This is a genomic window from Neotamlana nanhaiensis (assembly GCF_000943555.1).
GTDB classification, from domain to species: domain Bacteria; phylum Bacteroidota; class Bacteroidia; order Flavobacteriales; family Flavobacteriaceae; genus Neotamlana; species Neotamlana nanhaiensis.
In genome coordinates this window covers 57,672-115,342 of sequence record NZ_JTDV01000013.1, presented here as the reverse complement: position 1 = coordinate 115,342, position 57,671 = coordinate 57,672, and the positions used below count along the sequence as shown (strand labels likewise).

Below are 57,671 nucleotides of genomic sequence, written 5' to 3'. Positions count from 1 at the left end.
CCGATATTGTAGTGTCTATGCTTCCAGCACGTTTTCATATTCAAGTGGCAAAAGATTGTGTTTCGCTTGGCAAACCCATGGTAACAGCATCTTACGTTAGTCCAGAAATGCAAGCCCTACACGATGATGCCGTAGCCAAAAATATTATCCTTTTAAACGAAATTGGAGTAGATCCCGGAATTGACCACATGAGTGCAATGCAAGTTCTAGATCGTATTCGGGACGATGGCGGCAAGGTTATTCTTTTCGAATCGTTTACAGGCGGTTTAGTCACTCCCGAAAACGACAACAATTTATGGAATTACAAATTTACCTGGAATCCTAGAAATGTTGTGCTGGCAGGACAAGGTGGCGCTGCAAAGTTTTTACAGGAAGGCACCTATAAATACATACCGTATAACCGTTTGTTTAGGCGCACCGAATTTTTAGATATTGATGGCTTTGGAAGGTTTGAGGTTTATGCGAATAGAGATTCGTTGAAATACCAAGCGGCTTACGGATTACAAAATGTAAAAACACTGTATCGAGGAACCATGCGTCGTGTGGGTTTTAGTCGTGCTTGGAATATGTTTGTAACACTTGGAATGACCGACGACAGCTATGTTATCGATAACAGCCAAGACATGAGCTACCGCGATTTCACCAATCTGTTTCTTCCATACAGCCCTACAGATTCTGTGGAGTTAAAACTTCGCCATCAGCTTAAAATCGATCAAGATGATATTGTTTGGGACAAGCTCGTAGAACTTGACCTTTTTAGTACCACCAAAAAAGTTGGGTTGGAGCATGCAACACCTGCGCAAATATTGCAAAAGATTTTAACCGATAGTTGGTCGTTAGCAAAAAACGACAAAGATATGATTGTGATGTATCATAAATTTGGCTATGAAAAAGCAGGTAAAAAACACCAAATTGATGCCAACATGGTAGTTTTAGGCGAAGACCAAACTTATACCGCCATGGCTAAAACAGTTGGTTTGCCAGTAGCCATGGCTACACTTGCTATTTTAAACGGTAAAATAACCGATGTTGGGGTTCAAATTCCTATTTCTAAAAACATTTACGAGCCCATTTTAAACGAATTGCAGTCGTTTGGCATTTCATTCAACGAAAAAGACGTGCCTTATTTAGGATACAATCCTTTAAATATTTAGTCATTATTGGGCGTTACCCACAAGGGGTCGGGCTTTTCGTTACAATCTTTTTACTAAACAGTCCGAACTAGTTTTGTAATGCTTCAACCAAAAACAAACTTAAAAGCATATTTAATAATCAAGTTTAAATACACGTAAAAAGGATTTCCACTGCAATCCCTAACGCAATTTTAGTTTCAAATTAAAACAAAACTATTATATTTATGTTTTAGTTTAAAACCATATGAAAAAGAAAACAAAAACCATAACCATTGACGGTATCGATAAAAAAATACTTCGAGCCTTAATGCAAGATGCCAGAACGCCAATTTTAGAAATTGCTCGTAACGTAGGTATTTCGGGAGCTGCCATTCATCAACGTTTACGCAAATTAGAAAAATCGCAATTATTAGCCGGATCAAAATTTATTATCGATCCCAAAATTTTAGGTTTTTCAACCCTAGCATTTGTTGGTATTTATTTAGATAAAGCTGCCGATAGCGACAGTGTTGTAAACGCCTTAAAACGTATTCCTGAGGTGGTAGAATGTCATTATACAACAGGAAATTACAGTCTTTTTATTAAGGTTTTAAGTTTAGACAATAACCATTTAATGCATTTACTTAATAAGGAAATACAACCTATTAACGGTGTTTCTAGAACCGAATCTTTAATATCTTTAGAACAACAAATTGATAGACAGGTGAAGGTATAAACCTACAATATATTCATAAAAAACAAAACCCTGAGAAAATCACTCAGGGTTTTGTTTTTTATTAAAAGGATTCCCGCTTGCACGAGAATGTATTATTTCATTTTCATGAGCCAATTACGCACATCAACATCTTTCTTAATAATGTTGCGTAAATCTTCAATTTTAACACGTTCTTGCTCCATTGAATCTCTATGACGAATGGTTACCGTGTTATCTTCTAAAGTATCATGATCTACGGTGATACAGAACGGTGTTCCGTTTGCATCTTGTCTTCTGTAACGACGCCCAACAGCATCCTTTTCATCGTAAATCACGTTGAAATCCCATTTTAAGTCCTCAACAATTTTACGAGCCACATCTGGCAAACCATCTTTTTTAACTAATGGTAAAATCGCTGCTTTTACAGGTGCTAAAACACTTGGCAATTTTAAAACAGTTCTTGTTGTACCATTTTCTAATTCTTCTTCTTGTAACGAATTAGAGAATACCGCTAAAAACATACGGTCTAAACCAATTGATGTTTCTAACACGTAAGGCACGTAGCTTTTATTTTCTTCAGGATCGAAATACTGTAATTTTTTACCTGAGAATTTTTCATGCTGACTTAAATCGAAATCGGTACGCGAGTGAATGCCTTCTAATTCTTTAAATCCAAATGGAAATTTAAATTCAATATCGGCAGCGGCATCGGCATAATGTGCTAATTTTTCATGATCATGAAAACGATATAAATCTTCGCCCATACCTAAACTTAAATGCCATTTTAAGCGTGTTTCTTTCCAGTGTTCGTACCACTCTTTTTGAGTGCCTGGTTTAATAAAAAACTGCATCTCCATTTGTTCGAACTCACGCATTCTAAATATAAATTGTCTTGCAACAATTTCGTTTCTAAAGGCTTTACCTGTTTGCGCAATACCAAACGGAATTTTCATGCGTCCCGTTTTTTGCACGTTTAAAAAGTTTACAAAAATACCTTGAGCCGTTTCTGGGCGCAGGTATAAATCCATTGCACTTTCGGCAGAAGCACCAAGTTTGGTACCAAACATGAGATTAAACTGCTTAACATCAGTCCAATTTTTACTTCCCGTTAACGGATCTGCTATGTCTAACTCTTCAATTAAGGCTTTAACGTCAGCTAAATCTTCGTTTTCTAACGATTTTGCCATACGCGAAAGTGTGGTATCAATTTTTTCTTGATAACCTAAAACGCGCCCGTTAGTACTTACAAATTCTTCTTTATTAAACGCATCACCAAAACGCTTTTCGGCCTTTTTAACCTCTTTTTCAATTTTTGCTTCAATTTTAGCACAGTAGTCTTCAATTAAAACATCGGCGCGATAGCGTTTTTTAGAGTCTTTATTATCAATTAACGGGTCGTTAAACGCATCAACGTGTCCCGAAGCTTTCCAAGTGGTTGGGTGCATAAAAATTGCAGCGTCTATACCCACAATATTTTCATTCATTTGCACCATGGCTTTCCACCAGTAGTCGCGTATATTTTTCTTTAATTCTGCACCATTTTGTGCATAGTCGTAAACGGCACTTAAACCGTCGTAAATTTCGCTACTTTGAAATACATAACCGTATTCCTTTGCATGCGATATAACCTTCTTAAATTGATCATCTTGATTTGCCATGCTGCAAAAATATAAAACCGAAATTAACTATTACTCTTGTTTAATAAAATTTGATGCAAATTCATAAATTATTATTTATATTGGATTACTAATGCTAAAATCTTTTTAAGAATTTCAAAATGTATTGATAAAGTGCATTAGGGATTGCAGTGAAAATCCTTTTGCCTAAGCAAAAGATTGCAACGAAAAGCCCGACCGCGCTAAAGCGGGGTAATGCCAAAAAAATTATGCTAAAAAACCTAGTAAATTTATTTTTTCCTGAAGTGTGTTACGCTTGCCAAAACTTGCTTCACGACAACGAAGTTAGTATTTGCACCACATGCAGACACGATTTACCGGTTACTAATTTTCATTTTACCGATGACGATACGGTAAAAAAAGTGCTTTACGGAAGAGCTAAAATAGAACACGGTACGGCTCTTTTTAGATTTCAAAAAAAAGGATTAGTGCAACAACTTATTCACGGGTTAAAATATAAAGGACACGAAAATATTGGTGTGGTTTTAGGGAATTGGTTGGGCGGCGAACTTAAAAACATTAAAGCTTACCAAAATATTGATGTTGTGATACCTGTCCCGCTTCATAAAAACAAACTCAAAAAACGTGGTTACAATCAGGTTGCAAAATTTGGTAAACAACTAGCCACAGCCTTAAATGCCGACTACCGCAATGATGTGCTTTTAAAAATAACCAACACAACATCTCAAACCACCAAAGAACGTATTTTACGTTGGAATGATAACCAACAACTTTTTGCACTAAAGAATAAGGCTAGTATTAAAAACAAACATATTTTATTGGTAGACGATATAATTACCACCGGCGCAACTTTAGAAGCTTGTATAAATGTATTAAACCAAGCCGAAAACTTAAAAATAAGTATTGCTACCATGGCAATAGCCTAAACTAGTTTGGCGTTATAACCTTAAAATTATGTAGGTTTGTAAAAATTTTTATTGTTAGATGAATAAAACGCTTCGCGACTTAATTTTAGCCTTTAGTTTTGGTTTAATTTTGGTTAATTGTGCCAATCGTGGTTCGCCAGATGGTGGCCCTAAAGATGAAACACCTCCTGAAATTGTTAGGTCTTCGCCCGAAAATTTTACCACTAACTCTAAGGGCAACGAAATTGAAATTGAGTTTAACGAGTACGTTAAAGTTAAAGACATTGACAAGCAACTTATTATTTCACCACCCATGAAGCATAAACCCGATATTATGCCTCAAGGTAGCGCTAGCAAAAAAATTAGCATTAAAATTAACGACACCTTACCGCCTAACACCACATACGCCTTTAACTTTGGCAATAGTATTGTTGATAATAATGAAGGCAACCCCTACCCGTATTATCGCTTTGTTTTTTCAACGGGAAGTTATATTGATTCGCTCACCGTAAAGGGTAATATTGTTGATGCCTTACAAACCAAACCCGAAGCATTTGTTAATGTGGCGTTATATGAAATTGACAGCGCTTATACCGATTCTATTATTTACAAAGAAGTTCCAAAATACATTACCAACACTTTAGATAGTTTAACCGCTTTTAAGATTGAAAACATTAGAGCTGGCAAGTATTTACTTATGGCTTTAAAAGACAATAATGGCGACAATAAATTTCAGCAAAAAACGGACGACGTTGCATTTCACAAAGAATTTATTACCGTTCCAACCGATAGTAGTTACACCTTAAAACTGTTTAAAGAAGCTCTAGATTTTAAAGCGACCAGACCACGTTTATTTTCGGGCGAAAAAATTGCTTTTGGCTACGAAGGAAGTCATGAAAATATGAATATAAACATCGTTTCTGAAACGCCAGAAGATTTTACATATCGCATTACCAAAGATGAAAAAGCCGATACACTTTACTATTGGTATAAACCGCGCTTAAAAGTAGATTCGTTGTTATTTAAAGTAACAAACAAAAACTACGAAAAAGATTTTACTGCCAGAATTAGTGAGCAAAAACGCGACTCGTTAATTATAAACAAATCACCATCGGGAACTATTGGTTTAGATGAAGATTTTAAGATTTTTGCCAATGTTCCTTTTGTGAATTTTGATGCTTCAAAAGTGTCGATGATGGATAAAGATTCGGCAACGGTTAATTTTAAAACCAGTTATGATAGCTTAACGAATACCTATTCCTTTCGTTTCGATAAAACCTACGAAAACAAATATAGTATCGATATTCTACCGGAAGCTTTTACCGACTTTTTTAATAATAAAAATGATACGCTTCAATTTTCGGTAAGTACAAAAAAGGAATCGGATTTTGGTTTCGCTCGATTTACTTTGATAAATGCAAAATTTCCGCTTATTTTTCAGTTAACCGACAATAAAGGTGAAGTAAAATTTGAACGTTATGCTGCTACCGAATCACCTGTTGAATTTTTAAGTTTAGCTCCTGGAAAATATTTAATTCGTGTTATTTATGACACCAATAAAAATGAACAATACGACCCAGGTATGTTCTTAAAAAAGATACAACCAGAGCAAGTATATCATTTTAACGAGGTAGAAATTAGAGCCGATTGGGGAATTACAGAATCGCTTACTTTTCCTGAATAGAAAACACATCCATATCGTTTAAAAAACGTAATTTATTTCGGTATAAATCTATATGATTTTTACTTAGTGACACTATTTTTACGCCTGCTTCATTGGGCCTAAAAGTTTCAATGTTGTTACCTAAAACATCATAAACGGCCGAGTGCCCACAGTATTCGTTATTAAGCGCATCACTACCTACACGATTTACACCAATGCAGTAACTCATGTTTTCAATAGCTCGTGCTTTCAATAGCGTATCCCAAGCCGAAATTCTTGGTTTTGGCCAATTAGCCACATAAAGTAACACATCATAATTTTCGGTATTTCTTGCCCAAACAGGAAAACGTAAATCGTAACAAATTAAAGGGCAAATTTTCCAACCTTTAAAATCGACTATTAGCTTTTTATTTCCCGCAGTGTATACTTTGTCTTCGCCAGCAAGTGTGAAAGTGTGGCGTTTATTATAACACTCTAAATCACCATTAGGCTTTGCAAAAATTAATCGGTTAAAAAAGTTGTTATTTTCTTCGATAATAATGCTTCCAATAATGGCAACATCATATTTAACTGCCAAATGTTGCATCCAAGCTACTGTTTTTCCTTGCATAGTTTCGGCAACTCGCGCCGCATTCATAGTAAAACCAGTAGTAAACATTTCGGGAAGTAAAACCACATCGACAGTTTCGGGAAGTTGTTCTATGTAGTTTGTAAAATTAATTCGGTTTTGTTCGGGATTTTCCCAAGCTAAATCCGATTGAATTAACGCTATTTCGAGGTTTTCTTGCATAATACAAAGTACTCAAAATAGCGCTAACTAATACTTATGAAATGAAATTATTTTAATTTCTTTTTGGCTTTTGCCGTTTTCTCTTCCAGAGATTTTATTTTCTTATCCCATTTTGCCTCATCAACAGGCGATAATTTACCGCGCTCTTGAAGCTTTAAGCGTTTTTCTTTAGCCTTGGTTAAATTACTTTTTGCCTTATCGAAACTCGCTTGCGCTTTTTGTTTCTTAGCTAATTCCTTTTCGGCTTTTTTACGTTTTTTTTCGGCTGCTTTTTCCTTTTTCTCTAACTTTTTAGCTTCTTTTTCAACCTTTTCGGCTTGTTTTGCTAATTCTGCTTCTTTTTGCTGCTGAATTGCTTTTTTAATTTCAGCTTTATTTTCTAAAGTTAAGGTTTCGGTTACATCGGTTCCATCTTTAAAAATGCGCTCGCCTTTTATTTCAAAATTTTCATCATTAATCTTTACTTTTTGCGCACCTACAGCTAAACTTAAGCTAAAACACAGGGCTAACATTACATATTTTATCATTTTATTTTGTTTTATTGTTTACGTTAAGACACGCCGCTTTTATAAAAGTTACTTCTTTAACAAAAATTTATATGCCTAACACTGCTAAAAGTTTCGACTTATACGTTCTACCAATAGGAATTTTTTGCTGGCTAACATAAACGATGTTTCCAGAAATTTTATCGACAAATTTACGGTTTATTATGAAGCTTTTATGCACTTGCAAAAACTGATTTTCGGGTAATTTTTCCACCCAATTTTTTAATGAATCGATGTACGATAATTTCTGACTTTCTGTAACCACCGTAATATAATTGCGCTGCGATTCGATGTATAAAATAGATTTTACAGTAATTTTATGAAGGGTTTTATCAACGTTTAAAAAAAAGTATTCGTTGTTTAAACTGGGTAAATCTTCATTTGGTTGCAATCGCGTTTCGGCTTTGTTTACAGCTTTTAAAAACCGATTGAATGAAAATGGTTTTACTAAATAATCGACAATAGTATCGAGCTCAAAACTCGAAACTGCAAATTCTGGATAAGCCGTTGTTATGATAATTTCTGGCGGATTTTTAATGGTTTTTATAAAATCTAAACCCGGCATATCGGGTAAATTAATATCGAGAAAAACCACATCGACTTGGTTAGTGTTTAAAAACGCATTAGCTTCAATAGCAGCTTTAAATACACCCTTAATTTCTACATTTGGTAATTTTTTAATGTAGTTTTTTATAATGTTTTGTGCAGGTATTTCATCTTCAATTATAATGCAATTCATTGTAAGTTAATTAGCAGTATTACTTTAAACCTTTCCTTTTTTTCAACCTTTAATTGGTAGTTGTTTTTATATTGTAAGCCTAAACGTTTTTCTAAGTTTTTTAAACCAATATTTTGTTGGGCTGTACTTCCTTTTAAAACATCAAAATCGTTTTCGCAGGTTAATTTTAGCTGGCCATTTTCAACCTTAATATCAATAGAAATAACACTATTTAAAACACTATGTTTAAAAGCATTTTCAATTATGGTAATAAGTAATAAAGGCGCAATGCGGTGGTTATAAGCATCTATTTTTTGGGTATAATTTATAGTTTTTACACCTTCGGTACGAAGTTTTTGAAATTGAATATAATTATCGATAAACACCATCTCTTTTTCCAAAGCCACAACATTTTCGTTGCTTTCGTATAACACATGTTTTAAGTTGTTTGATAGCATTAAAATAAGCTCGGGTGTTTCGTCTGGTTTTTCTAAAGCGTACGAATAAATCGTGTTTAAGTTATTGAAGAGTACATGCGGATTAATTTGCGATTTCAAGAATTTTAATTCCATTTCGGAGTGCTCCTTTTTCACCTTTTCTACTTCCTGCTGTTCATCAATAAAACGATATAGCATCCAAACAAACGAAAAGAAAATTAAAGGCACCAAAGTTTGCCATAAATAATCGCTTAAACATTTATACAAACTGCACCCACATTGGGCAAAAGCATAACAATACAGCTGAGTTGCAAAAAAAGAAATGGCAGCAAAAACAAAAATATAAAAGACGTACAGCTTTTTTTTAACAAAAAACGGTAGTAATAAAAAATGGTTTAAATATACAATTACCACCAACAAAACTAAGTATTGCAAAAATGGGTTTTCCCGCCAATAATAATTGGAAAATAAAAATAACGACACAAACACAAAAAGCATCCAAAAAAGTATATGAACAAGTATTTGCGACATATGTTTTTTAATGATAACCATACTTTAAAAATAGGTAGAAATACAAAAGCATCAAAAAATAGTGTACAAACAGCATTTTTAATTAAACCAACGTAAATTATTTGCACGTTATACCATTAACCTTGATGTTAAAACCCTTAAAATTACCATGTGTACATTTTTATTGAAAAACACCATTTAAGTAATTAGTTTTGAGCAACATCAAACAAAAAGATTATGAAACGAACAGTTACTTTTATATTTTTAATTTGTCTTCAACTAAATTTTTCTCAAGATCTAAATCAGTTGATTATTACCGAAAAAGGAAAAGAAGTTTTACTAGGCGAAATTAACAAAACCGGATTAACGCAAAACAGTTTTGGCACTTGGTTTAACAAAAACTACAACGATTATGTAGCTAACAAATCCCTTATTAAAAAGCTAAAAGATAGCTTAAACACCTACCAAATTAAAGTATTTTTAGGTACTTGGTGCGGTGATAGCAAACGTGAAGTGCCTCGATTTTATAAAGTTTTAGAAGCTGCGAAATTTCCAGAAAACAACTTACAGGTTTTTGCCCTTAACAACACCGAAGATGCTTATAAACAAAGCCCAAACCATGAAGAAAAAGGTTTAAACATTCACCGAGTACCAACCTTTATTTTTTATAAAAATGGCAAAGAAGTAAACAGAATTGTTGAATTACCCGTTGAAACTTTTGAACGCGATATTTACAACATAACACTAGAAAACAAATATCGTTCTAATTACTTTGTTGCGAATTTTATGGATCAAATTTTACAAACAAAAAGCATAGACAGTTTAAAACTTGAAGCGCCAGTTTTAATACCTAGAATAGCTGAATTTGTTAAAGGCAGCAGAGAGCTTAACACTTATGGCTATTCGCTTTTACGATCGAACCAAACCGAAAAAGCACTATTTATATTCGAGCTTAACACAAAAATTTTTCCTTATAAATACAATGTATTCGACAGTTTAGGTGAAGCCTATTTTAAAACCGAAAATTACACCGAAGCCTTAAAAAATTATTACAAAGTATTGAGTTTAGTTCCCGATGATGAAAATGCCCTTAAAATGATAAATAAGATTAATTTAAAGCAAAACTAACCTAATGATATTCAATAATTTATAACTTTCGGTAAATAGAAATTATGTATCGACCAAACTTTATTAACTCTAGGTGAGCAAGTTAAACAATCTCCATTTTTTTTAACAAAAAGGAAGCATTCATATTTTGGCAAATGCCTTGCTTCAATTTATAATCGAAATACAATTCATCGTTTACTATTTCGGCATCAAAATAATAGTTTTTTATTTCTGGAAGTTCATTTTCCAATTCACACAAACTTAAATCGTGCGTCGCTATAATTCCTGTGGCATTGGTAGCTACTAGTTTTTCAACAAATTTACGCGAGCCAATAGCCTTATCGGTGCTGTTTGTTCCTTTTAAAATTTCATCAAGTATTATAAAATAGGGCTCTTTTTTAATAGTTTCAACAATGTATTTTAAGCGTGTTAATTCTGAAAAGAAATACGAACTATCATCGGTTAACGAATCGGTAGTTCGCATGCTTGTTATTAATTTTACAGGCGCATATTTACTAGATTTTGCGCAAACAGGCAAACCAACATTTGCCATAACAATATGTAACGAAACGGTTCGTAAAAAGGTACTTTTCCCTGCCATATTTGCTCCAGTAACAATAAAAAACTGTTCGTTATTTAAGCTTAAATCGCTATCTACACGTTTATTTTTATCGAGTAATGGGTGTCCCAAACCTTCAGCTTTTATAACAGCTTCCGATTTTACAATATCTGGAAACACAAACTCTGGGTGATTAAACACATAATTACCCAAACTATTGTAAGCATCAAAAAACGAAACCACCTCAAACCAATCTTCAACTTTAGTACCGTGTGTTTTAATCCATTGTTCAATTTTATAAGCGTTTTTTAAATCGTTTAAAAAGAACCCATTTCCAAAAATGGCACCAATTAAATTATTACGATTATCAAGCGCATCTAAAGCTTTTGAAAAACGTTTGAAAACTTCGGAAGCCTTTTGATTATTCGATTTAATTAATTGTTGTTTTTCCTGAAGTAATCTTGAAGTAAAAGATGCTTCTTCAATTAATTTGAGAAGAGTTGCATATTGCCTAAACGTATCTCTTATTTTATCAGTGTTACTTGCTAAAACATTAATTTTCTTTAAATAAACGCCCGTAATTCCTAAGCCAAAAACCAACCAATATCCAATAATACCTAAGCTAGATATTACTCCAGAAATAATTAACCCAAAAATTAATAATGATAAAACCGTGAACACCAGTGGTAACCATTTAGTAAAAACCGATGTAAAAGGTTTATAGTGTTTTAGCCAATTAATTATTTTAAGTGCGGGTGTTTCAACTTCTACTAAGCTTGAGGTTGCGCTGTACAACTGGCGCCATTTGGGTTGTTCGCTAAGTGCTTTTATGGCTTCCTGCCTGTCGCTAATGTTTGAAATATCATTTGCTTTTAAGGCATTGGCTAGTTTTTGCGCACCTTCGGCAATGGTTGTTCGGTTTATAAACTGAAAAAACGATCCGCGACCAAACAAATCAATATCTAAACTATAAACATGCGCAGGATCTTGAAACTGCTCGCCATTGTTTCGATTATAAAAATCGCCAGCTGCAATTTTAAGTTCATCATCATTTATAGCTTTCAAATTTTTATTTATGGCTTTTTGCGTTTTTAAATCGGTGTATTTTGAAAGTAAAAACCCAAACACAGCTAAACCAATAACCGCTATAATAACTGCCACTTGCCATTGCGAACGCATTGCATAAGCCCCAAAGCCAGTTAACACAAAAACCGAAAGTCGTAACAAACTAAACCAACGTAACTTGCTTGTAATTTGCTTGGTTTTATCGGCATAAATTTCGCTTTGCTTTTTATAATATTCTAGTGGATTTTGCATGAAAATAGTTGCTGTTTTTAAAAAAAAAGAGGTTGTTTTAGAAGTTAGAAAATCTGTTGTCCTGAACTTGTTTCAGGATCTCATTTAATCAGATTTACAGTAGTTTCAAGAATCTAAAACACGTTCAGATTAACACAACTAAAACTTCTAAAACAACCTATTATTCTAAATATTTAATACATTAATCGCGACCGCCAAATACTTGCATCGCCCAATATAATAACGAGGCTAAAGCACCAATAGCAGCTACTAAATAGGTTCTAGCGGCCCATTTTAAAGCATCTTCCGATCCTTTGTATTCTTCTGGTGTCACCATATTTTTATTTTTTAACCAAGCCAATGCACGATTACTAGCATCGTACTCAACAGGTAACGTAATAAAACTAAATAAGGTTGCTGCACCCATAAAAACAAGGCCTAAAACAGCCACTAAAAACCCTAAACTAGAACCCGATGCTGCTCCTAAAATAAGCCCACCAATAACCAACCATTGCGACATACCCGAAGTAACCGACACCACAGGCACTAAAGCCGAACGCATTTTTAAAGCACTATACGCTTGCGCATGTTGTACAGCATGTCCACATTCGTGAGCTGCTACGGCTGCCGCAGCGGCATTACGTTGGTTATAAACCGCCTGACTTAAATTTACAGTTTTATTCTTTGGGTTGTAATGGTCAGTTAAACGCCCAGGTGTAGAAATAACCTCAACATCATAAATACCATGATCTGTCAACATTTTTTCGGCAATTTCGGCACCACTCATTCCATTTCGTAATGGCGTTTTAGAGTATTTATCAAATTTTCGTTTTAGCGTATTGCTTACCAACCAACTTACTAAGGCAATCGCTCCTATTAATATATAATATCCTAACATCTTTTAATTTTTTAAAAATTGATATAATAAATATAGCAAAAATAAAGCCAAATTTTTGGTGTGAAAGTTTGTCAGTTTTAATTACTGTTTTTGGTATTTAAGTTTAAAATAAATAAGCATTATTGCAGACACAATAGTAATAGCATTAGCACAAATCATCGACGGACTTTCTTTGTAAACCCCATAAATTAACCACAAACAAATACCTACAAAAAACATTACCAACATGGGCAAAGACAAGCTCGATACATCTTTGGTTTTCCAAGTTTTGTATACCTGAGGCAAAAAGGCTGCTGTTGTTAAGCATGCTGCTATAAAACCAACAATTTCCATAAAAAATTAGTTATAATTTGGGCGTTACACCGCCCCGAAAAGTCGGTATCGGTGTCAGGCTTTACGCTTTATCTTTTTCTCATACTTCAAAAAAGGATGTCGCTTCAATCCCTAACGCGCTTACTAATTACCAAACAACTTATAGTTTACCCAACTATATTTACAATTTTACCAGGAACCACAATCACTTTTTTAGGTGTTCTGCCTGCCAATTGCTCTTGCGTTTTTTCGTGAGCCATAACGGTTTTTTCAATCTCGTCTTTACTCATATCCATAGGTAACTCGAGCGTAAAACGCATTTTACCATTAAACGAAATTGGGTAATTTTTGCTACTTTCTACCAAATGACTTTCATCGAATACTGGAAACGCTGCAGTAGAAATAGATGCACTATTTCCTAACTGACTCCATAATTCTTCGGCAATATGCGGCGCATAAGGTGAAATTAAAACCAATAAGGGTTCTAAAATAGCTTTGCTTGTACACTTTTGCTGCGTTAATTCGTTAACAGCAATCATAAAGGTAGACACCGATGTATTGAATGAAAAGTTCTCGATATCTTCTTGTACCTTTTTAATGGTTTTGTGTAGCGTTTTAAGGTTGTCTTTTGTTGGTTCTGCATCGGTAACTTTTAATCCGTTATCGTCTGCATAAAGTTTCCAAAGTTTTTTTAAGAAATTGTGCACACCTGTAATACCCGCAGAATTCCATGGTTTGTACTGTTCTAAAGGCCCTAAAAACATTTCGTAAAGACGTAAACTATCGGCACCATAATCGGCAACAATATCATCAGGGTTTACAACGTTGTATTTCGATTTCGACATTTTTTCAACATCGCGACCTACTTTATAAACACCATCTTCTAAAACAAATTCGGCATCTTTAAATTCAGCACGCCAATTTTTAAACGCTTCAACATCTAATTCATCAGAGGAATTTATAAAAGACACATCGGCATGAATTGGTTGAACCTTTTCTCCTTCAATCAATCCTTTTGACAAGAACTTATTTTCACCTTCAACACGATAAACAAAAGCACTCGTCCCCAAAATCATTCCTTGGTTAATCAGTTTTTTCGCAAACTCATCAACTGGCACAAAACCTTTATCGAATAAAAACTTTTGCCAAAAACGTGCGTATAATAAGTGACCTGTTGCGTGCTCGCTTCCGCCAATGTATAAATCGACATCTTTCCAATAATTTAAGGCTTCTTTGCTTGCAAAGGCTTCGGTGTTGCCTGCATCCATGTAGCGGTTAAAATACCACGAACTTCCTGCCCACCCTGGCATGGTGTTAAGCTCTAAAGAAAACACAGTTGTATTGTTTATTTTGTCGTTCGCTACAACCGCATTGGTTTCTGTACACCAAGCCCAAACATTGGCATTTCCTAATGGCGGCTCGCCAGTTTCGGTTGGCAAATACTTTTCTACTTCTGGTAATTGAATTGGTAAATGCGCTTCATCAATCATGCGTGGCATACCATCAACATAATACACCGGGAAAGGTTCGCCCCAATAACGCTGACGACTAAATACGGCATCGCGCAGGCGGTAATTGGTTTTTCCTTGTCCTTGACCAATTTGCTCTAGTTCGAAAATAGCACGTTTGGTAGCTTTTTTATAGTTTAATCCGTTAAGGAAATCGCTGTTCGCAATAACGGTTTTGTCTTTATCGGCAAAGGCTTCTTCGCTAATATCGACGCCTTCAAAAATATTTGGAATTGCAATGTTGAAATGCTTTGCAAAATCGTAATCACGCTGATCGCCACATGGCACTGCCATAACAGCTCCTGTGCCATAACCGGCAAGTACGTAATCGCCAATCCAGATTGGAATAGGAGCTTTGGTAAACGGATGCTCTGCATAAGCCCCTGTAAACACACCCGAAATGGTTTTAACATCGGCCATACGTTCGCGCTCGCTACGTTTTGCAGTAGCTTCAATATAGGCTTCAACCTCGGCTTTTTGCTCTGGGGTTGTAATTTGTAATACTAAATCGTGTTCTGGCGCCAAGGTCATGAAACTTACGCCAAAAATGGTGTCGGGGCGGGTGGTGAATACAGAAATTCTGGATTCTGAATTCTGAATTCTGAATTCTACTTGCGCTCCAACAGATTTACCTATCCAGTTACGCTGACTTTCTTTAAGCGAATCGGTCCAATCAATCGTTTCTAGTCCTTGAAGTAAGCGCTCTGCATAAGCCGAAATACGCATGCTCCATTGTGTCATTTTCTTGCGCACTACTGGATGTCCGCCACGTTCTGAAACGCCATTTACAATCTCATCATTAGCTAAAACCGTTCCTAAAGCAGGACACCAGTTTACTTCGGTTTCGGCTAAATATGTTAATCTGTATTGTAATAAAATGCTTTGTTTTTTAATATCATCAAAAGCATTCCACTCTTCAGCAGTAAAAATTTCAACATCGTCATCACAAACGGCGTTAACATTAGCATTTCCTTCGTTTTCGAAAATGATCATTAAATCAATAATATCTTCAGCTGCATTAGCATCAATATTATACCACGACCCGAAAAGCTGAATGAAAATCCACTGCGTCCATTTGTAATATTCTGGATTACTGGTGCGCACTTCCCTGCTCCAATCGAACGAAAAACCAATTTGATCTAACTGACGACGGTAGGTTTTTATATTCGCTTCGGTAGTAATTGCAGGATGCTGCCCAGTTTGAATCGCATATTGTTCTGCTGGTAACCCAAACGAATCGTAACCTTGCGGATGCAATACATTAAACCCTTGATGGCGTTTGTAGCGCGCATAAATATCGGATGCGATATAACCTAGCGGATGCCCAACATGTAAGCCTGCACCACTTGGGTAAGGAAACATATCTAACACATAATACTTTGGTTTTTCGCTGTTATTTTCTGCTTTAAACGTTTGGTTTTCTGCCCAATATTTTTGCCACTTGGCTTCAATGTCGTTGAAATTGTATTTCATCCTTGATTATAAATTATATTGTCATTACAAAGAATGCAAACCTTAAATTATTTATTAAAATTTAAACAGATTTGCACGCATAACTAAGAATGACAAATTTGAAAGCGCAAATTTACGTTTTATAACCAAAAACAGCCAATTAATAGACAGACATTTAATTAACGAATTTTTAATGGCGTAAAAATAACCTGTTACAAAAGCAATTTGTAATTTCGCCACCTAAACACAAGTCCATTTGATAACTAAAACAACCCAAGCGCATTTAGCACTTATTGGTGCAAACGCTATTTACGGTGCGAATTATATTATTGCAAAAGGCATTATGCCCGAAAAAATTACGCCTCCAGCTTTTGTTTTTATTCGTTTAGCTGGTTGTACCATATTATTTTGGCTTGTAAAACTACTTTTTATAAACGAGCGCGTTGAAAAAAAGGATTTTATTAGATTGCTACTATGTGGTTTATTTGGTGGTGCTTTAAACCAAATGTTATTTTTTCATGGTATTAATTTAACCTCTCCTATTGATGCCTCAATTATACAAACTGCAACACCTGTTTTGGTACTCATTTTTAGCTTTTTAATTTTAAAAGAAAAAATTACCATGAATAAAGTTTTAGGTATTACTATTGCTGGTATTGGCGCGGTAGTACTTATTCTATATGGAAATAAAGCTCAAGGTACGAGCTCGTTTTTAGGTAATTTATTCATCTTTTTTAATGCTTGTAGCTATGGGTTGTACTTAGTAATTGCAAGAACCCTAATGCAGAAATACCATGCAGTTACCGTGGCAAGTTGGATATTTTTATTTGGTTTTATTTTAGCATCTCCGTTTAACTACCACGATTTTATAAACACCAATTTTAGTGCATTTACCACACATACTTACCTTACCATTGGGTATGTAGTATTGTTCACCACATTTTTTGCTTACTTATTTAATATTTTTGCCTTAAAACACTTAGCACCCTCTATTACCAGTAGTTATATTTATTTACAACCCGTTGTTAGTTTTATTTTGGTAAGTATTTTAGCCTATATTTTTATGCAAAGTGAATACGCTAAAGATATTAATATGATTAAAATTTTTAGTTGCATACTTGTAGCCGCTGGTGTCTATATTGTGAGTCGTACTAAAAAAGGAAAAATAAGATAAAACAATTTAACATAGACATCGTTTTGTTTTAAAAGCTATGTTTTACAACTATTGTGTTGTTTAGTTTTTTATTTTTACACGATTAATTTGTTCATTTTATGAGTTCACCGTTCGAGAAACACCAAAAACGCCGTTTAATTTCATCTTACTTTTCGGTAGTATTAAGTATTGCCTTAGTATTATTTTTAGTAGGATTATTGGGTTTGTTGGTATTGAATGCTAAAAAAGTATCCGATCATTTTAAAGAGCAAGTTGTTATTACTATTTATTTAAAAGACAACGCTAAAGAAGTCGAAACCAAACAACTTGAAAAAAGTTTGGCAATGGCCGATTATGTTAAAAGCACCGAATACGTCTCGAAAGAACAAGCCGCCGAATTTATGAAAGCACAAAACGGTGAAGATTTCATGGATTTTGTGGGCTACAACCCGTTGCAAAACTCTATAGATGTGCATTTAAAAGCCGATTTTGTAACTACGGAACATCTTGAAAAAATTTCGACTGAAGCTTTAACCAAAAATTTTGTAGACGAAGTAAGCTACGACAACGATTTGGTTAACCTTATGAATGATAACGTAAAGAAAATAAGCTTTTGGGTACTTTTAGTGAGTGGTATTTTTACAGTAATTGCCGTTTTACTTATAAACAGTTCTATTAGATTATCGGTTTACTCCAAACGTTTTACTATAAAAACCATGCAAATGGTAGGCGCTACAAAACAATTTATTCGTCGTCCTTTTGTTTGGAAAAGTATTCGTTTGGGCATGATTGGCGCGGTTTTAGCCTTAATTGGTATGGCAATAGTTTTATACTACCTAAACCAAACCTTTGCCGAACTAAACCTATTAAGCAATCCTATTTTAATTGGGCTTTTATTTATATTTATTTTTGCTTTGGGTGTTGTAATTACCTGGATAAGTACACATTTTGCAACCCAACGCTTCTTAAACTTAAAAACCGACCAGCTATACTACTAACTAATAATTGCTTTTATTTGTATAAAATTTAAAACTATGGGAGAACAAAAACGAAAAGAAAGCGCAAAACCAGCCTTTGTTTTTGGCAAAAAAAACTACAAATTCATGTTTATAGGTTTAGCCATCATTGCACTCGGTTTTATTTTAATGTCGGGTGGTGGTAGCGACGATCCTAATGTTTTTAATCCAGAAATTTTTAGCTGGAGACGTATTCGTTTAGCGCCCATGCTAGTACTTTTAGGTTTTGGTATTGAAGTATATGCTATTCTTTTAAATCCCGAGAAAAACTCATGAATATTATTGATGCTATTATCCTAGGGATTATTCAAGGTTTAACCGAATTTTTACCGGTTTCATCAAGTGGTCATTTAGAGTTAGGAAAAGCTATTCTTGGTGATAATTCGGTACCAGAAGAAAGTTTACTTTTTACGGTAGTATTACATTTTGCTACAGCTTTAAGTACCATAGTTATTTTTAGAAAAGATATTTTAAGCTTAATAAAAGGCGCATTACAATTTAAATGGAACGAAGATTTACAATTTATCTTTAAAATTGGTATTTCTATGATTCCTGCCGTTGTTGTTGGATTGTTTTTTGAAGAACAATTAGAAGCCTTATTTAGCGGCAATATTTTACTTGTAGGTTGCATGCTTATTGTAACAGCTGTACTTTTATATTTTGCTGATAAAGCTAAAGACACAAACAAAAAAGTATCGTTTGCGAACGCGTTTGTAATTGGCGTATCGCAAGCTATTGCTATGTTACCAGGCATTTCTCGTTCTGGAGCAACCATTTCAACCTCGGTGTTATTGGGTAACGATAAAACTAAAGCCGCACGCTTTTCATTTTTAATGGTGGTACCTCTAATTTTTGGTAAAATTGCTAAAGATGTTTTAAGTGGTGATATATCAATGGAAAGTCAGAATTTCACCGCACTATCTATCGGCTTTGTTGCAGCATTCGTTGCTGGATTATTCGCCTGTACTTGGATGATTGCCTTAGTTAAAAAAAGTAAATTATCTTACTTTGCTATGTATTGCGCCATAGTAGGCATCATCGCTATTGCCGTAGCTTTAATGAATTAATATGCTAACTAAAGACGATTACCTTTCCGGACAAGTTCTTCTTATCGATAAGCCCTTAAATTGGACCTCTTTTCAAGCGGTTAACAAACTACGTTGGGAAATACGGCAAGCCTTCAACATAAAAAAAATAAAAGTTGGTCACGCTGGCACGCTCGATCCTTTAGCTACAGGACTTTTAATTATCTGTACAGGAAAAAAAACGAAAGAAATAAACACCTTTCAAGCGCAAGTAAAGGAATACACAGGCACCATTGTTTTGGGCAGTACCACGCCATCGTTCGATTTAGAAACCGAAATAAACGAAACATTTCCAACAGACCATATTACTGAAGATTTAATACACAAAACAACCAAACAATTTATTGGTGATATCGAACAATTTCCTCCCGTATTTTCGGCAGTAAAAAAAGACGGTAAACGCCTTTACGAATTTGCTAGAGCAGGCGAAACGGTTGAAATTAAACCACGAACCATTCATATTTCGGAGTTTGAAATTACGTCAATTAACAACTTAGAACTTAATTTTAGAGTAGTTTGTAGCAAAGGCACTTACATTCGTTCTTTAGCTAACGATTTTGGTAAAGCGTTACAATCTGGTGGACATTTATCGGCTTTACGTCGTACAAAAATTGGCGATTTTAATGTTGAAAATGCTGTAAGTATTGAAGGTTTTATTAGCCAGCTTAACAACAATTAACATCTATATATCAATATTTTACGTATATTTCAGCAAACCCATTTATTACAATTCTTAAGATTTGAACCTAACAAATCAACATAAAGCCCTAATAATCACATTAGTATGTTCTGGTATTGTACTTGCCTTAGCCTTTAATTTAGGTTTAGAACAACATGAAATTTTCTTAAACGAGAGCTATTACGAAATTGAACCCGAAAAAAAACGTACGCCAGAAGAAGAAAAAATTCAAAAAAATTTAGACAAACTTAGTAAAGCCCGTACTAATAGTGCCTCAAACGAAAACAAAAAAAACAAACATTTTGCACAGGCGTTTAAAACTATAGCACCACCTAAAGATTATGTTCCTAAATTTAGTGGTTACCAAGATGGTCCAAATACTTCAAAACACAGTTATAAGCATCAAAAAAATACCGAGTTAAACAAAGAAGAACTCGAAACATTTAGTAAAGTAAATGAACTTCTTAAAAAACAAAAATCGGGTGATGACAACTCGAAAAGCACCATAAGCTATTCCTTATTAAACAGAACAAAGGTACACATTCCTATTCCTATTTATTTATGTGAAGAAGATGGTAAAATTGTTATAAACATTACCGTAAACGATAAAGGTAACGTGGTTGACACTTACGTAAACAGCTCGTCAAATTCGGCCAACGAGTGCTTAAAAGAACGCGCTTTAGAATACGCAAAACAATCTGTTTTTAGCACAGACGCCAATAAAAAATCGCAAATAGGAACGATTACGTTCAATTTTATTGGGAAATAACCAGACTTAATTGGTTTAAAATTTCGGTAATATCTGCAACAATATTTTGCCCTTTATTTTTGTTATACCAGTGTTGTAAATCTTCTTTAAATTCAGGTGTTAATGCGCCGTATTTACTTTTAAAACGATTTACCAAATTAGTTGCCTCACTTGGTCTTGGTCCATAAGTATTAACCACTTTTCCAGTTTCATTATCAATCATAATTACTTTCGGAATTGAGCGCCCGCCATTAGTTAAAAAAGCATCCATCAACTCTATATTTTCATCACGTAGCACAAATTTTAAGTCGATATTATCATTTAATTCGGCTATTTTATTAATTACAGGCAACACATGGGCAGCATCACCGCACCAACTTTCGGTAATAACTAACCAAGTCATAGGTTTATTAAACTTTTGTATATCTGCTTTAATTGCTTCTGTAACTTTAACGGTTTTATCCCAACGCTTCATACGGCGCTCGTTAAGTTTAGTGTAATTTATTAAAGCTTCGGTTTGTTCGATTCCGGTGGTCTTGTGGTTTTCAGCCAAATGTTTCATTAAGGCTTTGTAATTGGAATAATTAATTGCCTTTTTTAAACTTTCTTTAATAAATAATTCCATAACATTTTTAAATTTTAAACAAAATACCAAGGCAAATTTAGGGCTTCAATATTTTAATTAGGATGATATTTGTCATACTTTTACCTTAAACCTTACAACTAAATTATGGCAACAAAACACCGATGCGGTTGGTGCGAAGGCGACGCGCTTTACGAAGCTTACCACGACCAAGAATGGGGCGTTCCTGTTTACGATGATGCAACCATTTTTGAGTTTTTAATTTTAGAAACTTTTCAAGCTGGTTTAAGCTGGATTACAGTGCTACGAAAACGCGAAAACTTTAAAGCGGCTTTCGATAATTTTGATTACAATAAAATTGCAAAATACCCTCAAGAAAAGTTAGATGAATTATTGCAAAACCCTGGCATTATACGCAATAAATTAAAGGTAAAAGCAACTGTAACCAATGCACAAGCCTTTTTAAAAATACAAGAAGAGTTTGGCTCGTTTAGTAAATACATTTGGGGATTTGTTGATGGAAAACCAATAAAAAATAAACTAAAAAATTATAAAGACGCTCCTGCAAATACGGCTATAAGTGATGCTTTAAGTAAAGATTTAAAAAAACGTGGATTTAAGTTTGTAGGATCGACGGTTGTTTATGCGCACATGCAAGCAACTGGTATGGTAAACGACCATGAAATTAATTGCTTTAGATACCATGAGGTTTAAACTCTTAGTACTTGTTTTTTGTATTAACTACTACTGTTTTTGCCAAACCAAAAACGAAAAGGAAACACGTATAAAAGCTGAAGCCTTTACCTGCATAAATAAATTAAAATGGTTACCCAATAATATAAAACGGTTGCGCTTTTACAAAGAAACCGATGGCGATAAACACAGCTTTGAAGCTAAATTTAAATACAGTAAAAACTTTTACAGTCTAGAATTTAACGATGATTGCGTTTTAGAAGATATTGAAGTGCTTGTAAAACAAAAAGCCATTGCACCCCAAGTGTGGACAGAAATAATGGCGTATTTTAAACAAAACTACCAGAAAACACATGTTATTAAAATTCAGAGGCAATTTGTAAATAACAACACAACTCATTTTATTAATGAGGTATTACAAAATGCCAAAACACTAGTTTGCAATTACGAAATTATTGCCGAAGTAAAAACCAAAACCGCCCAGTATATTTATGAGCTTACCTTTAACCCAAAAGGCATGTTTATTTCATCGCGGGTTTTAACACCAAATTCGTATGAATTCGCGTTGTATTAAACTTAAGCTGTCAATTTTATTTGGCTGTTGCTATATTATTGGGTTTTCTCAAAGTAATTTTGAAAGTTTAGGAGAATCTGCAGTGGCAGTAAATCATACGGTTTCAAACGCCTATAAGGTAAATTTCGCATTAAAATCGCGCTACTATTTATATAAAGAAAACACATTAACCTATACGCAACGGCAAATAGATGTCGTGCATTTTTCAACCTTAAAACTAAGACACAATAAAAGCTTAAGTTTAGGTTTACAATACCGTAACAGAACTATTTTTAACAATTTAGTTGGTAACGAAGTTCGGCTAACCCAGCAATTTAATAGTACTAAAACACCGCATAATATAAGATTTGGACATAGATTTAGAACCGAGCAACGCCTTTTAAAAAACCAAACTATTTATAGGCAGCGCTATCGGTTTGCTGTTGATTGTCCTTTAAATGGAGAAAAATTAGATATTGGTGAAACATATTTAGTATCCTCGACCGAGTTCTTGTTAAGCCTTAATAATAGCATGAAACCCGAATGGGACAATCGTATTACGTCGCAAATTGGTTGGCAAACTAGTAAAACTTTAAAACTACAAATAGGCGCCGAATATCGTTTTGAAGCATTTAATTTAAAAACTGAACATCGTTTATTTATTTTAACTTCAGCTATTGTAAAAATGTAAAGACCCAAACATTTAAATTAACACATTGGGGCTTTAAACAATTTACACTAAGTTTTATGCGAAATATTTCTTTTTTAACCAAAATGATACTTTAACCAATAGAATTAAAGCTGGAACCTCTACTAATGGCCCTATAACACCAGCAAAGGCTTGACCTGAATTTATCCCGAAAACAGCTATAGCAACGGCAATGGCCAACTCAAAATTATTACCCGCAGCTGTAAAAGCTACCGCTACTGTTTTACTATAATTAGTACCCATTGCTTTAGTAATGAAAAACCCAAACACAAACATAAGCGCGAAATAAATTAATAATGGTATGGCTATTAATATAACATCAAAAGGTATTTCTACAATTAGTTCGCCTTTAAGCGAAAACATAATTATTATGGTAAATAATAGAGCAATTAGCGTTAGTGGAGAAATAGTTGGTATAAACTTGTTGCTATACCAATCTTCCCCTTTAAGTTTTACCAAAATTAACCGACTTAATATGCCCAATAAAAAAGGAAGTCCTAAATAAATAGCAACACTTTCGGCAATTGTACCCATAGAAATATTCAGAATGGCACCTTCATATCCAAACAGTGGCGGTAATTTAGTAATAAACAACCACGCATAAAAACTATAAGCAAATACCTGAAATATACTATTTAAAGCGACTAAACCTGCACCGTATTCGGTACTTCCCTCTGCCAAATCGTTCCAAACTAAAACCATGGCAATACAACGTGCTAAACCAATTAAAATAAGTCCTACCATATATTCTGGATAATCCTTTAAAAAGGTAATAGCCAAAAAAAACATTAAAACAGGACCAATAACCCAATTTAATACTAATGAAATAGATAGAATTTTTGTATTTCGAAACACCTTAGGTAATAAAGCATAATTAACTTTAGCCAATGGGGGATACATCATTAAAATTAAACCAATGGCTATTGAGATGTTTGTATTTCCGCGATTAAACGAATTAACAAAGTTTGGAAACTCCGGAATAAAATAACCTAAACCAACACCAAATAGCATCGCGATAAAAATCCATAAGGTCAAATTTTTATCTAAAAAGCTTAATTTCTTCATAGCGGTAACAAATCAGTTATTTTAATATTGCAATATTACGATGTTAAAAGTTATTAACCAACAGAATTTTTATTTTTTGGAATAAGATTAATCTATAAAAACTTTAAAAATTGGTTTCTTGAAATATCTTCGGCACCTAAACTTTCTAAATGATTGGTGTACACTTGACAGTCGATAAGTTTATAATTTGTATTTTTAATAAAGGTGATAAAACCCACTTTACTGGCATTACTAACTGTTGTAAACATGCTTTCGCCACAAAAAACACCATTGTTTAAATCGACGCCATATAACCCGCCAACCAACGTATTATTTTGCCAAACTTCAACCGATTTGGCAAAACCTAATTCATGTAACTTCGTGTAGCTTTCTATCATGCTTTGTGTAATCCATGTACCGTCTTGCCCTTGCCGTTTTTGTACTGAACAAGCTGTTATAACTTCTATAAACGCTTTATTTACTGTAACTTTAAAATCACCATTTCGTAATACTTGTCGCATACTTTTAGAGATCTTCAGTTTTTCTGGAAATAATACAAAACGCGGATTTGGCGCCCACCACAAAATAGGTTCTTGGTCGTACCACGGAAAAATTCCCATTTTGTAGGCTAACAATAAACGCGACACACTTAAATCGCCACCAAAGGCTAATAAACCTTCACTGTTTGCTTCAGAGGGATCTGGAAACCATAATGCTTCTGTTAATTGATGCATGTTATAAAAATAAAAGAGGCTGTCTAAAAAGCCACATTGTTGTCAATCTGAACTTGTTTCAGATTCTAATGTGTTTTAGAAATCAACTGTTTAAGATTCTGAAATAAATTCAGAATGACAGATTTCACACTTTTTAGAGAGCCTCTTGTTTTTAGCTATCCGTAGTCAACACTTCTAAATTGTTTAGCGTGACTTGAGGATATTATCTTTAAAACGGTAAATCATCGTGATCGTCTTCGTTTAAATCGCCTGCTGGCTCAAAAGCATCTGCAGGAGGTACTGGAGGCAAGTTATCGCCACCGGCTTGGGCTTGTAATACTTCAATTCTCCAACCTTGTATAGAGTTAAAATATTTAGTTTCTCCTTGTGGGTTAACCCATTCTCTACCTCGTAAATTAATGTTTATTTTAACCTGTTGCCCAACTTTATAACTGTTTAGCAAATCGGTTTTATCTTGTACAAACTCCACCATAATATGTTGTGGGTATTGCTCTTCTGTAGTTACAACTATTTCTCTTTTTCTAAACCCATTGCTTCCAAAACTTTGAGTTTCTCCAATCACTTTAATTCTTCCTTGAACTTCCATCTAATCAAATTATTTATTACTATTTATTTATCTTATGCTTACTTAAAAACCCTATTACAAAGGTGGTTTTAAAAATTAACTTAACAATATTTTCCAAGCACTTTTAACATCTCCAAAACTTAAATAGCTTTGAGCTAATTGGTGTTTTTGAAAACTTGTAAACGTTTTAATTTCGGGCTTACTAACCGCTAAATTATTTATAAACTGTGTTACTTTTTCTGGTTTTGGTAAGGCTTCAACATTACCTAAAACCCCTAAATCGTTACCCGTTAGTACGGTACTATTTTTAATGTGTTCTGGAAAACTGTCTACACCAATTCCTAAGCTACTTAAAGGTTTTGGTATTTCAAAAAACCCAGTTTTTGCTCTACTGTAAAAACTTCCTCCTGCTCTAGCTACCAAATCTATTTTATTTTGGTCGATGTTACCACCTTCATTCAAAACAACCTCATCAATATGTAACTTAACAACTTCGCAAATCACTAAATTTCCAGCGCCACCTTGGGTACCCAATTTAACTATTTCGGTTACTTTACACTCCATTTGCACAGGCGATTCGGCAACTCGAAACGGTTTTACAACCTCCGATTTAACCATAGTTAACCCTGCCTTTTCAAACTCGTTTACACCTTTAGCATACTCGGTACTACTTAACGACATTTGCTGAACCAAATTATAATTTACCACATTTATAACCACTTCTTTAACTGCTTCAACATTCTCTAAAGTATGCTTAGTGGTATTATTTTTTACCCGTCTTGCTGGCGAAAATATTAACACTGGCGGGTTTGCACTAAATACATTAAAAAAGCTAAATGGCGATAAATTTGGTTGTCCTTTCGCATCAATAGTGCTTGCAAAAGCAATAGGCCTAGGTGCCACAGCACTTAACAAATAGCCATGTAACTGGCTCGTTGATATCGATTTAGGATCTATGGACAGCATCACAAATTTATTTCAGCAAATGTAACTATTCTAGTCTGCAACTAAAAACCGATTTACTAACAACTTAAACAATAATATTAACAGAATTGCATTATATTACCGAACAAATCCCTTTGTTAATGATTTTAAGCAAGCATAGCAATTTATTTCGTTGGATAATTATTACCGCTTCTTTTGCCATTGTTTCTCTTATTTTATGGAAAACGTTCGAGTTTTTTCAGCATTTTAAAGAAGAAGAACGGATAAAAATGGAAAATTGGTCGTTTGCTCAAACCGATTTGTTAAAAACCACCAATTTAGATATGGATTTGGGTAATTTACCGCTAAAAGTAATTACCAGTAACAAAACCACACCCATGATTATGGTTGCCGAAGATGGCAATTACGATTTTAACAATATTGATAAAAAAAAGCTAAGCGACTCAATTGCTGTACAAAAATTAATTGCCAAGTTTAAAGAAGAAAACAACCCCATAAAAGTAAAATTAGATGGTAGAGTTATTAGTACCATTTACTACGGAAACTCGCCGTTATTAAACAAACTTAAATATTACCCGTTAGCCTTATTTTTAATTATATTTTTGTTTGCAGCCGTTATTTATTTCTTTTACCGAAGCAGTAAAATTGCCACTCAAAATAAGCTTTGGTCGGGTATGGCAAAGGAAACAGCGCATCAAATTGGCACACCGCTTTCGTCATTAATTGGTTGGACCGAAATTTTAAAGACTGAAAACACGAACCCCGACTACATTGTTGAAATTGAAAAAGATATTGACCGCCTGCAAACCATAACCGAACGTTTCAGCAAAATAGGATCTGTGCCCGTTTTAGAAACCACCGATATTGTTACCGAAACCATACACAGCTTCGATTATTTAAAGGCGCGTGCTTCCAAATTAGTTACTTTTGAAATAAAAACGCCCAATGAAGAAATTCCTGTTAACTTAAACAAACAACTTTATAGCTGGACCATAGAAAATTTGGTAAAAAACGCCATTGATGCTATGAAAGGACGCGGAAAGCTAACCTTAGAAATTATTCAGTTAGAAAACGATATAAAAATTAATGTTACCGATACCGGTAAAGGCATCCCTAAGAAAGATTTTAATACAATTTTTGAGCCTGGTTTTACGACCAAAAAACGCGGTTGGGGTTTAGGTTTATCCTTAACAAAGCGTATTATTGAAGATTTCCATAAAGGGAAAATCAAGGTGCTAAACTCCGAAATTAAAAAAGGCACTACCATCCAAATTCAATTAAAAAGAGCCACTTAAATATGGCAAAAAAACACATTAAAATAAACGAATTTAACTTAAAGAACAACTGCCCTGTATGCTATAGCAACGACGGTTTAAAACTAACCTTTAAGCAACAATTAATTGAAAACGCTTTTTACAAAGCGACCACTTTAGACACCTTAAATGAATTGTTTTGTAACACATGCAACTCTAATATTTATCCTGTACAATGGACGGATGATTTAGAGCGTGTTTTTGAGTATCACAAAAGAGCTATAACCCCAAAAAGCAAATCGTTTCACTTAAAAAAGCTCACTTGGCTTATTGTAATTTTAACCGCTATTATTACCGTTTCGGCAATTGGTTTTATGGTGCTTTATAATTAGAAGTTAGCCTGAATAGCATTTGCTATCTCTTGAAACTCTTCTGGAGACAAGGTTTCTTTTTTTATAAATCGCGAATCTTCCATGTTGTTTAACGGAATTAAATGTACGTGCGCATGCGGCACCTCTAAGCCAATTACAGTTAAGCCTACACGATTACAAGGCACAGCTTTTTCGATAGCTTTGGCAACACGTCTAGAAAATTGCATTAACCCGTTGTAAGTAGCTTCATCTAAATCGAATAATTTATCAACTTCTTGTTTTGGAATGCATAATGTATGCCCTTTTGCATTCGGATTTATATCTAAAAACGCGAAGAAATCTTCGGTTTCAGCAATTTTATAACAAGGTATTTCGCCGTTAATTATTTTAGTAAAAATAGAAGCCATAATAGTGGGTTTTGTATTGCTGTAAATATAAAAAAGATTCCAAACCAAAAGAGATAAGGAATCTTTTAAAAAAATTTTAAATGAAGAATTATCTCGATATTTCTACAATGTCGAATTTCATTACGCCACTTGGCACTTTAATTTCGGCTACATCGCCAACCGATTTACCGAGTAAACCTTTACCGATAGGCGAGTTTACCGATATTTTACCTGAAGCCAAATCAGCTTCACTTTCGGCCACCAAAGTATAATTCATTTCCATACCATTGGTTTGGTTTTTAATTTTAACCTTACTAAGCACTAACACCTTCGAGGTGTCTAATTGCGATTCGTCAATAATACGAGCGTTAGCTAGAGTTTCTTCCATTTTAGAAATTTTCATCTCCAACATGCCTTGCGCCTCCTTGGCTGCGTCGTATTCTGCATTTTCACTTAAATCACCTTTATCTCTTGCGTCTGCAATAGCTTGTGATGCCTTTGGGCGTTCTATATCCTTAAGCTGGTTAAGCTCGTCTCTTAACTTTTTTAATCCTTCTGGTGTATAGTATGATACTTTACTCATAACTTCATCGTTTTACTTAATACTAAAAGCTGAAAAATCCCGAAATATCGGGACAGCACAAAAAAAATCTCGTATAAACGAGATTGCAAAACAAAAATACAAAATTTTTAATTACTTGTATAGTTTACACTTATAAAGTAAAATCATTACTAAAACAATTTACTTTTGTTGTAAATTGCCCAAAATTTATGTTCCCTATGAAATCTCTCAGCGCACTATTTTTAGCCCTATTTTTATTTAGTTGTAGCAGTAATACCGTAAGAAACGAAAACTGTAATTTTTTATTAGACCTTAATATAAACTTAAATATTAACCTAAGTCTTCCTGAATATAGCCAGTTGAATTTTGTTGCTAACTCTATTTATATCCAAAATATTGGAAACGCAGGTATTATAGTTGCCAATACAGGATCTAGCTTTATGGCATGGGATGCCAGCGACCCAAATTATGTTCCTGGAACTTGTTCCCATTTGGTGCCCAATGGTCTTTTTTGTGAGAGCGAATGTGGTGATGGCAATGAATACAATTTACTTACTGGCGAAATAAATAATAGTGACGACCCAACTTTGGTTTGTGCGTTAAAAAACTACCGTGTACAGCAGAGCGGAAATATTTTAACTATTTACAATTAAACTACAAACCATTTTTTAAGTTTATAAGATTGCTTTTTTTTGACAAAACATCTTTTAAAAAGCTTATTGCCTTTTTACTACGTACTCCAGATTTACAATACACCACAAGTGGCTTTTCTGTATTGATTTCATGATACCTTGTTGGCAATTGAGCTAAAGGAATATGCAAACCTCCTATATGATATTGCTGGCGCTCCCAGTGTTCACGAACATCCAACAGGTTGAACGTGCTTTTATTTTGGTTTAAAGCTGCTAAAGTAATGTCGTTATCTATTGATTCTATGCCACAAAAAAAATCGTAATTAGTTTCTAATTTAGTTATGCTCGAATTTTCGGTTTTACTGTAATCCAGAGTAAGTTGTCGCATGGATAACACATCGAAAACCAAAAGTTTATTAGCCAATACATCGCCAATACCACAAATTATTTTAATAACCTCATTGGCTTGTAAACTTCCTATAATTCCTGGTAAAACACCCATAACTCCAATTTCCGAACAGTTTGGAGATTCGTTTAGTTTGGGAGGTGTTGGATATAAACACCTATAAGTAGCACTACTATTAAAATTAAAAACACTTACTTGCCCTTCAAACTTAAATATAGATCCATAAACCAAAGGTTTGTTTGCTATTACCGCTGCATCATTGCATAAATATCTAGTTTGAAAGTTATCACTGCCATCAACAATAATATCAAAATCTTTAAAAATATCAATGACATTTTGAATTGATAATTTCTCGACAAAAACTTTAAATTCTACAAACGGATTTAACTTTGACAAGCGATTTACGGCAACTTCGACTTTAGGCTTACCAATATCGTCGACAGTGTATAAAATCTGACGCTGTAAATTTGTTTGATCTACAACATCATCATCAATTACACCAATTGTTCCAACACCAGCGGCTGTTAAATACTGTAAAATTGGACAACCTAAACCTCCCGCACCAACAACTAAAACTTTTGCGGTTTTTAGTTTTATTTGTCCAGATTCACCTATTTCATCTAATATAACATGTCGGTTATATTGTTTTAATTCTTCTTGTGTTAACATAATATTCTACAAAATTAGAATTGAATTAATTAAAATGTTCCCAGTCTTTCCAAACGACTTCCAGACCTTGCTTTTTAAGCATACCTGTGAATTGTTCTGTACTGCGTTCATCCGAAATTTCAAACTGCTCTAACGATTGTGGCTCAACGGCATAACCTCCTGGATTGGTTTTAGACTCTGCACTTATTGATGTAATACCTAAATTTACAATATGGTTTCTAAAATGTTCGCTTTCGCGAGTAGACATCGAGAGTTCTACATCTTCATCTAACAAACGGTAAGCACAAATAAGTTGTACTAAATCAGCATCCTTCATCTCTACTTTAGGTTCTAAACCACCCGAATGTGGTCGTAATCTGGGAAATGAAATGGAATACTTTGTTTGCCAAAAATGCTTTTGCAAATAATTTAAATGAAGGGCTGTAAAAAAACTATCGGCACGCCAGTCTTCTAAACCAAACAAAGCACCTAAACCTATTTTGTGTATACCTGCTTTCCCTAAACGATCGGGAGTTTCTAAACGATACTTAAAATTAGATTTTTTTCCTTTAGGATGATGCTTTTTATATTCGTTTTTATGATACGTTTCTTGGTAAACTAAAACGGCATACAAGCCATTTTGTATGAGTAATTCGTATTCTTCTTGCTCCAATGGCTGCACTTCTATTGTGATGTTAGCAAAATAAGGTTTAATTAATTTTATAGCATTATTTATATAATCTACCCCAACAGTTCTATTGGCTTCTCCTGTTACAAGTAACACGTGGTCAAATCCTTTTTGTTTTAAATAATTAGCTTCTTTTAAAATTTCGGCATCTGTAAGTGTTCGCCTCGGAATTTTGTTGGTAAAACTAAACCCACAATAAGTACAAATGTTTTGGCACTCGTTACTTAAATATAAAGGCGCATACATTTGCATGGTATTACCAAAACGCTTTTTAGTAAGTTGCCTACTTAATTGTGCCATTTCCTCTAAAAAGGGTTTCGCTGCAGGTGAAATTAAAGCTTTAAAATCTTCTAAATTTCGTTTTTGCTTAGACAAAGCAGTTTTTACATCGGTTTGAGTTTTGGTATGAATACTAGCTAAAACATCGTTCCAAGAATAGGCATTTAATATGTTTTCAAAAGACTGCATAACTATTACTTAGCTCAAAAATGAAGTTAATGGACTACTGGCTTCTGCTTGTTGTTTTATAGGTGCTAGCTTCGCTTCAAAAGCCATTCTACCAGCTTCAACACCCATTTTAAAAGCCTTAGCCATGTCCACTGGGTTCTGTGAAACTGCAATTGCTGTATTTACTAAAACGGCATCGGCCCCCATTTCCATAGCATGAGCTGCATGCGATGGCGAACCTATTCCAGCATCAACAATTACAGGCACTTTAGATTGCTCGATAATAATCTCTAAAAAATCCTGTGTTTTTAACCCTTTATTACTTCCTATGGGTGCGCCTAACGGCATAACACATTGCACTCCAACATCTTCTAAACGCTTGCATAAAACAGGATCGGCATGAATGTAAGGCATCACCACAAACCCCTTTTTAACAAGTATTTCTGCTGCTTTTAAGGTTTCAATTGGATCTGGTAACAAATATCTTGGGTCTGGATGTATTTCTAACTTTACCCAATTGGTCTCTAAGGCTTCTCGCGATAATTCGGCAGCAAAAACAGCTTCTTTTGCATCACGAACACCCGATGTATTTGGTAATAAATTGATATGTGGCTCATTTAAATGCGTTAAAATATTATCCTTATCGTTAGTTACATCTACGCGCTTTAAAGCAACGGTTACAAGCTCACTTTTACTAGCCAACAAAGCGTCTTGCATGAGTTGAGAACTACTAAACTTTCCGGTTCCTGTAAACAACCGTGATGTAAAGGTTTTATTTGCTATTTGTAAACTCATAATTATGTATTTTTTGGTGCTTTCCAAACCTGTTCGTTTAAAGCAGGCATATTAAGCAGTTTGTTTAATATTGATATGTTATTAAAATTAGAAGTTATTTCACCAGACATAGCTAAACCATAAATTCCCGTTTGAAGTAACTCAGAAACATCATTTAAAGTGATGCCACCAATAGCCAAAATGGGAATTTTAGTTTGTAACTCGTCTAAAATGGCGCGATAACCTTTAAGTCCTAAAACTGGGCTTAAATTTTCTTTTGTTTTGGTAAATCTAAAAGGTCCTAAACCGATATAGTTTGCCTCTTTATGAATTAGATTTTCACAATCTTGAAGCGTATTTGCAGTACCACCAATAATTTGCCATGAGGCTAAATGTGCCCTAGCTTCTGTTGGTGACGCATCTGTTTTTCCTAAATGGACACCATCGGCTTTAACTATTTTCGCAATTTTATAATAATCGTTTATGATTAATCGCGTTTGAAAATGACTGGTTATTTCTCTTGCTTGCGAGGCAATATCTAAAACCGTTTTAAAATCTACTTTTTTTAACCTTAGTTGCACACAATCTGCACCAGAAACGCAAGCGTTTTGAATATTACTTAAATGCACTTTTGGCGTATCGCCTTGCGATATGTAATGTAATTTTGATATCATATATTTTAATTAATACTTTATGTTAACACCTAAAAATGTGTCTTGTATAATTTTAAAACTTTGTATAGGATCTTTAGTATTCCAAACGCCGCCTAAAACACCAACACCTCGATAACCCAAGGCTAACATTTTTGGAATGGTTTGAGCGGTTACACCTCCCATACCAATAATGGTTTTATTTATAGCATTTACATTAAACCCTTTACCTTGATAGCCTTGTTTTGATATGGATGAAAACACGGGACTTAATAAGTGATAATGAAATGGCACCTTACAGTTATTTAAAACCTCTGGATCGTGAAACGAACTACTTACCGTATAACCTTTTTGTTTGTAATATTCAACAAATTGAAATAAATCTTCTGATAGATCTATTCTAGTTTGTTCTTGTAAATGCACGCCTTTTAAACCAAATTCTTCGGATAACTCATGGTATTGATGAATCATTATTTTTGAATGATACTTAACTTGAATTTGTTTGATAAACTCACGATAATCGTTTATTTGAAATGATGGTTTACGCAAATGAAGCACTTGCAAACCAGTTTTAAACAGTTGGTTTATTAATGTAGCCTCATTTGGTAAATTAGTTTCTGATGTGATTACAATTAACATAAAACATGTTGTTTTTAGGTGTAAAAAAATACGATAGACCTACAATTATAAAGTCAAAAAACGGCACTTAGCAGGTGGTTTGCGTTAGTGATTGCAGCGTTGTTTGAGCTCTTTTTATTGGCTACTTAAAGCCAAAAAAAAAAGCGAGCGCGAAAAGCACGACCCCGACACCTCGGGGTAACGCCCTTAAAACGCTAAAGATAAACCTCTGAACCTTTGTTTTTAAATTCCTTAGATTTTTCTTCGAATCCTTTTTTTATAACTTCATTATCATCGGCAATTATATTTTCTGCAGCAAAATCGCGCACTTCTTGTGATATTTTCATAGAACAAAATTTTGGTCCACACATAGAACAAAAGTGTGCTATTTTTGCACCTTGAGCAGGTAGAGTTTCGTCGTGAAATTCACGTGCTTTTTCTGGGTCTAAACCAAGGTTAAATTGGTCTTCCCAACGAAACTCGAAACGCGCTTTACTTAATGCATTGTCGCGGTGTTGAGCTCCTGGGTGTCCTTTGGCTAAATCGGCAGCATGAGCAGCCAATTTATAGGTTATTACGCCCTCGCGAACGTCGTTTTTATTAGGCAAACCTAAATGTTCTTTTGGTGTTACATAGCATAAAACGGCGCAACCGTACCAAGCTATCATAGCGGCACCAATGCCCGATGTAATGTGGTCGTAACCTGGTGCTATATCTGTTGTTAGCGGACCTAAAGTGTAAAACGGAGCCTCGTCGCAATGTTCGAGTTGCTTATCCATGTTTTCTTTTATCATGTGCATTGGCACGTGCCCTGGACCTTCTATAAAACACTGCACATCGTGTTTGCGGGCAATTTTTGTAAGCTCTCCAAGTGTTTCTAACTCTGCAAATTGAGCTTCGTCGTTAGCATCGGCAATAGAACCTGGACGCAAACCATCACCCAAAGAAAAGGCAACGTCGTATTGCTTTAAAATTTCACAAATATCTTCGAAATGAGTGTATAAAAAGCTTTCTTTATGATGCGCTAAACACCATTTTGCCATAATAGAACCGCCGCGAGATACAATACCTGTTACACGTTTAGCTGTCATAGGAATATAGCGTAAAAGTACACCAGCATGAATGGTAAAATAATCCACACCTTGTTCGGCTTGTTCTATTAGGGTATCTCTAAAAATTTCCCAAGTTAGGTCTTCGGCAACGCCATTTACCTTTTCTAAAGCTTGGTAAATTGGCACCGTGCCCACTGGCACTGGCGAATTACGAATAATCCACTCGCGTGTTTCGTGAATATTTTTTCCGGTAGATAAATCCATAATAGTATCGGCACCCCAACGGCATGCCCAAACCGATTTTTCTACCTCTTCCTCTATAGAAGATGTTGTTGCCGAATTACCAATGTTAGCATTTACTTTTACCAAGAAATTTCGACCTAAAATCATGGGTTCGCTTTCTGGGTGATTTATATTATTTGGTATTACAGCTCGACCTCTAGCGACTTCGCTTCGCACAAATTCTGGTGTTATTTTTTTGGGTATTGAAGCTCCAAAATCTTCACCTTTATGTTGTTTTGCAATTTCTGTTATTTCATCTATACGCTGGTTTTCTCGAATAGCAATGTATTCCATTTCGGGAGTAATTACACCTTGTTTTGCATAATGTAATTGTGTTACATTTTTACCCTTTTTAGCGCGTTTAGGTTTATGCTTTAGGTTAAAACGTAAATGATCGAGACTGGTATCGTTTAAACGCTCGTTACAATACTTTGAGGTAAATTCATTTAAAGTTTCTACATCGTTTCGTTGGTTAATCCACGGTTCACGAATGCGCTCTAAACCATTGTGAATGTTTATATCTTTATCAGGGTCGGTGTATGCGCCTGAAGTATCATAAACAGTAACAGGTTGGTTGGGTGTTAGTTTTCCAGTCATGGAATCTTTAGTATCGCTAAGCTCAATTTCTCGCATAGCAACCTGAATTTCTGGATGTATTGATCCTGGAAGATAGATTTTTTTTGAATTTGGAAACGGACTTCTAGTTACACCATCTTTTTTTGGTGCGGTATCTTTTTGCTTCATAATTTTATAGTTAGTGGTTTGTTAAAAAACTATGCTTAAACGCATTTATTTATCCGCCTTGAGTTGATTTAATAATTAATACATCTTGATTTTCTTTTAAAAACGTAGTGTCCCAATCATCTTTTCTAATTACACTGTTGTTTATGGCAATGGCAATGCCACTTGTAGAAATTTGTAATTGATCTACAAGAGCTTGTAACGATTGATTCTCTGAAACTTGATGTATTGTATTGTTTACTTTTACTTGCATTTTATGTGCGTTAGGTAAACTTTATGAAGCGTTATGTTTTTATTTTAAAAAACATATTAAAGAAATAACTTTTCCCTACGCTGGTATTAACCAAATCAGGTTCAAAGGATGTTTCTCAAACTAGTAAAAACTAGCTACTCCTAAAGCTTACAATATGTTAATGATCTTTTTTAGAATTTTAAGGTAACACTCATTAAAAAGTTAATGGTTGCTTGAGGGTAATACCCTGCATAATCTAGTGTTGTTGTTTCTCCTGGCGTAGACCAAGTGTCATCATAAGTTCCAAAATACCCATTAGACACATACTCGGTATTAAACATGTTATTTACTAAACCAGAAAGTATAATAGATTTAAATATTTTATTTGGTTTAAGCTCGTAGTTTACGTTAAAATCACTGATAAAATACGCATCTAACTTTGATGATTCCCAGTCGATATTACCCATGTATTGTTCGCCAACGTATTTACTTAATACCGACAATTGTAAATTTTTGGTTGGGTAAAAATTAAACGCATTTCCAATAACCACATTTGGTGAAAATGCAATATCGGTATTTCCTAAGTTTAACAATTCTCCGTCTATAGATGAAGTAAAATCTTGGTTTTTGTTAGTACTTAATGCCACATTGGTTGTAGTGTTAAAAAAGTTGGTGAATTTTACAGTAGCATCAACCTCTAAACCTAAGCGGTAACTTTTACCGCTGGTTGCTCTAATTGGGCTTCCCACATCATCTAACTCGCCTGTTAACACCAATTGATTTTGATAAAACATGTAGTATAAATTAGTACTTAGGGCAACATTATCGGTGTTGTGTCTCCAACCTAATTCAATATCATTTAATGTTTCGTGCTCGGTTACACCTGCTTTAAAATCGTCCCGATTTGGCTCACGATTGGCTCTAGCAAACGAAGCGTAAAAGCTATTATTATCCGATGGTTTGTAGGTTAAACCAAGTTTAGGATTAAAGAAACTAAAATTAGTATCGGTATTAAAATCGTTTCTATCAGAATCTAAGCCTTCAGTTTCATAATTTACAAAACGGCCTTGTAAATCTACAAATCCTGTAAGTGTTTCAGCTAATTTAAAAGTTGCTTTCGAGAACACACTAAAATCACTTTTCTTAGCATCTCCAAAATAATAACGATCTCTTATGTTAGTGCCTTCTGCTAAATCGCTTCCCCAAATTACTTCACCAAAATGATCACCAGAATATGTATTGTACGATCCGCCAGAAATTAACTCTAAACCAGATGTTTTATAAGTAACGTTTGCATTAATCACGTAAAAATGATTATCTAACCAACGACGCACAATAACATCGGAACCTTCTTCGATTAAATTATCAAAATCTGCAGCCGTTTCTTCAGGTTTGTATTGTTCAAAATAGCCTTCTCCTTTGGTGTAGTTTAAACCAATATTTGTAGACCAGTTGTTACTTATACGCTCATTCCAATGTAATTGATAATGGTTTTGCCAGTAATTATCGGTTTCATTATCGTAAGTGTATGGATTTTGGCGACGGTCTTCCCGCAACTCATCGGCAGTTAAACCATACCAAGCTTGATACGTGTATTCCTGATTACCAAAAGTTAAAGCCTTTATTAAGGTATTATCATCTTTATAAATACCTTGAAGGAAATACGATTTTAAATCGGTAAAGGCACGATCTACATAACCATCGGAATTAATTTTTGAGAAACGCCCAGAAATTTCAAAATGATCATTAAGTAAACCTGTACTTAATTTTACCGTGTGTTTTCTGGTGTTGTAACTACCAAAACTGTTGGCAATTTCACCTGAAGCTTCTTCAGAAAAAGCATCGGTAAGTAAGTTTAAGCTGGCTCCAAAAGCCGCTGAACCATTGGTTGATGTACCAACACCACGTTGCAATTGTAAACTCTCGGTTGATGAGGCAAAATCACCTAAATTCACCCAAAACGTCCCTTGGCTTTCAGGATCGTTATACGGAATTCCATTAATGGTAATATTTACACGCGTACCATCTGTACCACGTACACGAATACTACTGTAACCCACACCAGCACCGGCATCACTAGTGGTTACTACCGATGGTAAATAGTTTAATAAGGTTGGAATGTCCTGCCCTAAATTACGTTTCGCCAATTCTTGTTTACTCACATCGGAGTGTGTAATGGGCGAATCGGCATCTACACGCACTGCGTTAACTAAAACTTCGTCTAGTTTTTGGGTTGATGTAGAATCGTTTTGGGTTTGGTTTTGTTGCGCGTATCCTTCAAAGCAAATTAAAGCAAATATTAAAGTGAAACACGCCAATCGATGAGATTCCTGCCTTCGCAGGAATGACAAATTAATGAATAAATTTTTCATGTCGATTAAAAAATTAATCGAATAAAAAGAGGTAATTATTCTTTGTTGTTAGTAAAAAATGATTTGTTGAACGCACGTTAAAAGCAAAAAAACATAGTTTTTTTGATACTCACTAAAAATGTCTACTAGACATTTTATTTACGTTCGTAGTCCCTAAACAGCATTACCTGTTCTAGGTTCGTTGGGTATGATCTCAGCCTTTTTTTAATTCAAAATTCTGAATTCAGAATTTTGAATTAAGTAAGCACCCCTTTTTGAGAACGACGCAAAGATAAAAACGAAATGTTAAATTTTTATAATTTATTTACAACTTTTTACTGAATATCTGGTTTTCTGCGATTTGCTTTTTTATCGGCTAGTTGTCGTTTGTTTTTTAACCGCTTCTTTATTACCGATTTAGGCACTTTTGTTGGAATACGTTTTTTAGAAACCACCAACGATGCTTTTATTAATTCTAAAAATCGTTGGATAATAATGGCTTTATTTTTATGCTGACTTCGAGTTTCGCCACATTGCAGCACCAAAACACCATCGTTAGTCAGTTTATTTTTAAGCTTTTCTTCGATGCGTAATTTTTGAAGTTCGGATAAGGCTTGCGAATCCTTTAAATTAAAGGTCAATTCAATTTTTGAAGACACCTTATTTACGTGTTGCCCACCACTACCCGAGCTACGAATAGCTTTAAAGGCGAGTTCTTGTATTAAGGTGTCTTCTTTAATTTTCACTAGGCTTGATGTACTGGTTTTAATAAATCGTTTACTGTTTTTACAGGGTTAAACGTTTCTACGGGAACCTCAACAAAAATAGAGTTCCAATAGGCCATACTACCATTCCAAAGTCCTGGTAATTCCAATGCTTGAATATCGATACCGTTTTGGGTTTTCATGGTAATAAACGCCGCTTCAGGATCGACATATTGCATTAAATCGAACTTTTCTCCTTTGTAATTTTTTACACCACAAACCAAATCGGTTGGATTAAAATGTGTTGCATTTTGTACAATATCGTTTTGCTGTGAATTTTTATCATCAATTTGAGCAAACTCTACTACTTGTAACGAGGTGTTTCCGTCTTCATCTTTAACCCAAAATGGGCCACCACCAGGTTCACCTTCATTTTTAACCATTCCGCAAACTCGAATTGGACGGTTTAGACGATCTTTTAAATAAGTAACTTTTTCAACTTTCGAGAAATCATCAAAATCATCATCTAAAACCACATTCAATTTACTTTTTACAAAAGCAGCAATTTCTAGTAACTTCGCTTCATCAGCATCACTATCTAAATCATTTAAATAAGCAAATGCTTGTTCTTGCGCTTCAAGCAATACTGCAGCAAGTACCTTTTTGTAGTTTGAAATATCCTTATTCATCTCTAAAACCACAATATTATCGATGTTTTTTATGAAGATAATATCGCTATCTAACTGATTTAAGTTTTCAAGCAAAGCGCCATGACCGGCTGGTCTGAATAAAATGGAACCGTCTTCTTTTCTAAAGATTTCGTTTTTGGTTGTTAGCGCTAAAGTTTCGGTAGCCTCGTTTTGATAAGAATACGTTACATTAAAACTGATGCCTGTTTCGGCTTCAAGCGCTTCTTTTACAGCTTCAAATTCAGCTTTAAAATACGAATGATGCTTCTCTGAAACGGTAAAATGTAAATTAGCTTTTCCGTTTGATGAGGCATAAATTTTCGATTCCATTAAATGCTCTTGAAATGGTGTTTTTGCACCGGCATCGTATTTATGAAATGGCAATAAGCCTTTTGGTAAAAAGCTATAGTTTAAACCTTCTTCGCTCAAAACTGTTTCAACAATTTTATAACTGGCTTCGCTTTCGGTTAACGCATCAAAATTAGGGTTTAGGTCTTTTGCTTTAGCCATAACTGTTTCGTAAAACGGAAATTGCTCTAAACCTTCAAAAAACGCTTTTATCAATTTATCATTATTAGCTTCGGCGTAAGTCTCAATCGTATCGGTTTCTGGGTTGAATTTATTTAAAAATTGAAACAGAAATTTAAACATACGCGTTGCCGCACCAGAAGCTGGCACAAACTTTAAAATATCTAGGCTATCTTGTTTGGCGTTGTAGCTTTCAATAAGTTGTTGCATGGTGGCATCGTCGTATTTTTCAATACCATCGCCAATGGTTGCTGCCGATATTAAATTGGAATACGACATGCCATTTTTAATACGCGACACTTGAGCTTCAACCTGCTCTAGCGTAATGCCCTTTTGCTTAATTTGTTCGAGATCTTTTTCTGTAAACATTAGTTTGTACTTTTTAGAATTTTGTTAATATGCTTTACTGCTATTTCTAATCGTTCTGTTTTGTTACCTTTTAGTAGTACGTAGGGACGGTTGTATTTTATTAAAGTATCCTCGAAAGCCTTAAACATTTTTTCTCTTCGATTGGGTTTATCACGTAAATCGTCTGGCTCCCAAGGCGTATCTATATAGGTTAAAAAATATAAATCGTAGGTGTTTTCTATGGCGTATTTTTCTAAAATGGGATCGCAACTGCCCACGTAATACGCATCGGAATAAACTTTAGTTTCTAGTAAATCGGTGTCGCAAATTAGAATAGTATCGGTTTTTTGGGCAAGCTCGTTTTCAAGTTCCATTTGGCCAATGGCAATAGGCACCAAATCGTTTGCTTCACAAGTTTTTCGCTCGTTATTCCATTTATTTTGAAGATACTCGCGCGCATATTCGGGCACCCAAATAGAATTGTAATACCGTGCCAACTGCCTCGACAATGTGGTTTTACCAGTAGATTCGGGACCAAACAAAACGACTTTTATGCAATTTGCTGGCTGCTGTTTAAGTTTTTCTTCCATGCTTTATAACCATAATAGGCTATTATTGTAAATACTAAATATTGCAAACTCGTTAATGTAAAGCCTTTATAAAAATATAAGGGCACCGATATGACATCGCCAATTATCCAAAATATCCAGTTTTCAAGTTTTCGTTTTGCCATAAGCCACATACCAACAAAAAATATAGCTGTGGTTAATGTGTCTATATAGGCTACCCAACTTGTCCATTTATCAAATGCTGTATAAACTAAGTAAACAAAAACCAATGTTGCCAAAAATATAGCCGAACTTATTTTTTTTTCGTTAAACGTGGTTCGCGAAATAGGAGTAACATGTTCAGCATCAATTTTCTTCGTCCAAATATACCAACCATACACACTCATTATAAAATAGTAGGCGTTAATCATCATATCACCTAACAATTCCCATTTTAAGAGTAAATACACAAAAATCAAGGTACTTACCATGCCTGTAGGAAACACTAAAACACTATTTTTTTTTGAATAGATTACCGAGAGAAATCCAAAAACTATAGCAATAGCCTCTAGAATAATGTCTACGGTTTCATATTCAGCGTATTGTCCGAAAAAATAATCAAAAATTGAAATCATAAATTGTGTTTACACTAGCAACAAAGTTTCAAAATAAATACGGCTTTCAAAAATTAATTAGATAGATATTTAAAATTCAACCTTTCATCCGTAAGCATGATACCACAAGATGGTTTGTTTGTTTACAAAACTTATTTTTACTCATTAACCAAAAGTTTGATAACATTAAAATTATAAAATGGCTAGCAAGTCTTGAATAGTTTAATGTACTTTTAGTTTTTTTGTTGAATAGTCAACTGAACATTAATTACAAAACGGCAAGATTATTGATGCAAACAAACTTTACTTCTAACGGCGAGATCAACTTAAACACCTAAGAAGTAAAACATTTAAAGTCATTTTAAAATAATCACCAACAACCAACCTTTATGAAAAAATCGTTTTCATCATCATGTTTTACTCCAAAACCGCCACATTCATATTTTAACACCTTCTTAAAAAAAATTTCATTTACAATTTTTCTGCTTCTGAGTTTCTTCAGTATTGCACAAAAACAAATGGAACATTTAGATCGCGGACTTTTAGCTGTTAGAACATCATCTGAAGACGTTTTAATCAGTTGGCGCATTTTAGCTCCCGAATTTGAGAACGGTGCATACAATTTGTACCGCAACGATAAAAAGCTTAACTCTACCCCAATTACAGACGCCAGTAATTTTGTTGATAAAATTGTAACAAACGAAACTTACAAAGTGGCTTTGGTGCTTAATGGCAAAGAACAAAAACCTTCGGAACCCATTTCGGTTTGGAATAACATTTACAAAACCATACCTATTACCGCTCCAAAAGGAGGTACTTCGCCCGATGGTCGTGAATTTAAATACACCGCTAGTGATGCTTCTGTAGGTGATTTAGATGGCGACGGACAATACGAAATCGTATTAAAATGGTATCCTACAAATGCGCACGATAATTCGCATCGCGGTTACACCGGAAACACCATTTTACAAGGATTAGAATTTAACGGCGATATACTTTGGACCATAGATTTAGGAAAAAACATTCGCTCTGGAGCGCATTACACACAATTTTTAGTCTATGATTTTGATGGCGACGGAAAAGCCGAAGTTGCCTGCAAAACCGCCGATGGTACTACTGATAGTAACGGTAAAATTCTTGGTGATGCCAATGCCGATTATCGCAACGAACGCGGTTACGTATTAGAAGGCCCTGAGTTTTTAAGCGTATTTTCTGGTGAAACTGGTAAATTCATTACCACCGAAAATTATATTCCTGCACGTGGCAATGTGAACGATTGGGGTGATGGTTACGGTAACCGTGTGGATCGATTTTTAGCTTGTGTAGCTTACCTTGACGGAAAACATCCTAGTTTGGTGTTTAGCCGCGGGTATTACACAAGAACCGTAATTGCGGCTTACGATTTTAAAAATAACAAACTGAAAACACGTTGGGTTTTCGATACCAACGAAGAAAAAAACAAAGCCTATTTTGGACAAGGAAACCATAGTATTACCGTTGGTGATGTTGATGATGATGGTAAAGATGAAATTCAGTTTGGTTCCTGTGCGATTGATGATGATGGCACAGGACTTTACTCTACGGGCTTTGGTCATGGCGACGCCAGTCATTTAGGTGATTTTGATCCCACACGCGAAGGTTTAGAATATTTTATGGTTCATGAAGAAGCCAACCGCCCAAGTGTTCCGCAAATGGATTATCGCGATCCTAAAACTGGGGAAGTATTTTGGAGTGTTCCAGGTCGTGGCGATATTGGTCGTGGCGTTATTGCCGATATAGACCCGAATCACTTAGGTGCCGAAATGTGGGCTTCGAACGGTACAGGAATTCACGATTTAAAAGGCGAGGTTATTACTAAAACCTATCCAACAGCAGGACGACGCGGTGCTAGTTTTAACATGTTCGCATGGTGGGATGGCGATTTACTTCGTGAAATTGCCGATAAAACCGTCATCTCTAAATGGGATGCCGATACCGAAACCACCAAAGTTTTATTAAGCGCTTACAACTTCGACAATATGAGCTTACGTAGCAACAATGGCACGAAATCAAACCCTTGTTTAATTGCGGATTTGTTTGGCGATTGGCGCGAAGAAATTATTTGGAGAAACGATGCCAATACCAAACTGGTTATATTCTCAACACCATACCCGACCAACGAACGCATTTTTACCTTAATGCACGACCCATTGTATCGCACAAGTATTGCATGGCAAAATGTTGGCTACAATCAACCTGCTCACACTGGATTTTATTTGGGTGTTGGTATGCCTAAACCTAAAACACCAGATATTAAAATTATAAAATAAGGATTAGCCTTTTTTAGAGTTACGATAGGCTTTAGGTGATTTACCCATAGTTTTTGTGAAAATTCTACTAAAGTAAAACGGATCGCTATAACCAACTTGTTGCGCTATTTCATTGATGCGAAGTGAACTAAAATCTAATAATTTTGAAGCTTGCTGAATTTTTAAATGTGTAACATAATCAAGTGGTGTTCTTCCTGTTTTTCTTTTAAACAATAAACTAAATTGAGAAACCGACAACCCAACATGCGAAGCTATTATATCCAAATGTAACTTTTCAGATAAATTAGTTTTCATAAATCGGATGCTTTGGTCAATACGATCTTGCTCGTGCCATTCCCTTATTTTCCTGAATTGAGACAGGTATTTAAACGAGCCCAACATGTGCCATAAACAAATGTTGGCGTACTCTAAATTTTCTAAACTATAACCCAGTTCTAGATTATTGAATATTTCTTCAAAAAGTAAAATCCTATCACTAAAACGGGAGTTGGTTGCCACATCAATTTCCACCTTGGTATTAGGATAATTCACAAAGAACGCCGCTTTATCTCCTGTAAAATGTATCCAATAAATACTCCACGGATTTTTTGAATCGCTCCCATACTTATGTGGCACATTCGGTAATAAAATAATATAGGTATTTGGTTTTAAGGTAAATGTTCGTCCTTCAACCTCCACCCAACCTTCTCCCGAAGTACAATACATTAAAATATATTCCGAACTGCCATTTTTCCGAACCCTTTTATGCCCTAATGCTTCTAAATAGCAACCTATATCGGTAACATACAAATTATTAGTTAAAGGATTATCTTGTAATTCTTGTAAAATACCTTTCGGTAAAACAATAGCTCGTTGTTTAATAGTCGGTTTGTTCAACATCATAATCTAAAATACAAAAAATAAGAAGATAATCCATTTTTATAACATAATTGTCTATTTAAAAACATGGTATTATCTGCTATTTTTGTAGATATACCAACTAAGTTCAAACCGCATGAAAACCACCTCATTTAACTATCGTTTTTTAATTGGCATTTCTATAGTAACCGCCATGGGTGGTTTATTATTTGGCTACGATTGGGTAGTTATTGGTGGCGCAAAACCATTTTACGAACAGTATTTTAATATTGTTGATTCGCCTTCGCTTCAAGGTTGGGCCATGAGTTGCGCCTTAATAGGTTGTTTATTTGGCGCTTTTTTTTCAGGAATGCTTAGTGAGAAATACGGGCGTAAAAAACTTTTAATTCTGGCCGCATTCTTATTTATAATTTCGGCTTACGGAAGTGGCGCAGCACAACATTTCACACCTTTTATTGTATACAGAATTATTGGCGGTGTAGGTATTGGGCTTGCTTCAAATTTATCGCCCATGTACATTTCTGAAATTTCCCCAAGCAACATTAGAGGCAAACTCGTTTCGTTAAACCAGCTTACTATCGTGATTGGTATTTTGGCAGCTCAAATTATAAATTGGCAAATCGCCGAACCCGTTTCAAAAATGGCTACCAACTCAGAAATTTTAAATTCTTGGAACGGACAAACAGGGTGGCGTATTATGTTTTGGATGGAACTTATTCCTGCAGGTCTTTTCTTTTTACTTATGTTTTTTGTTCCAGAAAGTCCAAGATGGTTAGCACAAAATTACCCTGAAAAATCGGAACGCATTTTAGCAAAAATTGGCGGAGAAAGTTATGCTAAAAATGAACTTGAAACTATCAATGCATCTATACAAAATTCGGTTGAAACCAACACCAAAACACTTTTAAATCCTAAACTAAAAAAGATCCTAATAATAGGTATAGTAATCGCAGCTTTCCAACAATGGTGTGGCATAAATGTTATTTTCAATTACGCTGACGAGGTTTTTACAGCAGCAGGCTATGGCGTTTCAGATATGCTATTCAACATTGTAATTACTGGCAGCATCAACCTTATTTTCACGCTTATTGCCATGGCAACCATCGATCGTTGGGGCAGGCGCGCACTAATGCTTTTTGGTTCGGCTAGTTTAGCTGCCATTTATGCGCTTATGGGTGCCGCGTACTTTTTTAATGTAGAAGGTTTACCGCTTCTAATTCTCGTAGTAACCGCAATCGCATGTTATGCCATGTCTTTGGCACCAGTAACTTGGGTGGTTTTATCAGAAATTTTTCCGAATAAAATAAGAGGTTTAGCCATGTCGGTCGCAACCATTGCGCTTTGGTTAGCCAGCTTCACCCTAACCTATTCCTTCCCGTTGCTTAATAGCTTTTTTGGAGCGTCAGGAACGTTCTGGTTGTATGGCATCATATCTTTAGGCGGATTGATTTTCATCTACAAAAAGCTACCCGAAACCAAAGGAAAATCACTTGAAACCATAGAAAACGAATTAACCAAATAAGCCATCATGAGCACATCTGTTAAAGCAGAAATCACACAAATAAACATTCCAACCTACCCGTTAGGAGAACCAGAAATCAACCCTGTATTTTTTGAAAAACGCGTGTATCAAGGTTCTTCCGGTAAGGTGTATCCGGTGCCTTTTATTGATAAAGTTTTTGATGAAAAAATAAATCAAACTTATGAAGCTGCTATCCTCGAAAACGATTTTGTGAAGCTAGTCATGCTACCCGAAATTGGCGGACGCATTTTTGAGGCACAGGATAAAACTAACAATAACTACAATTTTTTCTATCAGCAAAAAGTAATCAAACCTGCTTTGGTTGGGTTAGCAGGACCATGGCTTAGTGGTGGTGTGGAATTCAACTGGCCGCAACATCACAGACCTGGAACGTATTTACCAACCGATACGCATATTGAGGTTGAACCCGATGGCGCCAAAACCATTTGGATGAGCGAATACGATCCCATGAACCGCTTAAAAGGCATGCACGGTATTCGGCTACGTCCCAATAGCGCTTTAATTGAATTACGCGGCAGACTTTACAACACCACACCGTTAACACAAACCTTTTTATGGTGGGCAAATGTGGCTGTTGAAGTGCACGATAATTATCAAAGTTTTTTTCCGCCCGATGTGCATTACGTGGCAGACCACGCAGTTCGTGCTATGAGCAGTTTTCCTGAAGCCAACAACGATTACTACGGTATCGATTATAACAACCGCAAAGGTCATAACGATTTACGCAAATACCAAAACATTCCCGTACCAACAAGCTACATGGTTTGCGATACGAAATACGATTTTTTTGGTGGTTACGATTTTAACGCTCAAGGCGGATTTGTGCACGTTGCGAACCGACATATTGCTCCAGGGAAAAAGCAGTGGACTTGGGGAAGCGAAGCTTTTGGAAAGGCTTGGGATAGAGAACTTACCGATGAAGGCGGCCCATATTTTGAACTTATGGCAGGCGTTTACACCGATAACCAACCCGATTTCACCTATTTACAACCTTATGAAACCAAAACCTTTTCGCAATTTTGGTGGAGTTATAAAAACATTGGGCCAGTACAAAACGCCAACACCGATTTGGCTATTCGTTTAGAAATTTTAAATGACAACATCCTAGATTTAGGCGTTGCATCAAGCAAAGCATTTAAAAATCTCAGCATCATTTTAAAAGTAGAAAATAGCGAAACACGTTTTATAAATATTGATATATCACCAAATAAACCTTGGATAAACAAACAAGAAACGATTAATATTGGGCAAGAAAACACTGTTTCTTTAATTGTTAAAAACGATAATAATGAAGAACTCATTGCTTATCATCACCGTAAGGTTAACTTAGACCGAAACCGCAAAGAGGCTACAGAACCTAAGCAACCTGAAGCCGTTCAAAGTGTAAACGAACTCGAACTCATTGCAGAGCATTTAGAACTTTATCGTCACCCAACACGCTACCCAGAACCGTATTGGGAAGAAGCTATTCGCCGCGACCCAAATGCTTACAAATCGTATATTGGTTTAGGAAAAACAGCCCTTAAAAATGGTGATTTTATTACGGCAGAAAACCATCTTAAACAAGCCACTGCTATTTTAACCAGTTATCATCCTAATCCGCAAACTGGTGAAGCGCATTACTTTTGCGCATTGGCTTGTCAATTTTTAGGAAAAGAAAACGATGCCTACGCCCTATTTTACAAAGCCACTTGGAATTTTGAATGGCGAGCAGCAGCTTATTATCATTTAGCTACGCTAGATTGTAAAAAATCAGATTTCACATCCGCCTTAAAACATTTAGAGCATGCGCTCGACACCAACAGACAAAACAATAAAGTCTATGTTTTAAAGGCAACAATTCAAAACAAACTCGGTTTAAAAACTGAAGCGGAACAAACCCTAAAAAGTCTTCTAAACTATGATGCTTTAGACCAATGGGCTTTATTTGAAAATGCAAATTTGACTAACAATTTTGATGCCTTTTTAAAGTCTTCAAGAAACGACGCGCAAACCATTATCGATATCGCTTTTAATTATATTGAAGCAGGTTTTTATGCTAATGCCATCAAACTTTTAGAATGGCATCATGTCCATCCTGTCTTAAAAAGTGCGGTTCCTAATCCTATGGAACATTCGGTTTTAACTAAATTTATTTTGGCTTGGGCGCATTGGTTAAACGGTTACAAAAGCACTTCAAAAGCGATATTACATCAAACCAAAAACGCATCATTCGATTATGTTTTTCCTTCAAGAATTTATGAGCAAATCGTTCTGGAATGGGCTTTAAATCAAGATCCCAAAAATACCGTCGCAGCGTATGGTTTGGGCAATTACTTTTTCAATTTAAAACAACACGACAAAGCTATTTTAGCTTGGGAAACTGCCGCGAATGCTAATTGTAATTACGGTACGCTTTACAGAAATTTAGGCATCGCCTACTGGAATGCTCAAAACAATGGTAGAAAAGCTAAAGACGCTTTTTTACAAGCCATTGATTTTGCACCAAACGATACTCGAATTCGTTATGAATACGATCAGTTACGAAAAAAGTTAAACGACAACCCGAAGGATCGTTTACAGGATTTAGAAAAAATTATAAAACAAGTTACAACACGCGATGATTTTTGTGTTGAATTGGCCGCCTTGTATAATTTTGAAGGGCAATATCAAAAAGCCTTGGACTTGTTAGAAAACCGTAATTTCCATCCGTGGGAAGGTGGCGAAGGACAAGTTTTAAAACAATTTACGCATGCTAATTTAATGCTCGGTCAGGAAGCTTTAAACCATGGTGATGCTCAAAAAGCGCTTCAGTTTTTTGAAAGATCGATAAACACGCCTGATAATTTAGGCGAAAAATACCATCCGCTTCAAGCCATCGCCCATATTAATTATTGGATTGGTAAAAGCCAGAAAACACTGGGTAATCTTGAACAAGCCGAGAATTATTTCCGCGAAAGCGTAAACGAAAATGGCGATTTTATTGATATGGCGGTGAGTAATTTTTCCGAATTATCGTATTACAAAGCCTTATCACTGCAAGAACTTGGTAAAGTTGAGGAAGCGCATTCGCTATTGCTTCAAATTAAAGCATTTGCAGAACAAAAATTAAATACCGAAGCTAAAATTGACTATTTTGCTACATCATTGCCGCTACTTTTAGTGTTTAACGACGATTTACAAAAACGCAATACCGTTGATGCAAAATACCTCTTGTTTTTAGCCGCTATCGGACTTAAAGATTTCGACAACGCAAAACATTTAGCCGCCGAAATTTTAGAACTTAACACCATACATGTTGGGGTAAAAAACCTTTTAAAAACCATCGAAACTAAATACATAAAACCTTAATTTATGAACACTTTTAAGCTGCATATTTTTATGCTTGCCGCCTTACTTTTTATGGGTTGCAAAGAGGAATCCATTAATCATATTGATGCCTCTGGAAATTGGCAATTAGCGCTCGACAACACGAATAAGTCGCATTGGAAAAGCATTAATTTTACAGATACTATTAGTTTACCTGCTGCATTAAGAGATCAAAATTTTGGTGAAAACCCAACACTTACAACCGAGTGGACAGGTAGTATTTACGACAGCACATGGTTTTTTAATCCTGCCATGGCAAAATACCGCAAAACGGACAGCCTAAAATTCCCGTTTTGGTTAACGCCCACCAAACGCTATGTTGGCGCTGCTTGGTATAAAAAAGACATTGAAATTCCTGAGCAATGGAAAAATAAAACCATCACCTTAACACTCGAACGCCCACATTGGCAAACCGAAGTTTGGCTCGACACCATTTACGGCGGTTCGCAAAACAGCCTTTCTACACCGCATATTTATAAATTTAATCAGCCTATTACTCCAGGTAAACACACGGTAATTATTAAAGTTGATAATGCTATTCGCGATTTGGATGTAGGCATAAATTCACACAGTATTTCCGACCATACACAAGGCAATTGGAATGGTATTGTTGGCGATATTTCGCTTAGCGCGGAAAATAAGCACAGCATAAAACATCTAAAAATCACTCCAGACATTAAGAATAAATCGGTTGAAGCTAAAATAATTTTAAATGAAAAACCTTCTGAAAACCTTTCGGCAGAAATTAAAATCAATGGTTTAAATCATCAGCATAAAATAGCGACAACAAGCTTTAAATTGAATGATTCTGAAGAATTGATTACCACAATCCCAATGGGTGATGATTTTAAAATGTGGAGCGAATTCAATCCTAATTTATACGAATTAGAAGCGACTTTGAGTAATGATAAAACGGAATTTGACACCAAAATATCAGTTTTCGGCATGCGTGCTTTTACTATTGATGATAAACAATTTAAAATAAACGACACACTTATTTCGCTTCGCGGAACAACCGAATGTAGCGTGTTTCCGTTGACTGGATATCCACCAACCGATGAAGCGTCTTGGGAACGTATTTACAAAATTTGCAAATCGTTTGGATTAAATCATGTGCGTTTTCATTCGTATTGTCCGCCAGAAGCAGCTTTTATTGCTGCCGATAAAGCAGGAATATATTTGCAAGTTGAAGGCCCAAGTTGGGCAAAATATTCGGTGAGTTTAGGTAACGGCAAACCCATCGACAAGTATTTAATGGAAGAAACGAAGCGTATAATTGATACTTATGGCAATCATCCATCCTTTGTTATGATGGCTTACGGCAACGAACCTTCTGGAAATTATGTGCCGTATCTTGAAAACTGGGTGAGTCATTTTAAAGATTACGATTCGCAACGCGTATTTACAGGTGCTTCAACAGGCAGAAGTTGGGCAATTATAGATAACAGCGATTTTATTGTGCGCTCCCCGCCGCGTGGTTTAAACTGGAAAAACGAGCTGCCGCAAAGTCTTTTTGATTATAGAAACAATACCGAAAATCAAGAACGCCCTTATGTAACTTTCGAGATGGGACAATGGTGCGCATTCCCAAATTTTGATGAAATCAAAAAATACACTGGTCCGTTAAAAGCAAGAAATTTTGAGTTGTTTCAAGAAGATTTAGCAGACCACCATATGACAGACCAAGCGCACGATTTTTTAATGGCTTCGGGCAAACTACAAGCCTCGTGCTACAAGCAAGAAATTGAAGCAACGTTGAGAACACCTAATCTAGCTGGTTTTCAGTTATTGAGTTTAAATGATTTTTCTGGTCAAGGGACCGCTCTGGTTGGTGTTTTAGATGCTTTTTGGGATGAAAAAGGTTATATTTCATCTGATGAATTTAGCGATTTTTGTAATGATGTGGTGCCTTTAGTGCGACTACCTAAATACACATTTTCAAATAATGAAACTCTAATTTCCGAAGTTGAAGTCGCTAATTTTAGTGGAAAAATACTTGAAAACACCAATCCGAAATGGGAATTAATCGATGAAAATGATTCTGTTTTAAAATCAGGCACTTTAAATACAAATGATATCCTGATCGGAAAAGGAAACGGTATAGGAACAATTAATTTACCATTAAATTTTGTTGAAACCTCATCAAAATTCACACTAAAAGTTAGTGTTGGTAATTACAAAAATCAGTGGAACGTTTGGGTTTATCCCGAGCTTACAGAAGTCGTCAACACATCAAATATTCATATTTGTAAAAAGCTAGATGCTAAAGCGCAAACTATTTTAAAAGAAGGTGGCAAGGTTTTACTTCTGGCTTCAGGAACTGTTGAAAACGGCAAAGATATCGTGCAATACCAAACGCCTGTGTTTTGGAATACGTCATGGTTTAAAATGCGTCCGCCACACACCACAGGTATTTTAATTAAAAATGAGCATCCTGTTTTTAGCGATTTTCCAACCGATTACTACAGCGATTTACAATGGTGGGAAGTTGCGAACAGACAACAAATAATGAATTTAGAAAACTTCCCAACAGATTTTAGACCAATGGTACAACCTATTGATACCTGGTTTTTAAACCGACGATTAGCAATGCTTTTTGAAGCCAAAGTAAACGGTGGTAACTTAATGGTTTGTTCTATTGATTTGAATGAAAGTGATGCTTCTAAACTTGTTTCAAATCAACTTTACAAAAGTATAATCGGTTATATGAAATCTGATGATTTTAAACCTGAAAACGAAGTTGCTTTGAGTGTAATTAATGAATTATTCGAGGAAAAAAAACGTGACGTTTGGAACTCGTACGTTACTGAAAACCCATAAAAATAAATGAAGTTTTTTTCAAATATAATCGGTGTTTTTGTGCTTTTGTTTAGTACAACATTGTTTGCTCAAACCATTCATATTAATGCCAATATTGATGAACCAGAAATTGTGGAAGGTCTTTTAAAAATGGGCGATCCTGGACCTAAAGGCAAAGAAATTACAGTAAACAATAAATACATGATGCTTGATGGTAAACCCGTTTTACCAGTTATGGGCGAAATTCATTTTTCACGTACCAATCCAAAAAAATGGGAAGAACTCATTTTAAAAATGAAAGCCAATGGCATTACCATTATTTCAACTTATGTATTTTGGATTTATCATGAAGAGGAAGAAGGTGTTTTTAATTGGGAAGGACAAAACAATTTAAGACACTTTATCGAACTCTGTAAAAAACATAATGTTTGGGCATATCCTAGAATTGGGCCTTGGTGCCACGGCGAAGTCCGAAATGGCGGTTTACCTGATTGGATTTTGAAAAAAGAAAACATGAAGGTTCGTAGCAACGACGAAAAATACATGGAATACGTTGACAGGTGGTACAACGAAATCTCGAAACAGCTCAACGGATTGTATTATAAAGATGGTGGTCCAATAATCGGTATTCAGTTAGAAAATGAATATTGGCGTGGTAAAGGTGGCGAATATCATATTATGGCGTTAAAAGAATTTGCTCTAAAGTATGGCATGGATTTGCCCATGTACACGGTTACGGGTTGGCGCAACGCATCGGTACCCGAAAATGAGGTCATTCCGCTTTGGGGTGGCTATCCAGCAGCACCATGGAACACCGATTTAAAGAAAATCACCAACAACGAAAGTTATGTGTTTAACAAACCTATTAACGATCAAAGTATTGGGCATAAAGATGAGTCATCAAAATACACACCTAATTATTCGTTGTACCCCTATTTTACTTGCGAGTTGGGTGTTGGCAATCAAATATCGGAGCATCGTCGCCCAATAATCGATGCTATTGATGGTGTAAGTATTTCAACATCTAGTGTTGCATCTGGTAGTAATTTACCAGGTTATTATGTGTTTGCTGGCGGATTAAACCCCGTTGGAAAATTCACCACACTTGAAGAAAACAAAATTGAATCGGGTTATTGGAATGAATATCCAGACATATCGTATGATTTTCAAGCAGCCATTCGAGAAACAGGTGAAATAGCGAAAGCTTACAAAAAGTTGAAGCCTTTTCATTATTTCTTATCCGAATTTGGTGAGCAATTAGCACCTATGACACCAATTATTCCCGAAAATAATAGCCATCCAGACAGTTTACAATACGCCTTTCGTGTAAAAGATGATAGTGGCTTTTTATTCGCTTCAAATTACTATCGCGGTTATGAAAAATCAGTTAAAAAAGATGTTCAGTTTAATATTCAATTAAAAAATGAAAGTATAAAAATCCCTTCTGAACCAATTACTATTGAAGATAAAACGCTTTTTATTTGGCCTGTAAATCTTCAAATGAATGATGTTGTATTAAAATATGCTTCAGCACAACTCATTTGTAATGTATATAACAAAAAAACAGAAGATTGGTATTTTTTTGAAAACGATGGCATTCGTCCTGAGTTTTTGATCGCTAAAAACAATGTTACCAGTGTTAGTCTTAACGGAAAACCCATCAGCAGAAATAACGGAAACTTTTTAATTAAAAATGCGTCATCTGGATTGGGAAACCCCATTATCATAAAAACTATCAACGGAAAAACCCAACGCATTTTTGTGCTTTCCCAAGTAGAAAAAGATAATTTTTGGCTGTTTAAACACAAAAATAATGACTATGCATATTTGTCCTCTGGGAATTTAACCATGAATAACCAAGGCGGCGAACTAAATCTGTTTTCAACCGATGCTTCAAATGACATTACAGCCTTAAACGGAACTTTAAAAGCTTCAGGAAAAACAAAAATCAGCAAGCAAAATGGTTTTAAAACTTTAACCAAAATAAACACTGAAAAAAGCATCAGTTTTGAATTGGATACAATCGATTTAAGCTCAACTGCGAAATGGCTTAAAATTTCACCTGAAAGCTATTCCGCTAAAAAAGAATTATACAACAAACAGTTTTATAAAACCATTACTTTAAACGAACCGTCTGAAATAAAAAAAGCGCTATTTTATTTCTATTCCGAAGAAAATGGCAATATCAGAATCAACGGAAAATGGTTGAACCAAACCATAAAAACTGGCACTAAAAACACACTCGATTTAACAGGTTATTTAAAACTAGGCAAAAACGATATACTCATAAATTACCCTTACACCAATCAAGAAAAGGCATTTTTAGGTGTTTTAGAAGTTGAATTTTACACCGCAAAAAAACTATTTTTTCCAACCGATTCAAGCTGGACAACCACCGAGCAATACAAAATTCCGGCGCCTTGGGAAGGAATTCCTAAAACCGAAAAACCTGACATTGTTACAAAACCAAAAGATGTTAAAGAGTTATCGTTTTCACCTTATCGTTACGAATTGAAATTAGATACCGAAGCTATTAAAAACTACAAAAATGTATTTTTACGAATTGATTATTGGGGCAATAAAATAAAATGCTATTCTGGAGACAATTTGGTTGCCGATAATTTTAACAACGAAACCACATGGAGCATCAACCTAACAGACATCAATGTAACACCTCACAAACCTTTAGTTTTTGAAATCACACCATACGACAGCGAAAACCCAAAATTTTATTTCGATAAACCACAAACGTTTGATAAAACAGGCATAAAACACATTGAAATTAACCCTGAATTTCATCATGTTTTTGAGGTAAGGTAAAATGGAGCAATTTTAAAAGAATAATTATTTGTCATATTGAGCGTAGTGGAAAAATTTACCAGTAAAATTATTCAATTTGGGTTCGGCTGCGCTCAACCTGACTAAATTAATCGGTTTTTAAAGCCTCAAAAAAGGCTTCATCCTGCTCGAAAGCAGTACCAATTACAACCAAATCGGCCCCTGCTTGGTAGGCGCTTTGTAATGCAGTTTTACTTCTTATTCCACCACCAACAATCAAAGGAATGTTTAGTATTGCTTTAACCTGTTTTATAATATTTAAATCTACCGCATTTACAGCGCCACTACCCGCTTCTAAATACACGAGCTGCATTCCTAAAAATTCGGCAGCTTTGGCGGTATCAACAATTTTATCAACTTCATTTTGCGAAATTGGTTGCGTGTTTGTTACGCGTTGTACGGCAGTTTCCTTACCGCTTTCAACTAAAATGTATCCCGTAGGAATCACTTCTAAATTGGTCGATTTTAATTTAGAAACGGCTTCAACATGTTTACCAATTAAATAATCGGGGTTTCTGCCCGAAATCAAGCTTAAAAACAGAATAGCGTCGGCCGCATTGGTAATTTGCGTTACATCGCCCGGAAACAAAATAACAGGCAACGTTGTATACTTTTTTATTTCAGTCACTAAAGTTTCAGTTGCATCCACTTCAACGGTACTGCCTCCAACAAAAATATGCGTCGCTATCGATGCATTTACTTTTGCTATAAAACTCGCGGTATTTTCAACTAAAAATTTATCCGGATCAATTAAAACAGCAAGTAGTTTTTCTTCCTTTAAAATAGAAGCTTTTATCTGCTTTAATATGTTATTGGTTATTGCCACAGGCGCTCAAAATAGTCTAATAAATTACTGAATGGCGTAAGCACAAGTAAAACCTTCAAACTCGAAACATGCCACATGGTAGCGGTGTTTTTCTTGATTATAATCAATCCAAGCAATTGTATCTTCGGCGTTGGTAGAAAACGGAATAACCAAACAATGCTGCTTAAAACTTAAACCTGGTGTTGCAAATAATTTGTACAATGATTCTTTAACACACCAAATTTTAGTGAGGTATTGCACATAATCGTCGGCGTTTTCATTTAAATAATTAGCTTCATAATTAATAAACTTATGCGCTATAATTTTTATTTTCTCACGCTGCTTTTCAATATCTATCCCAACAATACCATCACTAATCACAACTGCCGCAAAAATAAACGAATGCGTAATTGATATTTGTTTACCGTCTTTTAAATGTGGTTTACCGTTTTCATCATAAAACAAATCGGCATCGGTATACCCAAAAGCGCCTAATAAATGGCGCACACTTAAAAAACCACGTTGATGTAGTTCACTTTTCATACCTAAAACACGTTTTAATGTTTCAGGTTTTAACTCTAAATCTTGCATTAAAAAATCGTAAGATTCGGTTATCTTCCAGATTTTAACGGTAGTTTGTGAGTTTGGTGTAATGGTTTTATAAAGTGGCATGTAATATTCTAAACTTATTGATTATCTTTGCACTGCCTAAGGCATTTTTGGCATTTTATGGCAAGCGAATTTAACCAAATTAAGTGCTAAATCCCAAAGGCAAATCGATTAAAAAAATTTAGAAAGACATAAATATGAGCACTAAAACAATTCCGTACGTAGCAAACAAAGTAAAAGATATTACTTTGGCAGAATGGGGACGCAAAGAAATTGAATTAGCCGAGGCCGAAATGCCAGGTTTAATGAGCTTACGCGAAGAGTATAAAAACGAACAACCTTTAAAAGGTGCGCGTATTGCTGGATG

The 57,671-nt window shown here is 35.0% G+C and carries 54 protein-coding genes and 1 riboswitch (2 of these 55 cut by a window edge); of the genes, 23 read left to right on the top strand and 31 right to left on the bottom strand.

Features of this window, described 5'->3' with window-relative positions; translation table 11 throughout:
- Nucleotides 1–1,154: the 3' portion of a saccharopine dehydrogenase family protein gene (locus PK35_RS13410; protein WP_044627067.1), read on the top strand. The gene continues 211 nt to the left of window position 1, outside the view; the window shows 1,154 of its 1,365 coding nt (coding positions 212–1,365); the start codon falls outside the window, past its left edge; it ends in the stop codon at nt 1,152–1,154.
- Nucleotides 1,155–1,377: 223 nt separating this feature from the next.
- Entirely contained in the window at nt 1,378–1,848 is a 471-nt protein-coding gene (locus PK35_RS13405; protein WP_044627066.1) for an Lrp/AsnC ligand binding domain-containing protein, read from the top strand.
- 92 nt (nt 1,849–1,940) lie between these two features.
- Here the strand turns inward: PK35_RS13405 and PK35_RS13400 are convergent, their stop codons facing one another.
- Nucleotides 1,941–3,485 (bottom strand): glycine--tRNA ligase, encoded by a 1,545-nt coding sequence (locus PK35_RS13400; RefSeq protein WP_044627065.1) that lies wholly within the window; start codon nt 3,483–3,485, stop codon nt 1,941–1,943.
- A 227-nt stretch (nt 3,486–3,712) separates the two neighbouring features.
- On the opposite strand from PK35_RS13400, the gene PK35_RS13395 reads away from it, so the two are divergent.
- Nucleotides 3,713–4,390 (top strand): ComF family protein, encoded by a 678-nt coding sequence (locus tag PK35_RS13395; RefSeq protein WP_044627156.1) that lies wholly within the window; start codon nt 3,713–3,715, stop codon nt 4,388–4,390.
- Between the two features lie 58 nt (nt 4,391–4,448).
- Nucleotides 4,449–6,053: an Ig-like domain-containing domain gene (locus PK35_RS13390; protein WP_044627064.1), complete on the top strand. Its 1,605-nt coding sequence runs from the start codon at nt 4,449–4,451 to the stop codon at nt 6,051–6,053.
- Here PK35_RS13390 and PK35_RS13385 read toward each other — a convergent pair.
- The 4 genes from PK35_RS13385 to PK35_RS13370 form a co-directional block, all read right to left on the bottom strand.
- Nucleotides 6,037–6,822 carry an amidohydrolase gene (locus tag PK35_RS13385; protein WP_044627063.1) on the bottom strand — a complete coding sequence of 262 codons (786 nt, stop codon included), beginning with the start codon at nt 6,820–6,822 and terminating at the stop codon, nt 6,037–6,039. The two genes, PK35_RS13390 and PK35_RS13385, sit on opposite strands and share 17 nt — an antisense overlap.
- Before the next feature lie 47 nt (nt 6,823–6,869).
- On the bottom strand, nt 6,870–7,349 hold the full coding sequence (locus PK35_RS13380; protein WP_052826001.1) for a hypothetical protein: 480 nt from the start codon (nt 7,347–7,349) through the stop codon (nt 6,870–6,872).
- Between the two features lie 67 nt (nt 7,350–7,416).
- Nucleotides 7,417–8,106, bottom strand: a complete 690-nt coding sequence (locus PK35_RS13375; RefSeq protein ID WP_044627062.1) for a LytR/AlgR family response regulator transcription factor — start codon at nt 8,104–8,106, stop codon at nt 7,417–7,419.
- Nucleotides 8,103–8,789, bottom strand: coding sequence for a sensor histidine kinase (locus PK35_RS13370; RefSeq protein WP_238320919.1), 687 nt, complete (start codon nt 8,787–8,789; stop codon nt 8,103–8,105). The genes PK35_RS13375 and PK35_RS13370 overlap by 4 nt, the downstream gene beginning before the upstream one ends.
- A 480-nt stretch (nt 8,790–9,269) precedes the next feature.
- Between PK35_RS13370 and PK35_RS13365 the strand changes: the two genes are divergently transcribed.
- Nucleotides 9,270–10,160 carry a thioredoxin family protein gene (locus tag PK35_RS13365; protein ID WP_044627060.1) on the top strand — a complete coding sequence of 297 codons (891 nt, stop codon included), beginning with the start codon at nt 9,270–9,272 and terminating at the stop codon, nt 10,158–10,160.
- Nucleotides 10,161–10,242: 82 nt separating this feature from the next.
- Here PK35_RS13365 and PK35_RS13360 read toward each other — a convergent pair whose 3' ends face one another.
- From PK35_RS13360 to leuS, 4 genes are all read right to left on the bottom strand, one after another.
- On the bottom strand, nt 10,243–12,015 hold the full coding sequence (locus PK35_RS13360) for a MutS-related protein (RefSeq protein WP_044627059.1): 1,773 nt from the start codon (nt 12,013–12,015) through the stop codon (nt 10,243–10,245).
- Nucleotides 12,016–12,196: 181 nt separating this feature from the next.
- On the bottom strand, nt 12,197–12,892 hold the full coding sequence (locus PK35_RS13355; protein WP_044627058.1) for a zinc metallopeptidase: 696 nt from the start codon (nt 12,890–12,892) through the stop codon (nt 12,197–12,199).
- Between the two features lie 81 nt (nt 12,893–12,973).
- Nucleotides 12,974–13,225: a SemiSWEET family sugar transporter gene (locus PK35_RS13350; RefSeq protein WP_044627057.1), complete on the bottom strand. Its 252-nt coding sequence runs from the start codon at nt 13,223–13,225 to the stop codon at nt 12,974–12,976.
- A 146-nt stretch (nt 13,226–13,371) separates the two neighbouring features.
- Nucleotides 13,372–16,185, bottom strand: a complete 2,814-nt coding sequence (gene leuS, locus PK35_RS13345) for a leucine--tRNA ligase (RefSeq protein ID WP_044627056.1) — start codon at nt 16,183–16,185, stop codon at nt 13,372–13,374.
- Between the two features lie 235 nt (nt 16,186–16,420).
- Between leuS and PK35_RS13340 the strand changes: the two genes are divergently transcribed.
- The 6 genes from PK35_RS13340 to PK35_RS13315 all read left to right on the top strand — a co-directional run bounded on the left by PK35_RS13340 (nt 16,421) and on the right by PK35_RS13315 (nt 20,866).
- Nucleotides 16,421–17,338 carry a DMT family transporter gene (locus PK35_RS13340; protein WP_052825999.1) on the top strand — a complete coding sequence of 306 codons (918 nt, stop codon included), beginning with the start codon at nt 16,421–16,423 and terminating at the stop codon, nt 17,336–17,338.
- A 98-nt stretch (nt 17,339–17,436) separates the two neighbouring features.
- On the top strand, nt 17,437–18,315 hold the full coding sequence (locus PK35_RS13335; RefSeq protein WP_044627055.1) for a cell division protein FtsX: 879 nt from the start codon (nt 17,437–17,439) through the stop codon (nt 18,313–18,315).
- A 36-nt stretch (nt 18,316–18,351) separates the two neighbouring features.
- Nucleotides 18,352–18,609, top strand: coding sequence for a DUF3098 domain-containing protein (locus PK35_RS13330; RefSeq protein WP_044627054.1), 258 nt, complete (start codon nt 18,352–18,354; stop codon nt 18,607–18,609).
- On the top strand, nt 18,606–19,400 hold the full coding sequence (locus PK35_RS13325) for an undecaprenyl-diphosphate phosphatase (RefSeq protein ID WP_044627053.1): 795 nt from the start codon (nt 18,606–18,608) through the stop codon (nt 19,398–19,400). The genes PK35_RS13330 and PK35_RS13325 overlap by 4 nt, the downstream gene beginning before the upstream one ends.
- Nucleotide 19,401: 1 nt before the next feature.
- On the top strand, nt 19,402–20,097 hold the full coding sequence (gene truB / locus PK35_RS13320; protein WP_044627052.1) for a tRNA pseudouridine(55) synthase TruB: 696 nt from the start codon (nt 19,402–19,404) through the stop codon (nt 20,095–20,097).
- Between the two features lie 61 nt (nt 20,098–20,158).
- Nucleotides 20,159–20,866: a hypothetical protein gene (locus PK35_RS13315; RefSeq protein WP_238320918.1), complete on the top strand. Its 708-nt coding sequence runs from the start codon at nt 20,159–20,161 to the stop codon at nt 20,864–20,866.
- On the opposite strand, the gene PK35_RS13310 is transcribed toward PK35_RS13315, so the two are convergent.
- Complete coding sequence (locus PK35_RS13310; protein ID WP_044627051.1) at nt 20,853–21,470, bottom strand: thioredoxin family protein; 618 nt, start codon at nt 21,468–21,470, stop codon at nt 20,853–20,855. The two genes, PK35_RS13315 and PK35_RS13310, sit on opposite strands and share 14 nt — an antisense overlap.
- A 105-nt stretch (nt 21,471–21,575) precedes the next feature.
- Here PK35_RS13310 and PK35_RS13305 point away from each other — a divergent pair, with 105 nt between their 5' ends.
- From PK35_RS13305 to PK35_RS13295, 3 genes are read left to right on the top strand one after another with little or no spacing between them, the layout of a single operon-like run.
- Nucleotides 21,576–22,142 carry a DNA-3-methyladenine glycosylase I gene (locus PK35_RS13305; protein WP_044627050.1) on the top strand — a complete coding sequence of 189 codons (567 nt, stop codon included), beginning with the start codon at nt 21,576–21,578 and terminating at the stop codon, nt 22,140–22,142.
- Entirely contained in the window at nt 22,108–22,695 is a 588-nt protein-coding gene (locus PK35_RS13300) for a hypothetical protein (protein ID WP_044627049.1), read from the top strand. The genes PK35_RS13305 and PK35_RS13300 overlap by 35 nt, the downstream gene beginning before the upstream one ends.
- Nucleotides 22,676–23,365, top strand: coding sequence for a DUF2490 domain-containing protein (locus PK35_RS13295; protein ID WP_044627048.1), 690 nt, complete (start codon nt 22,676–22,678; stop codon nt 23,363–23,365). The genes PK35_RS13300 and PK35_RS13295 overlap by 20 nt, the downstream gene beginning before the upstream one ends.
- A 54-nt stretch (nt 23,366–23,419) precedes the next feature.
- On the opposite strand, the gene arsB is transcribed toward PK35_RS13295, so the two are convergent.
- From arsB to PK35_RS13275, 4 genes are all read right to left on the bottom strand, one after another.
- Nucleotides 23,420–24,448, bottom strand: a complete 1,029-nt coding sequence (gene arsB / locus PK35_RS13290) for an ACR3 family arsenite efflux transporter (protein ID WP_044627047.1) — start codon at nt 24,446–24,448, stop codon at nt 23,420–23,422.
- Nucleotides 24,449–24,540: 92 nt separating this feature from the next.
- Nucleotides 24,541–25,161, bottom strand: a complete 621-nt coding sequence (gene aat, locus PK35_RS13285; RefSeq protein WP_044627046.1) for a leucyl/phenylalanyl-tRNA--protein transferase — start codon at nt 25,159–25,161, stop codon at nt 24,541–24,543.
- 208 nt (nt 25,162–25,369) lie between these two features.
- Complete coding sequence (locus tag PK35_RS13280; protein WP_044627045.1) at nt 25,370–25,747, bottom strand: DUF3127 domain-containing protein; 378 nt, start codon at nt 25,745–25,747, stop codon at nt 25,370–25,372.
- Nucleotides 25,748–25,822: 75 nt separating this feature from the next.
- Nucleotides 25,823–26,692: a flavin reductase family protein gene (locus PK35_RS13275; RefSeq protein ID WP_044627044.1), complete on the bottom strand. Its 870-nt coding sequence runs from the start codon at nt 26,690–26,692 to the stop codon at nt 25,823–25,825.
- Between the two features lie 119 nt (nt 26,693–26,811).
- Here PK35_RS13275 and PK35_RS13270 point away from each other — a divergent pair, with 119 nt between their 5' ends.
- Together PK35_RS13270 and PK35_RS13265 are read left to right on the top strand one after the other, a co-directional pair.
- Nucleotides 26,812–27,966: a sensor histidine kinase gene (locus PK35_RS13270; RefSeq protein WP_044627043.1), complete on the top strand. Its 1,155-nt coding sequence runs from the start codon at nt 26,812–26,814 to the stop codon at nt 27,964–27,966.
- A 2-nt stretch (nt 27,967–27,968) separates the two neighbouring features.
- Nucleotides 27,969–28,316, top strand: a complete 348-nt coding sequence (locus tag PK35_RS13265; RefSeq protein ID WP_044627042.1) for a hypothetical protein — start codon at nt 27,969–27,971, stop codon at nt 28,314–28,316.
- Here the strand turns inward: PK35_RS13265 and PK35_RS13260 are convergent.
- Together PK35_RS13260 and greA are read right to left on the bottom strand one after the other, a co-directional pair.
- Nucleotides 28,313–28,702, bottom strand: a complete 390-nt coding sequence (locus PK35_RS13260; RefSeq protein WP_044627041.1) for an HIT family protein — start codon at nt 28,700–28,702, stop codon at nt 28,313–28,315. The two genes, PK35_RS13265 and PK35_RS13260, sit on opposite strands and share 4 nt — an antisense overlap.
- 88 nt (nt 28,703–28,790) lie before the next feature.
- Entirely contained in the window at nt 28,791–29,264 is a 474-nt protein-coding gene (gene greA / locus PK35_RS13255) for a transcription elongation factor GreA (protein WP_044627040.1), read from the bottom strand.
- Between the two features lie 197 nt (nt 29,265–29,461).
- On the opposite strand from greA, the gene PK35_RS13250 reads away from it, so the two are divergent.
- On the top strand, nt 29,462–29,896 hold the full coding sequence (locus tag PK35_RS13250; RefSeq protein ID WP_044627039.1) for a hypothetical protein: 435 nt from the start codon (nt 29,462–29,464) through the stop codon (nt 29,894–29,896).
- Nucleotide 29,897: 1 nt separating this feature from the next.
- Here PK35_RS13250 and moeB read toward each other — a convergent pair whose 3' ends face one another.
- The 12 genes from moeB to pnuC form a co-directional block, all read right to left on the bottom strand.
- Nucleotides 29,898–30,950, bottom strand: a complete 1,053-nt coding sequence (gene moeB, locus PK35_RS13245) for a molybdopterin-synthase adenylyltransferase MoeB (RefSeq protein ID WP_316930182.1) — start codon at nt 30,948–30,950, stop codon at nt 29,898–29,900.
- Between the two features lie 25 nt (nt 30,951–30,975).
- Complete coding sequence (thiH, locus tag PK35_RS13240) at nt 30,976–32,085, bottom strand: 2-iminoacetate synthase ThiH (protein ID WP_044627037.1); 1,110 nt, start codon at nt 32,083–32,085, stop codon at nt 30,976–30,978.
- Nucleotides 32,086–32,094: 9 nt separating this feature from the next.
- Complete coding sequence (locus PK35_RS13235; protein WP_044627036.1) at nt 32,095–32,859, bottom strand: thiazole synthase; 765 nt, start codon at nt 32,857–32,859, stop codon at nt 32,095–32,097.
- A gap of 2 nt (nt 32,860–32,861) precedes the next feature.
- Nucleotides 32,862–33,512: a thiamine phosphate synthase gene (gene thiE, locus PK35_RS13230; protein WP_044627035.1), complete on the bottom strand. Its 651-nt coding sequence runs from the start codon at nt 33,510–33,512 to the stop codon at nt 32,862–32,864.
- A gap of 9 nt (nt 33,513–33,521) precedes the next feature.
- Nucleotides 33,522–34,127, bottom strand: a complete 606-nt coding sequence (locus PK35_RS13225; RefSeq protein WP_044627034.1) for a thiamine phosphate synthase — start codon at nt 34,125–34,127, stop codon at nt 33,522–33,524.
- Nucleotides 34,128–34,321: 194 nt separating this feature from the next.
- Complete coding sequence (gene thiC, locus PK35_RS13220; RefSeq protein WP_044627033.1) at nt 34,322–36,184, bottom strand: phosphomethylpyrimidine synthase ThiC; 1,863 nt, start codon at nt 36,182–36,184, stop codon at nt 34,322–34,324.
- A 49-nt stretch (nt 36,185–36,233) separates the two neighbouring features.
- The gene (thiS, locus tag PK35_RS13215) at nt 36,234–36,434 is read right to left on the bottom strand and encodes a sulfur carrier protein ThiS (RefSeq protein ID WP_044627032.1); all 201 of its coding nucleotides are present in this window, start codon (nt 36,432–36,434) and stop codon (nt 36,234–36,236) included.
- Between the two features lie 55 nt (nt 36,435–36,489).
- Nucleotides 36,490–36,586, bottom strand: a riboswitch (TPP riboswitch).
- A gap of 18 nt (nt 36,587–36,604) precedes the next feature.
- Nucleotides 36,605–38,785 (bottom strand): TonB-dependent receptor, encoded by a 2,181-nt coding sequence (locus PK35_RS13210; RefSeq protein ID WP_044627031.1) that lies wholly within the window; start codon nt 38,783–38,785, stop codon nt 36,605–36,607.
- 314 nt (nt 38,786–39,099) lie between these two features.
- A complete protein-coding gene (arfB, locus tag PK35_RS13205) occupies nt 39,100–39,510 on the bottom strand; it encodes an alternative ribosome rescue aminoacyl-tRNA hydrolase ArfB (RefSeq protein WP_316930181.1) in 411 nt (136 codons plus the stop codon).
- On the bottom strand, nt 39,510–41,054 hold the full coding sequence (locus PK35_RS13200; protein ID WP_044627030.1) for a DUF4301 family protein: 1,545 nt from the start codon (nt 41,052–41,054) through the stop codon (nt 39,510–39,512). Before PK35_RS13200 ends, arfB begins: the two co-directional genes overlap by 1 nt.
- Nucleotides 41,054–41,623 carry an AAA family ATPase gene (locus PK35_RS13195; protein WP_044627029.1) on the bottom strand — a complete coding sequence of 190 codons (570 nt, stop codon included), beginning with the start codon at nt 41,621–41,623 and terminating at the stop codon, nt 41,054–41,056. The genes PK35_RS13200 and PK35_RS13195 overlap by 1 nt, the downstream gene beginning before the upstream one ends.
- Entirely contained in the window at nt 41,584–42,216 is a 633-nt protein-coding gene (gene pnuC / locus PK35_RS13190; protein WP_044627028.1) for a nicotinamide riboside transporter PnuC, read from the bottom strand. The genes PK35_RS13195 and pnuC overlap by 40 nt, the downstream gene beginning before the upstream one ends.
- Nucleotides 42,217–42,713: 497 nt before the next feature.
- On the opposite strand from pnuC, the gene PK35_RS13185 reads away from it, so the two are divergent.
- Nucleotides 42,714–44,504, top strand: coding sequence for a rhamnogalacturonan lyase (locus PK35_RS13185; RefSeq protein WP_044627151.1), 1,791 nt, complete (start codon nt 42,714–42,716; stop codon nt 44,502–44,504).
- A 3-nt stretch (nt 44,505–44,507) separates the two neighbouring features.
- Here PK35_RS13185 and PK35_RS13180 read toward each other — a convergent pair whose 3' ends face one another.
- A complete protein-coding gene (locus PK35_RS13180; RefSeq protein ID WP_044627027.1) occupies nt 44,508–45,386 on the bottom strand; it encodes an AraC family transcriptional regulator in 879 nt (292 codons plus the stop codon).
- A gap of 112 nt (nt 45,387–45,498) precedes the next feature.
- On the opposite strand from PK35_RS13180, the gene PK35_RS13175 reads away from it, so the two are divergent.
- From PK35_RS13175 to PK35_RS17190, 4 genes are read left to right on the top strand one after another with little or no spacing between them, the layout of a single operon-like run.
- Nucleotides 45,499–46,884, top strand: coding sequence for a sugar porter family MFS transporter (locus PK35_RS13175; protein ID WP_044627026.1), 1,386 nt, complete (start codon nt 45,499–45,501; stop codon nt 46,882–46,884).
- A 6-nt stretch (nt 46,885–46,890) separates the two neighbouring features.
- Nucleotides 46,891–50,235, top strand: coding sequence for a DUF5107 domain-containing protein (locus tag PK35_RS13170; protein ID WP_044627025.1), 3,345 nt, complete (start codon nt 46,891–46,893; stop codon nt 50,233–50,235).
- Nucleotides 50,236–50,238: 3 nt separating this feature from the next.
- Nucleotides 50,239–53,073: a glycoside hydrolase family 2 TIM barrel-domain containing protein gene (locus PK35_RS13165; RefSeq protein ID WP_044627024.1), complete on the top strand. Its 2,835-nt coding sequence runs from the start codon at nt 50,239–50,241 to the stop codon at nt 53,071–53,073.
- Nucleotides 53,074–53,079: 6 nt separating this feature from the next.
- Nucleotides 53,080–55,872 carry a beta-galactosidase gene (locus PK35_RS17190; RefSeq protein ID WP_052825995.1) on the top strand — a complete coding sequence of 931 codons (2,793 nt, stop codon included), beginning with the start codon at nt 53,080–53,082 and terminating at the stop codon, nt 55,870–55,872.
- Between the two features lie 106 nt (nt 55,873–55,978).
- Here PK35_RS17190 and PK35_RS13155 read toward each other — a convergent pair whose 3' ends face one another.
- Both PK35_RS13155 and PK35_RS13150 read right to left on the bottom strand, forming a co-directional pair.
- Nucleotides 55,979–56,710, bottom strand: coding sequence for a phosphoglycerol geranylgeranyltransferase (locus PK35_RS13155; RefSeq protein WP_044627149.1), 732 nt, complete (start codon nt 56,708–56,710; stop codon nt 55,979–55,981).
- A gap of 30 nt (nt 56,711–56,740) precedes the next feature.
- On the bottom strand, nt 56,741–57,367 hold the full coding sequence (locus PK35_RS13150) for a 4'-phosphopantetheinyl transferase family protein (RefSeq protein ID WP_044627023.1): 627 nt from the start codon (nt 57,365–57,367) through the stop codon (nt 56,741–56,743).
- A gap of 134 nt (nt 57,368–57,501) precedes the next feature.
- On the opposite strand from PK35_RS13150, the gene ahcY reads away from it, so the two are divergent.
- Nucleotides 57,502–57,671, top strand: the 5' portion of a protein-coding gene (gene ahcY / locus PK35_RS13145) for an adenosylhomocysteinase (protein ID WP_044627022.1). The gene runs 1,147 nt beyond the window's last position; the window shows 170 of its 1,317 coding nt (coding positions 1–170); the start codon lies at nt 57,502–57,504; the stop codon falls past the right edge of the window.

Bases quoted from the DNA above. Each gene is read 5' to 3' on its own strand.
- PK35_RS13405 (WP_044627066.1), top strand. From the start codon at position 1,378: ATGAAAAAGAAAACAAAAACCATAACCATTGACGGTATCGATAAAAAA.
- PK35_RS13400 (WP_044627065.1), bottom strand. From the start codon at position 3,485: ATGGCAAATCAAGATGATCAATTTAAGAAGGTTATATCGCATGCAAAG.
- PK35_RS13395 (WP_044627156.1), top strand. From the start codon at position 3,713: ATGCTAAAAAACCTAGTAAATTTATTTTTTCCTGAAGTGTGTTACGCT.
- PK35_RS13390 (WP_044627064.1), top strand. From the start codon at position 4,449: ATGAATAAAACGCTTCGCGACTTAATTTTAGCCTTTAGTTTTGGTTTA.
- PK35_RS13385 (WP_044627063.1), bottom strand. From the start codon at position 6,822: ATGCAAGAAAACCTCGAAATAGCGTTAATTCAATCGGATTTAGCTTGG.
- PK35_RS13380 (WP_052826001.1), bottom strand. From the start codon at position 7,349: ATGATAAAATATGTAATGTTAGCCCTGTGTTTTAGCTTAAGTTTAGCT.
- PK35_RS13375 (WP_044627062.1), bottom strand. From the start codon at position 8,106: ATGAATTGCATTATAATTGAAGATGAAATACCTGCACAAAACATTATA.
- PK35_RS13365 (WP_044627060.1), top strand. From the start codon at position 9,270: ATGAAACGAACAGTTACTTTTATATTTTTAATTTGTCTTCAACTAAAT.
- PK35_RS13360 (WP_044627059.1), bottom strand. From the start codon at position 12,015: ATGCAAAATCCACTAGAATATTATAAAAAGCAAAGCGAAATTTATGCC.
- PK35_RS13355 (WP_044627058.1), bottom strand. From the start codon at position 12,892: ATGTTAGGATATTATATATTAATAGGAGCGATTGCCTTAGTAAGTTGG.
- PK35_RS13350 (WP_044627057.1), bottom strand. From the start codon at position 13,225: ATGGAAATTGTTGGTTTTATAGCAGCATGCTTAACAACAGCAGCCTTT.
- leuS (WP_044627056.1), bottom strand. From the start codon at position 16,185: ATGAAATACAATTTCAACGACATTGAAGCCAAGTGGCAAAAATATTGG.
- PK35_RS13335 (WP_044627055.1), top strand. From the start codon at position 17,437: ATGAGTTCACCGTTCGAGAAACACCAAAAACGCCGTTTAATTTCATCT.
- PK35_RS13330 (WP_044627054.1), top strand. From the start codon at position 18,352: ATGGGAGAACAAAAACGAAAAGAAAGCGCAAAACCAGCCTTTGTTTTT.
- PK35_RS13325 (WP_044627053.1), top strand. From the start codon at position 18,606: ATGAATATTATTGATGCTATTATCCTAGGGATTATTCAAGGTTTAACC.
- truB (WP_044627052.1), top strand. From the start codon at position 19,402: ATGCTAACTAAAGACGATTACCTTTCCGGACAAGTTCTTCTTATCGAT.
- PK35_RS13310 (WP_044627051.1), bottom strand. From the start codon at position 21,470: ATGGAATTATTTATTAAAGAAAGTTTAAAAAAGGCAATTAATTATTCC.
- PK35_RS13305 (WP_044627050.1), top strand. From the start codon at position 21,576: ATGGCAACAAAACACCGATGCGGTTGGTGCGAAGGCGACGCGCTTTAC.
- PK35_RS13300 (WP_044627049.1), top strand. From the start codon at position 22,108: ATGAAATTAATTGCTTTAGATACCATGAGGTTTAAACTCTTAGTACTT.
- PK35_RS13295 (WP_044627048.1), top strand. From the start codon at position 22,676: ATGAATTCGCGTTGTATTAAACTTAAGCTGTCAATTTTATTTGGCTGT.
- arsB (WP_044627047.1), bottom strand. From the start codon at position 24,448: ATGAAGAAATTAAGCTTTTTAGATAAAAATTTGACCTTATGGATTTTT.
- aat (WP_044627046.1), bottom strand. From the start codon at position 25,161: ATGCATCAATTAACAGAAGCATTATGGTTTCCAGATCCCTCTGAAGCA.
- PK35_RS13280 (WP_044627045.1), bottom strand. From the start codon at position 25,747: ATGGAAGTTCAAGGAAGAATTAAAGTGATTGGAGAAACTCAAAGTTTT.
- PK35_RS13275 (WP_044627044.1), bottom strand. From the start codon at position 26,692: ATGCTGTCCATAGATCCTAAATCGATATCAACGAGCCAGTTACATGGC.
- PK35_RS13270 (WP_044627043.1), top strand. From the start codon at position 26,812: ATGATTTTAAGCAAGCATAGCAATTTATTTCGTTGGATAATTATTACC.
- PK35_RS13265 (WP_044627042.1), top strand. From the start codon at position 27,969: ATGGCAAAAAAACACATTAAAATAAACGAATTTAACTTAAAGAACAAC.
- PK35_RS13260 (WP_044627041.1), bottom strand. From the start codon at position 28,702: ATGGCTTCTATTTTTACTAAAATAATTAACGGCGAAATACCTTGTTAT.
- greA (WP_044627040.1), bottom strand. From the start codon at position 29,264: ATGAGTAAAGTATCATACTATACACCAGAAGGATTAAAAAAGTTAAGA.
- PK35_RS13250 (WP_044627039.1), top strand. From the start codon at position 29,462: ATGAAATCTCTCAGCGCACTATTTTTAGCCCTATTTTTATTTAGTTGT.
- moeB (WP_316930182.1), bottom strand. From the start codon at position 30,950: ATGTTAACACAAGAAGAATTAAAACAATATAACCGACATGTTATATTA.
- thiH (WP_044627037.1), bottom strand. From the start codon at position 32,085: ATGCAGTCTTTTGAAAACATATTAAATGCCTATTCTTGGAACGATGTT.
- PK35_RS13235 (WP_044627036.1), bottom strand. From the start codon at position 32,859: ATGAGTTTACAAATAGCAAATAAAACCTTTACATCACGGTTGTTTACA.
- thiE (WP_044627035.1), bottom strand. From the start codon at position 33,512: ATGATATCAAAATTACATTACATATCGCAAGGCGATACGCCAAAAGTG.
- PK35_RS13225 (WP_044627034.1), bottom strand. From the start codon at position 34,127: ATGTTAATTGTAATCACATCAGAAACTAATTTACCAAATGAGGCTACA.
- thiC (WP_044627033.1), bottom strand. From the start codon at position 36,184: ATGAAGCAAAAAGATACCGCACCAAAAAAAGATGGTGTAACTAGAAGT.
- thiS (WP_044627032.1), bottom strand. From the start codon at position 36,434: ATGCAAGTAAAAGTAAACAATACAATACATCAAGTTTCAGAGAATCAA.
- PK35_RS13210 (WP_044627031.1), bottom strand. From the start codon at position 38,785: ATGAAAAATTTATTCATTAATTTGTCATTCCTGCGAAGGCAGGAATCT.
- PK35_RS13200 (WP_044627030.1), bottom strand. From the start codon at position 41,054: ATGTTTACAGAAAAAGATCTCGAACAAATTAAGCAAAAGGGCATTACG.
- PK35_RS13195 (WP_044627029.1), bottom strand. From the start codon at position 41,623: ATGGAAGAAAAACTTAAACAGCAGCCAGCAAATTGCATAAAAGTCGTT.
- pnuC (WP_044627028.1), bottom strand. From the start codon at position 42,216: ATGATTTCAATTTTTGATTATTTTTTCGGACAATACGCTGAATATGAA.
- PK35_RS13185 (WP_044627151.1), top strand. From the start codon at position 42,714: ATGGAACATTTAGATCGCGGACTTTTAGCTGTTAGAACATCATCTGAA.
- PK35_RS13180 (WP_044627027.1), bottom strand. From the start codon at position 45,386: ATGATGTTGAACAAACCGACTATTAAACAACGAGCTATTGTTTTACCG.
- PK35_RS13175 (WP_044627026.1), top strand. From the start codon at position 45,499: ATGAAAACCACCTCATTTAACTATCGTTTTTTAATTGGCATTTCTATA.
- PK35_RS13170 (WP_044627025.1), top strand. From the start codon at position 46,891: ATGAGCACATCTGTTAAAGCAGAAATCACACAAATAAACATTCCAACC.
- PK35_RS13165 (WP_044627024.1), top strand. From the start codon at position 50,239: ATGAACACTTTTAAGCTGCATATTTTTATGCTTGCCGCCTTACTTTTT.
- PK35_RS17190 (WP_052825995.1), top strand. From the start codon at position 53,080: ATGAAGTTTTTTTCAAATATAATCGGTGTTTTTGTGCTTTTGTTTAGT.
- PK35_RS13150 (WP_044627023.1), bottom strand. From the start codon at position 57,367: ATGCCACTTTATAAAACCATTACACCAAACTCACAAACTACCGTTAAA.